Consider the following 57,524-nt stretch of genomic DNA (forward strand, 5'->3'; position numbering starts at 1 on the left):
GGGGGAGCGTGCATGGCGTCGCGAGGCAGGCGGGAATTGTCAGACAGGCCCTAGTTCGCTCGCTCCGGCGAAGAAGTACGACGAGAAGGGCCGGGCGGCCGTCGCCGCCGGTGACACCGAAGGGCGTGAGAACGTGGCGCTGCACGTGTACGGATTCCCGTTCCGTGTCTGAGGGGTCCGAGGGCTCCGGGGAAACCAGGGCCGTGACGGACCCGCTCATACCCGCCGGCCCCGCCGTACCCGCCCACCGCGACCCCAACGTCCTGCGGTGGGTCGCCGCCTACACCGCCTCCATGGTCGGGGACACCGTCTTCTTCCTCGCGCTGTCCTGGGCCGCCGTGCAGAGCGGGAGTCCTGCCGAGGCCGGGATCGTCACCGCCGTCAGCGCGGTGCCGCGGGCGCTGCTCATGCTGGGCGGCGGGGTGGTCGCCGACCGGTTCGGGCCGCGGAAGGTCGTCATCGGCAGCGATGCCGTACGGTGCGTGACCGTCCTGGCGGTCGCCGCCGTGCTCTTCGCCACCGACCCCGGGCTGTGGCTCCTCGCCCTGCTCGCCCTCGTCTTCGGCACCGTCGACGCCGTGTTCATGCCCGCCGTCGGGGCGCTCCCGGCGCGGATCACCGGCAAGGACCAGCTCGCCCGCGTCCAGGGCATGCGGGGCCTGGCCATCCGGTTCGCCGCCGTCGTGGGTGCCCCGCTGGGCGGGTTCGGTGTCGCGGCCGGCGGTGCGGCCGCCGCGTTCGCGCTGGCCGGGCTGCTCATCGCCGTCTCCGTGCCGCTGCTGGTCTCCGTACGGATGCGCGCGCTGCCGCCCGACGACGCCCCGGACACCACGGCCGCGCGGGACACCACCGCCTGGCGGGACCTGGTGGGCGGGCTCCGCTACATCCGCCGGCACCGCGTCCTCGGCCCGCTGATGGTGGCCATCGCCCTCGGCGACCTCGGCTTCGTCGGCCCCCTCAACGTGGGCCTCACCCTGCTCGCCGACGAGCGCGGCTGGGGCGCCGCCGGGATGGGCTGGGTCCTCGCGGGGTTCGGCACGGGGGCCGCGGTCGCCGCCCTGCTGCTGACCGTACGGGGACGCGTGCCGCGCGCCGGCTGCGTCGCCGCCGGTGCCCTCGTCCCCGGCGCGGCCGCGATGGGCGCCCTGGCCCAGGCCCCCGGCCTCCCCGTGGCCGTCGCCATCGCGGTGGCCGTCGGGCTGCTCACGGGGCTCAGCGGAGCCATGTGCGGGGCGCTGCTGCAGACCCAGTCCGCCCCCGCCTACCTGGGACGCGTCACCGCCGTCGCCGGGATCGTCAGCCTCGGCATCGCACCGCTGAGCATGCCGCTGTCCGCCGCCGCGGTCGGCGTCTGGGGCACCGGCCCGGTCTTCGCCGTCAGCGCCGCGGTGTGCGCCCTCGGCGGGGTCGTCGCCCTGGCCGCACCGGGCGTACGGCGGGCCGAACTGCCCGGATAGCCGCCCGGGAGCCCGGCCGCCTAGCCCGAATATCGGGGCGCGCCGCCCTCAGATACCGAGCTGCTTCGTCTCGTGCAGCTTCGCGATCGCGTCCGGCTCGCCCTCCAGCTCCACCTTCGCCGCGCTCTGCCGCCCGTACGCGAACAGCAGCAGCTCGGACGGCTCACCCGTCGCCGTCACCACCGGCGTGCCCCGGTGGGCGACCGTCGTCTGGCCGTTGGGCCGGCGCAGCACCAGGCCCGTCGGGATGCCGCGGCCCATCAGGCGGGCCGTGCGCTCCAGGCGGGACCACAGGGCGTCCTGGAAGACCGGGTCCAGCTCGCGCGGCGACCAGTCCGGCTGGGCGCGGCGGACGTCCTCGGTGTGGACGTAGAACTCCACGGTGTTCGCCGCCTCGTCCACCTGCTTGAGCGAGAACGGCGAGAACCGCGGCGGCCCGGTGCGGACCAGCTGGATCAGCTCCTCGTACGGCTTCGCGCCGTACTCCTCCATCACCCGGTCCAGCCGGGACGCGAGCTGCTTGATCAGGGTGCCTCCGGCGGCGTCCGGCCGGCGCTCGCGCACCACCACGTGCGCGGCGAGGTCCCGGGTGCGCCAGCCCTCGCACAAGGTGGGGGCGTCCGGACCCGCCGTCTCCAACAGGTCGGCGAGCAGAAGTCGTTCACGCTTGGCGAAAGTCGACATGGAGTCAGCCTACGGCCGCCGGCCGGGTCCGCCCAATGGACAGCGCCGGTCCGTGTCCGTCCCGCGCGGCACAATGGGCCCATGACCAGCAGCTCCCCCCGGCCGTCCAGCCCGCTCGCCCCGGAGATCGCCGCCCGCCTCAAGCGCAGCGCCGACGGTCTCCTGCCCGCCATCGCCCAGCAGTACGACACCGGGGAGGTGCTGATGCTCGGGTGGATGGACGACGAGGCCCTGCACCGCACGCTGACCACGGGACGCTGCACCTACTGGTCGCGCAGCCGCCGGGAGTACTGGGTCAAGGGCGACACCTCCGGTCACTTCCAGTGGGTGAAGTCGGTCGCCCTGGACTGCGACGCCGACACCGTCCTGGTCAAGGTCGACCAGGTCGGCGCCGCCTGCCACACCGGCGCCCGCACCTGCTTCGACGCCGATGTCCTGATCGTCGAGGACGGCGCGGGTTCCGACGCGCCCGGCGCGGATCAGTAGGGTCTGCCCCCATGGACGACATGGACGTCATGGACCTCGCCACCTTCCGCAAGCTGGCCGCCGACCGCCGCGTGATCCCGGTCAGCCGCAAACTCCTGGCCGACGGCGACACCCCGGTGGCGCTCTACCGCAAGCTCGCCGCCGAGCGCCCCGGCACCTTCCTCCTGGAGTCCGCGGAGAACGGCCGGTCCTGGTCCCGGTACTCCTTCGTCGGCGTCCGCAGCGCCGCTACCCTCACCGAGCGGGACGGCGAGGCCCACTGGCAGGGCACCCCGCCCGTCGGCGTCCCCACCGACGGCGACCCGCTCGCCGCCCTGCGCGCCACCGTCGAGGCCCTGCACACCCCCCGCGACCTCGCCCACGACCTCGGTCTGCCGCCCTTCACCGGCGGCATGGTCGGCTACCTCGGCTACGACATCGTCCGCCGCCTGGAGAAGGTCGGCCCTGGGGAGCGCGACGACCTGCGGCTCCCCGAGCTGACCATGCTGCTCACCAGCGACCTCGCCGTCATGGACCACTGGGAGGGCTCGGTCCTGCTGATCGCCAACGCGATCAACCACAACGACCTGGAGACGGGCGTCGACGAGGCCTACGCCGACGCCGTCGCCCGCCTGGACGCCATGGAGGCCGACCTCACGCGCGCGGTGGCCCAGCCCCCGGCCGCGCTGCCGCCCTCCGAGCTGCCCGAGTACACCGCGCGGTGGGGCGGCCCCGACTTCCAGGCGGCCGTCGAGGACATCAAGGAGCGCATCCGCGCGGGCGAGGCCTTCCAGGTCGTCCCCTCCCAGCGCTTCGAGACGCCGTGCACGGCGAGCGCCCTGGACGTCTACCGGGTGCTGCGGGCCACCAACCCGTCCCCGTACATGTACCTGCTGCGCCTCGACGGCTTCGACGTCGTCGGATCGTCCCCGGAGGCCCTGGTCAAGGTCGAGGACGGGCGGGCCATGGTCCACCCCATCGCCGGCACCCGGCACCGCGGCGCCACCCCGCAGGAGGACCAGGCCCTGGCCGACGAACTGCTCGCCGACCCCAAGGAGCGCGCCGAGCACCTCATGCTCGTCGACCTCGGGCGCAACGACCTCGGGCGGGTCTGCGAACCCGGCTCGGTGGAGGTCGTCGACTTCATGTCCGTCGAGCGGTACTCGCACGTCATGCACATCGTCTCGACGGTCACCGGCCGGGTCGCCCCGGGCCGCACCGCCTTCGACGTCCTCACCGCGTGCTTCCCGGCGGGCACCCTCTCCGGCGCGCCCAAGCCGCGCGCCCTGCAGATCATCGACGAACTCGAACCGTCCCGGCGCGGCCTGTACGGCGGCTGCGTCGGCTACCTCGACTTCGCGGGCGACTCCGACACCGCCATCGCCATCCGCACCGCCCTGCTGCGCGACGGCACGGCCTACGTCCAGGCCGGCGCCGGCGTGGTCGCCGACTCCGACCCGGTCGCCGAGGACACCGAGTGCCGCAACAAGGCGGCGGCGGTGCTGCGGGCGGTGCACACGGCCAACCGGCTGGGGCGCTAGGGCGAACCCGCACGAGCCGGCACCGGCCCGCACGAGCCGCGTACGGCCCCCGGCACGGTACGGCCCTCGGCGGATGGGGCGGATCTCACGCTCTCCATACGAACCCCGGGTGACGGTTCGCCCGGGGTTCGGGCGATAGTGGAGTACGTGACAGCCGTTCCTCACCCCCGTACCCCAGCCGCAGGCCCCGCCCGGGCCGGCCGCCGGAGCCTCGCCGTCGCCCTGCTGTGCGGGGCGCTCGGCGCGGCCGTCGCCCTGCTCGCCACCCGGCAGGAGTGGGCGGAGGGCACCGCGACGGTGGCCGGCGGCGCCTTCCCGCTGACCGCCAAGGGCAGCGACGTCACGGGCGTACCCGCGGCGCTCGCCATAGTGGCACTCGCCGCGCTCGTCGCCGTCTTCGCCGTCCGCGGCGCGGGCCGCGTCGCCGTCGCCGCGCTGCTCGCGCTGAGCGGCGCCGGCACCATCGCCGCGGCCCTGATCGGCGCCTCGGACAGCTCGGCCCTGGACGAGCAGGCGGCGAAGGCCGCCGGCGACACCTCGGCCACGGTGGACGCCCTCTCCCACACCGCCTGGCCGTACGTCGCCGCCGTCGGCGGGGCCCTCCTGCTGCTGGCCGGACTGCTCGCCCTGCGCTACGGCCGCCTGTGGCCCGCGATGTCCGGCCGCTACGAGCGCGACGGAACGCCGCGTCCCCGCCGCACGCCGCAGACCGTCGACCCGGACCGTCCCGAGGACCTCTGGAAGGCCCTCGACCGCGGCGAGGACCCGACCGGCGCCTGACCGCGGGTTCACCGGAGCGCGGACGGGCACCCGTGGACAGCCGACGGCTCCCACGCGCGTGGGGGAGCACCCCGGCTCACGGCGTGCGTGTCCGTGCGGGACAATGAGCGCGAGCGTCCTGCTCAGACACGTACACAGCAACGAGGAGCAAGCAATGGCGGGCAGCAGCCACGGTCACACCCCGGCCGCCTGGACCGGTGTCATCATCGCCTTCATCGGTTTCTGCATCGCGGGCATGTTCATGGTGGCCGCCCAGCCGGTGGGCTTCTGGGCCGGCATGGTGGTCGTCCTCCTCGGTGGTGTCGTGGGCGGCATCATGCGCATGATGGGCCTCGGCCAGCCGAAGACGGACCACCCCGTGCACAAGGTCGCCGGCGACCGCGAGCCGGCCGGCGCCAAGGGCTGACCCGGCACGGCGGACGCGGCACCTCCCGGGGGGCGGATCGGCACGGGCGTGCCGCGACCGCCCCTCACGTGCGCGTACGGCCCGTCGCGTGCAGAATGCGGAGCGTGGACGCCGAGACAGCAAAGCCGCCGCCGCGCGGAACCGCGCCCCGAGGCGCGACCGCCGGCGCCGCCGCGCGCCTGGCCGTCCCGGCCGCGGTGCTGGCGGCCGTCGCCGGTGCCTTCGCGTACGTGGGGAGCGTGGACCCGGGCGAACCCGGCCACTACCCCGTCTGCCCCCTGCTCCGCTTCACCGGCATCCTCTGCCCTGGGTGCGGGGGCCTGCGCAGCGCCCACGCGTTCGTGCACGGGGACGTGCCGGCCGCGCTGCAGGCGAACGCGCCGGCCGTCCTCGGCTATCTGGGCTTCGCCGTGCTGTGGACCGTCTGGGTGGCCCGCGTGACGCGCGGCCGCCCGGTACGCCTCGACCTCGGCCCCCTGCACCTGTGGGCGCTGGGGTCGCTGCTGCTGGTCTTCACCGTCGTCCGGAACCTGCCCTTCGGCGGCTGGCTCCGCCCCTGACCGTCCGCCGCGTGCCCGGGACGGGGCGCGGACCGGCGTCAACCGGATGCGGGACTCCCGCCCCGCTCCGGATACCATCGCAGTGACCACAGGTTCAGCCGTCCGGAAGGGGGCCGCTCGCGTGAGTGTGCTCGACGAGATCATCGACGGAGTCCGTGCCGACCTCGCGGAGCGGCAGGCGCGCGTCAGCCTCGACGAGCTCAAGGAGCGCGCGGCCAAGGCACGCCCCGCCAAGGACGGCGTGTCCGCCCTGCGCGGTGACGGGGTCAAGGTCATCTGCGAGGTCAAGCGCTCCAGCCCGTCCAAGGGCGCGCTGGCCGCCATCGCCGACCCCGCCGGTCTCGCCGCGGACTACGAGGCGGGCGGCGCGGCCGTCATCTCCGTCCTCACCGAGCAGCGCCGCTTCGGCGGTTCGCTGGCCGACCTGGACTCGGTCCGCGCGCGGGTGGACATCCCCGTGCTCCGCAAGGACTTCATCGTCACCTCGTACCAGCTGTGGGAGGCCCGTGCGCACGGTGCCGACCTCGTGCTGCTGATCGTCGCCGCCCTGGACCAGCCGGCGCTGGAGTCGCTGATCGAGCGCGCCGAGTCCATCGGGCTCACCCCGCTCGTCGAGGTGCACGACGAGGACGAGGTCGAGCGCGCGGTGGACGCCGGCGCCAAGATCATCGGCGTCAACGCGCGCAACCTGAAGACGCTCGAGGTCGACCGCGGCACGTTCGAGCGGGTCGCCCCGGAGATCCCCGCGCACATCGTCAAGGTCGCCGAGTCCGGCGTCCGCGGCCCGCACGACCTGATCGCGTACGCCAACGAGGGCGCCGACGCGGTCCTGGTCGGCGAGTCCCTGGTCACCGGGCGCGACCCGAAGACGGCGGTGGCCGACCTGGTGGCGGCGGGCGAGCACCCGGCACTGCGGCACGGCCGCGGCTGACCCCCCGGTAGGCTGACCCCGATGACGCTCCTCCTCGCTCCGGTCTCCCGGGACCCGTACGCCCGCCTCGCGCGCGGCTGCCGGCCCCGTGGCTGCCGCGCGCCCGCACGCCGGGTGCACGGGCGCCGGGTGCGGTACGTCATCGGGGACGAACCCGGGCAGGTCAACGGCATGCGATGGTCCAGGCGCCCCGTCAGGGGCGCGGGGCTGAGCTGAATCCGCGACTCCGTCGCGTACGCGCGAGCCACCACGAACGGCCCGCAGCGGCCTGACGTCCCCCGCCCCCACGGCGAATCTGCCCGAACCGGACACTCACCGTGAGGTACACGCATGCCCAGCAACTTCTTCATCCCCGACCCGGAGGGTCAAACCCCCAGCCCCGAGGGCTACTTCGGGGCGTACGGCGGCAAGTTCATCCCCGAAGCCCTGGTCGCGGCGGTCGACGAGGTGGCCGTCGAGTACGACAAGGCCAAGTCGGACCCCGAGTTCGCCCGGGAACTGGACGACCTCCTCGTCCACTACACCGGCCGCCCCTCGTCCCTCACCGAGGTCCCGCGGTTCGCCGAGCACGCCGGCGGCGCCCGCGTCTTCCTCAAGCGCGAGGACCTGAACCACACCGGCTCCCACAAGATCAACAACGTGCTCGGCCAGGCCCTGCTCACCAAGCGCATGGGCAAGACCCGCGTGATCGCGGAGACCGGCGCCGGCCAGCACGGCGTGGCGACGGCGACGGCCTGCGCGCTGTTCGGCCTGGACTGCACGATCTACATGGGCGAGATCGACACCCAGCGGCAGGCCCTCAACGTGGCCCGGATGCGCATGCTCGGCGCCGAGGTCATCGCCGTGAAGTCCGGCAGCCGCACGCTCAAGGACGCCATCAACGAGGCGTTCCGCGACTGGGTCGCCAACGTCGACCGCACCCACTACCTGTTCGGCACCGTCGCCGGCCCGCACCCCTTCCCGGCGATGGTGCGCGACTTCCACCGCGTCATCGGCGTCGAGGCCCGCCGCCAGCTCCTGGAGCAGGCCGGACGCCTCCCCGACGCGGCGATCGCCTGCGTCGGCGGCGGCTCCAACGCCATCGGCCTCTTCCACGCCTTCATCCCCGACGCGGACGTCCGCCTCATCGGCTGCGAGCCCGCCGGGCACGGCATCGAGACCGGCGAGCACGCGGCCACCCTGTCCGCGGGCGAGCCCGGCATCCTGCACGGCTCCCGCTCGTACGTCCTCCAGGACGACGAGGGCCAGATCACCGAGCCGTACTCCATCTCGGCCGGCCTGGACTACCCGGGCATCGGCCCGGAGCACGCCCACCTCAAGGACTCCGGCCGCGGCGAGTACCGCGCGGTCACCGACGACGCCGCCATGCGGGCGCTGCGCCTGCTGTCGCGCACCGAGGGCATCATCCCGGCCATCGAGTCCGCCCACGCGCTGGCCGGCGCCCTCGAGGTCGGCAAGGAGCTGGGCAAGGACGGCCTCATCGTCGTCAACCTGTCCGGCCGCGGCGACAAGGACATGGACACCGCCGCCCGCTACTTCGGGCTGTACGACACCGACGCCGAGGTCGCCGCCGACGAGGCCGGCACCGCCGAGATCGAGGGGGACGCCAAGTGAGCGGGAACGTACAGCTGCTGACCGACACCCTCGCCGCGGCGAAGGCCGAGGGCCGCTCCGCCCTCATCGCCTACCTCCCGGCCGGCTTCCCCACCGTGGACGGCGGCATCGCGGCGGTCAAGGCCGCGCTGGAGGGCGGCGCCGACGTCGTCGAGGTGGGCCTGCCGCACAGCGACCCCGTCCTCGACGGCCCGGTCATCCAGACCGCCGACGACATCGCGCTGCGCGGCGGCGTCCGCATCGCCGACGTCATGCGCACCGTCCGCGAGGCGCACGCGGCCACCGGCAAGCCGATCCTCGTCATGACGTACTGGAACCCCATCGACCGCTACGGCGTCGAGCGGTTCACCGCCGAGCTGGCCGAGGCGGGCGGCGCCGGGTGCATCCTGCCCGACCTGCCCGTCCAGGAGTCGGCGCTGTGGCGGGAGCACGCCGACAAGCACGGGCTCGCCACCGTCTTCGTCGTCGCCCCCAGCAGCAAGGACGCGCGGCTCGCCGAGATCACCGCGGCCGGCAGCGGCTTCGTCTACGCCGCCTCCCTCATGGGCGTCACCGGCACCCGCGCGTCGGTCGGCGCGCAGGCCGAGGACCTGGTGCGGCGCACCCGCGCCACCACCGACATCCCCGTCTGCGTCGGACTCGGCGTCTCCAACGCCGCGCAGGCCGCCGAGGTGGCCGGCTTCGCCGACGGCGTGATCGTCGGCTCGGCGTTCGTCAAGCGGATGCTGGACGCCCCCGACGACGCGGCCGGCCTGGAGGCCGTCCGCGAGCTCGCCGCCGACCTGGCGAAGGGCGTGCGCGGACAGGCGTGACGGCGAGCACGTGACAGAGGTCCCCCGTACGGGTGGACCTGGGGCCGGGGAGGCGCGCTGCGCCTCCCCGGTTCGTTCTGCGGGGTGTGAGCGAGAAGAACCGAGAGGGAAAGCGCACCGCCCGCCAGAAGCTGGCGGACCAGCGCGAGAAGCAGAAGTCCAGGGACAAGCGCCGCCGCGCGCTGATCGTCGGCGCGAGCGTGGTCTGCGTCCTCGGCCTCGCGGCGGTGATCGGCGTGGTCGCCGCCAACGCGGGCAAGGACGACGGCGGCGAGGCGGCGGGCCCGGTCGTGGCGCCCTCGGGGGCGCAGGGCAAGGACGGCCTCGCGATCCCCGTCGGCGAGGAGAGCGCCAAGTCGACGCTCGTCGTCTGGGAGGACTTCCGCTGCCCGGCCTGCAAGGCCTTCGAGCTGGCGTACCGCGACACGATCCACGAGCTGACCGAAGCCGGGCAGCTCAAGGTCGAGTACCACCTGGCGACCATCATCGACGGCAACATGGGCGGCACGGGTTCCCGGAAGTCGGCCAACGCGGCGGCCTGCGCCCAGGACGCCGGGAAGTTCACGCCGTACCACGACGTGCTGTTCACCAACCAGCCCGCGGAGACCGACGACGCCTTCGCCGACGAGGGCAAGCTGACCGACCTCGCGGGCAAGGTCGACGGCCTCGACACCGCCGCGTTCCAGGAGTGCGTCGAGGGCGGCAAGCACAACAGCTGGGTGGAGAAGTCCAACGAGGCGTTCCGCACCGGCGGCTTCAGCGGCACGCCGACGGTCCTGCTCGACGGCAAGAACATCTACCAGGACCGCTCCATGACCCCGGCGAAACTGAAGCAACTGGTGGAGGACGCCAACCAGTAGCGGACGGCGTTACGGACCCGTAGCCGGGCTGCCCGCCACGCGTGCCGCCCGACACGGTAGCGTCGACCCTGCCATGGAACTTGCCTTCATTCCCAGCCCGTCGCGCGGGGTGCTGAACCTCGGTCCCATCCCGCTGCGCGGCTACGCGTTCTGCATCATCATCGGTGTCTTCGTTGCCGTCTGGCTCGGCAACAAGCGCTGGATCGCCCGGGGCGGGCGGCCCGGCACGGTGGCCGACATCGCGGTCTGGGCCGTTCCCTTCGGCCTGATCGGCGGCCGGCTCTACCACGTGATCACGGACTACCAGCTGTACTTCAGCGAGGGCCGTGACTGGGTCGACGCCTTCAAGATCTGGGAGGGCGGACTCGGCATCTGGGGCGCGATCGCGTTCGGCGCGGTGGGCGCGTGGATCGGCGCCCGGCGCCGGGGCGTCCCGCTGCCCGCGTACGCCGACGCCGTCGCCCCCGGCATCGCCCTCGCGCAGGCCATCGGCCGCTGGGGCAACTGGTTCAACCAGGAGCTGTACGGCAAGGCCACCGATCTGCCGTGGGCCGTGGAGATCACCTCGTCGGCCGACGGCCGGGTGCCGGGCACGTACCACCCGACCTTCCTGTACGAGTCGCTGTGGTGCGTCGGCGTCGCCGTGCTCGTCATCTGGGCCGACCGCCGCTTCAAGCTCGGCCACGGGCGGGCGTTCGCCCTGTACGTCGCCGCGTACTGCGCGGGCCGGTTCTGGATCGAGTACATGCGCGTCGACGACGCCCACCACATCCTCGGTCTCAGGCTGAACAACTGGACCGCGCTCCTCGTCTTCCTGCTCGCCGTCGTCTACATCGTGCTCTCGGCGCGCAAGCGGCCGGGCCGGGAGGCCGTGGTCGAGCCGGGCGCGGAGGCGCCGGAGCCGGCCGAGTCCGTCGAGGGCGACGGCGGTGACGCCGGGGACGCCGGGGACGAGGCGAAGAAGGACACGGACACGGACTCGGACACGGACACCGGCGCCGCGAAGAAGGCGGCGGACGCCGGGGAAGCGAAGGACGTGAAAGACGTGAAGGACGTGAAGGACGGGGCCGACTCGGCCAAGCAGGGCTGACGGCCCGCCGTCGTACGTCGCCGAGGGGCGTCCGGGACATCCCGGGCGCCCCTCGGCGTACGCCGGGACGCGGGGGTCAGGACAGAGCCGGCCGCCGGGCCAGCGACAGGGTGCGCCGGGCCGTCGCCACCACCGCCGCGTCGACGAACCGGCCGTCCGGCAGCGCCAGCGCGCCCGGCTGCGCGGTGGCCGCCTTGACGATCGTCTCCGCCTCCTCCAGCTCCCGCTCCGTGGGCAGGTACGCCCGCTCGATGATCGGCAGCTGGCGGGGGTGGATCGCGGCGCGGCCGAGGAAGCCCAGGGCCCGGCCGTGGGCGCAGGACGCCGCCAGGCCCTCCAGGTCCCGGGTGTCCGGATGCACCGTCTGCGACGGCGGCGCCAGACCCGCCGCCCGCGCGGCCACGACCACCCGCGCCCGCGACCAGTCCAGGCCCGCGTCACCGCGTACACCCAGGTCGGCGCGGAGATCCGCCTCGCCGAGGGCGATGCCGCGCAGCGCCGGATGCGCGGCGGCGATCGGGTACGCCCGCTCCACGCCCCGGGCCGTCTCCAGCAGCGCGTACAGCGGCGGGCCGCCGGTGGCCGCCGCGACGCCGGTGATCTGCTCCGGCGACGTCACCTTCGGCAGCCGCAGCCCGGACAGCCCCGGCAGCGCGGCCAGTGCCGCCAGGTCCGCCCCGGCGAACGGGCCGTCCAGGGCGTTGACCCGCACGTGGACCGGCACCGGCTGCGGCTCGGCGAGCAGCTCGGCGGTGGCCTCGCGGGCGTACTCCTTGCGGTCCGGGGCGACCGCGTCCTCCAGGTCGACCACCACGACGTCGGCACCGGCGGCCAGCGCCTTGGCGACCACCGGGGGCCGGTCGCCTGGGGCGTACAACCAGGTCAGCGGGTGTGCGGTCATACGACGCCCTCCTCACGCAGCTCTTTCACGTCCGCCGGGGTGAAGCCCAGCTCGGTCAGCACCTCCTCGGTGTCCGCGCCGTGCGGGCGGCCCGCCCAGCGGATCGCGCCCGGGGTCGCGGAGAGCCGGAAGAGGACGTTCTGCATGCGCAGCGGGCCCAGCTCGGGATCGTCGACGGTGGTGACCGTGTCGAGGGCCAGGTACTGCGGGTCGGTCATCACGTCCCGGACGTCCTGGACCGGGGCGACCGCCGCCTCGGCCTTCTCGAAGGCGGCGAGCACGTCGGCGCGGGAGTGCCGGGCGATCCAGTCGCCGACCGCCGCGTCCAGCACGTCGGCGTGCCGGGCCCGGTCGGCGCCCGACCCGAACCAGGGCTCGTCGATCAGCTCCGGGCGCCCCACCAGGCGCATCACGCGCTCGGCGACCGACTGGGCCGAGGTGGAGACGGCGACCCAGGTGCCGTCGGCGGTGCGGTAGGTGTTGCGCGGGGCGTTGTTCTGGGAGCGGTTGCCGGTGCGGGGCTGGACGTGGCCGAGCTGGTCGTACCAGATGGGCTGCGGGCCCAGCACGGTCAGGATCGGTTCGATGATCGCCATGTCGACGACCTGGCCCTCGCCGGTGCGGTCCCGGGCGGCCAGCGCCGTCATCACGGCGTACGACGTGGCCAGGGCGGCGATCGAGTCGGCGAGGCCGAACGGGGGCAGTGTAGGGGGCGCGTCGGGCTCGCCGGTCATCGCGGCGAAACCGCTCATGGCCTCGGCGAGGGTGCCGAAGCCGGGGCGGCGCGCGTACGGGCCGAACTGGCCGAAACCGGTGACCCGGGTCAGCACCAGGCGGGGGTTGACGGCGGACAGCTCGTCCCAGCCCAGGTCCCACTTCTCCAGGGTGCCCGGGCGGAAGTTCTCGATGACGACGTCCGCGGTCGCGGCGAGGCGCAGCAGGGTGGTGCGGCCGGCGGGCTTGGACAGGTCCAGGGTGATGGTGCGCTTGTTGCGGCCGAGCAGCTTCCACCACAGGCCGACGCCGTCCTTGGACGGGCCGTGGCCCCGGGACGGGTCGGGCCGCTCGGGGTGTTCGACCTTGACGACCTCGGCCCCGAAGTCGCCGAGCATGGTGGCCGCGAGGGGGCCCGCGAAGAGGGTGGCGAGGTCGAGGACGCGCAGGCCGGTCAGGGGCGCGGGCGCGGGGGACGTCAGGTGCGGGGCCGGGAGCATGGGCGGGTGGCCTCCCTGTGGGTGAGGTGGGCGAGGGTGTCGAAGCCGGCTTGGTCGAAGTCGCCGACCGAGGTGGCCAGGCGGTTCTTCAGCGGGGCCGTCCAGTGCTCGGGCAGCGCGGCGGGGGAACCGGCGAGGAGTCCGGCGACGCAGCCGGCGGTGGCGCCGTTGGAGTCGGTGTCCCAGCCGCCCGACACCGCGCGGGAGACCGAGCCGGTGAAGTCGCCGTCCGCGTGGGTGAGGGCGGCGGCGATCAGGGCGGTGTTGGGGATCGCGTGGACCCAGTGGTGGGTGGGGGAGTACCGGGCGTGGAGCGCGTCCACGACCGTGTCGAAGCCGGCGTGGGCCGCGGCCAGGCGGACGGCGTGACGGACGGCCTCGGCGAGGCGGGAGCCGGGCGGGACCACTGTGAGGCCGGCGCGCAGACAGGCGTGGACGTCGTGCGTGCCGCCGGCGGCGGTGGCGATGACGGCCGCCGCGAACATCGCCGCGTGGACGCCGCCCGCGGTGTGGGTGAGGGTCGCGTCGCGGTGGGCCTGCTCGGCGGCGGCGGCCGGGTCGCCGGGGTTGGTCCAGCCGTGCGCGTCGGCGCGGATCAGGGCGCCGATCCATTCACGGAAGGGGTTGTGCCGGCGGGCGGTGTGCGGCGGTTCGAGGCCGGCGAGGAGGTTGCGGTAGGCGACGCGCTCGGCGGTGAAGGTGCGGCCGGCGGGGAGTTCGTCGAGCCAGACGCGGGCCACGTCGGCGGTGCTGAAGTCCTTGCCGTGGCGCTGGAGGAGCAGGAGGTTGAGGAGGGGGTAGTTGAGGTCGTCGTCCTCCGGCATGCCGTCGATGTTCTCGGCGAGGGAGGTGGGCGCGGAGCGGCGGTTCCAGGGGTGGGCGGCGAGGAGGTCCGCCGGGACGCCCCGGGCGGTGAAGTAGGTGGTCGGCGGCCAGTTCCCGGCGGCGCGGGCGAGGCGGCGGATGCCGGTCAGCGGGAGCTTCTCGACCGGTTTGCCGAGCAGGCAGCCGACGGCCCGGCCCAGCCAGGCGGCTTCCAGGCGCCCGGCGTGCGACACGGCCGGCGGGGAGGCGGGCGCGGGCCAGTCGGGGCACAGCGCCTTGATGTCGTGCAGGTCCGTCGGCTCCCGGGCCGTCAGCGGGCTCGGCAGACCGTCCAGTTCGTCCAGCAGTTCCACCGCCAGGTGGCGCAGGCGGGCGGGGGCCGGCTCGGGCGAGGAGCCGGCCCTGGCGGGGGCCGCGGGGCCGCCCGCCGCCTCCCAGCGGGCCGCGGCCGCCGCGACCGCCGACGGATCACGGCCGTCCTGCCCGGCCTGGCGCAGCTCGTGCCCGATCAGGTCCTCGGGCTGGACCCAGGTCAGCCGGAGCATCCCGCGCCTCCGATCGCGGTGAACGCCCGCTCGTGGGCGCGGCGCCGCGCCACGTCGCGCGCGAAGACCTCCCGGGCTACCGCGGTGAGCGTCGCGGCCGGTTCCCACAGGTCCAGGCGGCTCGCCTCCGCGACGGTCTTCGCCCAGTCCTCCGGGACCGGCGAGCCCAGCGCCCCGGCCAGCGCGCCGACCATCGTGGCGGTGGAGTCGCAGTCGCGGCCGTAGTTGACCGCGCCGAGCACCGCGTGCCGGTAGTCGCCGCCGGAGACCAGCAGCATGCCGAGGGCGACGGGCAGTTCCTCGATCGCGTGCAGGCGGGACGGGCGGCGGGCGCCGAGCGAGGGGGCGCGGTAGTCGGGCCCCACCGTGTCGTACGGGGCCACCGCCTCCCGCAGCGGTACGAGTGCCGACTCGAAGTCCGAGTACCGCGAGGCCGTCTCGCAGACCGCCTCGATCGCCGTCCGGGTGCCGTCCTTCGCCAGGGACAGGCAGGCCGACACCACCGAGTCCGGCGTCGCCCCCGGTGCGCAGGCCGCGGCCACCGCCGCCGCGAGGACACCGGCCGCCTCCCTGCCGTACGACGACTGGTGCGCGCCCGCGACGTCCAGCGCCTCGGCGTACGCGCCCGCCGGGTCGGCGGCGTTGACCAGGCCGACGGGGGCCATGTACATCGCGGCGCCGCAGTTGACGATGTTCCCGGTGCCCGCCTCGCGCGGGTCCACGTGGCCGTAGTGGAGCCGTGCCACGAGCCACTTCTCCGCGAGGAAGATCCGCTGGAGGGGGAGGGCCTCGGCCTCCAGTTCCGGGATCCAGCGCGGGTGCGTCATCAGGTCCGGGACCAGGTGCTCGGCGACGGCGTGGGCGTCGAGGTGGTCGCGGACCGTGCCGTACACCCGGACCAGCGCGTGGGTCATCAGGGTGTCGTCGGTGACGTGGCCGTCGCCCTTGTGGTACGGCGCGATGGGGCGGGCGGTGCGCCAGGAGTCGCCGTTCCAGGGGCCGACGACGCCGTGGACGCGGCCGCCGTGGCGTTCGAGGATCTGCTCGGGGGAGTAGCCCTCGACGGGGCCGCCGAGGGCGTCGCCGACGGCCGCGCCGACGAGGGCGCCGGTGACGCGCTCCTCCAGGCTCGCGGTGCCGTTGCTCGCGGTGCCGTTCTCCGTCGGGGTGGGGGTGGGGGCGGGGGTGGGGGTCATGTCGCGGGGCGCCCTTCGGGTCGTGACGGTTGCGTGGCGTGCAGGAGTGCGGCCAGCTCCACCAGGTCGGTGCCGGTGAGGCGGGGCAGCACGCAGCCGGGGAGGGTGCGGCAGGTCTCCCGCCAGGAGGCGGGGATCGCCGTGCCGCCGCCCAGCGCGCCGGTGAGGGCGCCCGCGAGGGCCGGGGCGGAGTCCGCGACCCTGGACAGGCAGGCCGCCGCCGGTACCGCCTCCGCGATGCGGCCCCGGGCGGCGGTGGCCAGGGCGAGGGCGACCGGGACGGTCTCGGCGGCGGCGATGCCGTAGCTGTAGACGTGGTCGACGATCTGGTGCTCCAGCAGGGGGACGACGGCGAAGGCGCTCTCGGCGTCCGCCGCCAGTGCCAGGGCGTGCCGGGCGTTGCGGCCGATCTCCGTCTCCTCGGGGAGTTCGGCGAGCGCGGCCGCCACGCAGGTGTCCACGTCGGCGCCGACGAGGGCGCACGCGACTGCCGCCGCCATGGCCCGGGCGCCCCGCACACCGTCGCCGTCCTGGGTGTAGCGGGCGTCGAACTCGGCGAGTCCGGCGGCGCCCCGCGGGTCGCCGGGGTGGGCGACGGCGAGGACGCAGGCGCGGACGCAGGCGGCGTCGTCGAAGTAGTGCGGGTTGTCGTGGCCGGTGGCGGGCGGGCGCAGTCCGGTGGCGAGGTTGCCGAGCCCGGCCCGGACCGAGATGCGGGCCCGCAGCGGCAGGACCGCCGACTCGGCCTCCGGGGCGCGTGCCGTGGCGGCGGCCACCTCGCTGGCGACGGCGTTCCAGGTCAGGTCGATCGCCGCCCGCATCCGGCGCTCCCGGCCGAGGTCGCCGAGCGCGCTGTCGTCCCCGGCCCGCAGCACCGCCTCCGCCGAGAACGCCGCCCACTCGGCGTCGTCGGAGGGGCCGAGGCGCAGTGGCTCGGGGGGCTGGTTGAGGGCGATGGGCACGGGGAGGGTGGTGGTCGCGTTCTGCTCGGCGAAGGTGTCCAGCTCGCGGGTGAGGCGGCGGGTCCACTCCGGCATCCGCGCGGCCCGGTGCCGGGCGGCGGGCCAGCCGGCGGCGTCTCCGGCGGCGAGCCCGAGGAGCAGCCCTTCGATGCGGTCGGCGCGCGCGGGGGCGGCGGCCACGTCCGCTTCCGGGCGGTGCCCGTCTCCGGCCGGGGGCGCCGGCGGGTGCCCGGTCTCGGCGCGGGTGGCGTCGCTTCCCGTCCCCGGCCGGTGTCCGCTTCCGGTGGGCGCGGACACGTCCGGTGCGCCGGGGGCGGCGACGTACGCGGTGGTGGCGGGTTCCTCACCGACGGGACGTGTCCTGGTCACCGCCCCACCCCCGACGCCATCGGGTCGCCGCCGTGGGGGAGGGGGGTGGTCTCCTTCTCCGGCGCGGGTTCGTGGTCCGGGGCGGCCGCGTTGTCCGGGGTGGGTGGTCGGTGCGGGGTGGAGTCCTGGTGCGGGGCGGGTTCGTGGTGCGGCGGGGGTCCGTCGTCCGGGGAGGGGCCGTGGGCCGGTGTCAGGCTGCCCCGCGCCCCTGTCCCCCGTGCCGCCTCCTGCGCGGCCCGGGTCAGCAGGTCCGCCACCTCCAGGACGTGGTGGCCGGCCATGGCGGGCAGGCAGGTGCCGCGGGCCGGGCCGATGGCCGAGGCCCAGTCGGCCGGGATCGCGGCGGCTCCCCGGGTCGCGCCGGCCAGGGCGCCGGCCACCGCCGCCGTCGTGTCGGCGTCGCGGCCCATGTTGACGGCCGTGAGCACCGCGTCCGTGAAGTCGCCGTCGGCCGCCGCGTACGCGCCGAAGGCGAGGGCGACCGCCTCCGGGGCCAGGTCGGTCCAGGGGTAGCCGCCGATGACCACCGCGGTGCGCACGGCGCGTTCCCCGAGGTGGGCCGCGTTCATCGCGCGGCGCAGACAGCGGGCCGTCCAGGAGTCGTCCGGGACGACGGCCAGGGCGGAGGCCACCACGGCGACGGCCGGCGCCCCCGCCATCGCCGCCGCGACCCCCGCCGCCACCGCCTGGCCGCCGTAGATGCCCTCGCCGTCGTGGCTGACCGAGCCGTCGATCGCCACCAGCCGGGCCGCCTCGGCGGGCCGGCCCGCCGCGAAGACGCCGTAGGGCGCCGCCCGCATGGCCAGCCCGTCGCTCCAGGCGTGGCGGTGCTGGGCGGAGATGGGGGCGGCCAGTCCCCGGCGCAGGTTCTCCAGGGTGCCGCGCTCACTGAAGCCCGCGCCCCGGAACGGCCCCTCCTCCCGGTCCGCGATCCACTCGTGCCAGGCCGCCTCCACGTGGGCCGCGGTGAGCGCCGAACCGTGACGGGCCAGCAGCAGGCCGGAGAAGATCGCGTACTCGGTGTCGTCGGTGCCGGCCGGCTTCTGGGCGACGTACCCCGTGATGCGGCCCCAGCGGGCGCGGATCTCGGAGGGCTTCATGTTCTCGGCCGGTGCCCCGAGGGCGTCCCCGACGGCCAGTCCCAGCAGCGCGCCCCGGGCCCGTTCGCGGAGTCCGACGGCGTCCCCGGACGCGGGGGCCGGGGGAACGCAGGCGGTGGATGCCATGCGGCCTCTCCTCTCCCTTTGCGGATGTCTCCCCGGTGCCGGACGCCCCGCAGCCTCACGGGCCCCAGAGTCACCCGGTCGACATCTGTGCAGTGAAGATCACGGATGAGCGCAGAAGGGTAAAACCGCAGGTAAGCCCAGCCTTTCCTTGCTGGCGAGGCGGAAATGATCGACGTAGATTTGGTGTTGTCGAGAAGTAGAACCAGTCCAGAGAAGCATTCGGGGGCACCCTTATGGCCATCATCGAAACCGAGGCGCCGCTGCACGAGGCGCACCGCGACAACCACACCCACCGCGACGTCAACGGCGGCTGGCTGCGCCCCGCCGTCTTCGGCGCCATGGACGGTCTGGTCTCCAACCTCGCCCTGATGACCGGTGTCGCCGGGGCCGCGAGCCAGCAGACCGTCGTCCTCAGCGGGCTCGCCGGCCTGGCCGCCGGCGCCTTCTCCATGGCCGCCGGCGAGTACACCTCGGTCGCCTCGCAGCGTGAGCTGGTCGAGGCCGAACTGGACGTGGAGCGCCGGGAGCTGCGCAAGCACCCGGCGGACGAGGAGGCCGAGCTGGCCGCCCTCTACGCGGCGCGGGGTGTGGGCGAGGGCCTCGCGCGCGAGGTGGCCCGGCAGCTGTCCCGCGACCCCGAGCAGGCCCTGGAGATACACGCCCGCGAGGAGCTGGGCATCGACCCCGGCGACCTGCCCTCGCCGGCGGTCGCGGCGGTGTCGTCGTTCGGTTCCTTCGCGCTGGGCGCCCTGCTGCCCGTCCTGCCGTTCCTGCTCGGCGCCGACGCCCTGTGGCCCGCCGTGCTGCTCGCGCTGGCCGGGCTGTTCCTGTGCGGCGCGGTGGTCGCCAAGGTGACCGCGCGCAGCTGGTGGTACAGCGGGCTGCGGCAGCTCGCCCTCGGTGGCGCGGCGGCCGGTGTGACGTACGTCCTGGGCACGCTGTTCGGAACGGCCGTAGGATAGCCCGGCTCGGACTTATGCGTCGGACCGCATAAGTAACCGTTACTCGCTGGTTTCGAGTGCGTGATCCCCGGGCATGAGCCGTAAGCGCTGTGGGCAATGAGGCTCGCCGCGCGCTCGCGGAGTGGGCGACGAAGCCTTCTCCGCGCCCTTCGGCCGACGGACATCGATCTGTTCGCTCCGGTCGCCACAGCTTCCACCGCCGGGCGCGGTACCCCGCCGCGAACCCCTCGGTGTCCGCATGGTGGAACGGATTATCCCGCTTCCCGAGAACCGCTCCATCATGTAACCTGCACGAAATTTTGATCTCACGCAGAGGGCCAACGTCGTCCCTCGGCACTTGCACATGCCAGATGACGACGACGGGAGAGCCGATGCGTACGCCGCGCCAGCCGTCCCAGCACTCCGCGAATGGCCAGAAGTGGTCCTTCATGGATGCTCGCCCTGCTGCGCAGGGTATGTACGACCCCCGCAACGAGCACGACGCCTGCGGCGTCGGTTTCGTCGCCACTCTCACCGGCGAGGCTTCGCACACCCTGGTCGACCAGGCGCTCACCGTGCTGCGCAACCTGGAGCACCGCGGTGCCACCGGCTCCGAGCCCGACTCGGGCGACGGCGCGGGCATCCTCTCCCAGGTGCCGGACGCCTTCTTCCGCGAGGTGGCCGGATTCGAGCTGCCCGAGGCCGGGGGGTACGCCGCCGGCATCGCCTTCCTGCCGGTCGACGGCACCGAGGACGCCGTCTCACGCATCGAGACGATCGCCGCCGAAGAGGGCCTCACCGTCCTCGGCTGGCGCGAGGTCCCGGTCGCCCCGCAGATGCTGGGCGCCACCGCCCGCTCGACCATGCCGGTCTTCCGCCAGATCTTCGTGACCGACGGCGCCTCCCAGGGCATCGCCCTCGACCGCCGCGCCTTCGCGCTGCGCAAGCGCGCCGAGCGCGAGGTCGGCGTCTACTTCCCGTCGCTGTCCGCGCGGACCATCGTCTACAAGGGCATGCTGACCACCGGCCAGCTCGAGCCCTTCTTCCCGGACCTGTCCGACCGCCGCTTCGCCTCCGCGATCGCGCTCGTGCACTCCCGGTTCTCCACCAACACCTTCCCGAGCTGGCCGCTCGCCCACCCGTACCGCTTCGTCGCGCACAACGGCGAGATCAACACGGTCAAGGGCAACCGCAACTGGATGGTCGCCCGCGAGTCCCAGCTCGCCTCCGACCTGTTCGGCTCGTCCTCGGACCTGGAGCGGCTCTTCCCGGTCTGTACGCCGGACGCCTCCGACTCCGCCTCCTTCGACGAGGTCCTGGAGCTGCTGCACCTGGGCGGGCGCTCGCTGCCGCACTCCGTGCTGATGATGATCCCGGAGGCGTGGGAGAACCACGACTCCATGGATCCGGCCCGGCGCGCCTTCTACCAGTTCCACTCCACGCTGATGGAGCCCTGGGACGGCCCCGCCTGCGTCACCTTCACCGACGGCACCCAGGTCGGCGCCGTGCTCGACCGCAACGGCCTGCGCCCCGGCCGCTACTGGGTCACCGACGACGGCCTCGTCGTCCTCGGCTCCGAGGTCGGCGTCCTCGACATCGACCCCGCGAAGGTCGTCCGCAAGGGCCGCCTCCAGCCCGGCCGCATGTTCCTGGTGGACACCGCCGAGCACCGCATCATCGAGGACGACGAGATCAAGGCCCGGCTCGCGGCGGAGAAGCCGTACGCCGAGTGGGTCGAGGCCGGCGAGATCGAGCTGTCCGACCTGCCCGAGCGCGAGCACATCGTGCACACCCACGCCTCGGTCACCCGCCGCCAGCAGACCTTCGGGTACACCGAGGAGGAGCTGCGCGTCATCCTCGCGCCGATGGCCAAGGCCGGCGCCGAGCCGATCGGCTCGATGGGCACCGACTCGCCGATCGCCGCGCTGTCCGAGCGTCCCCGGCTGCTCTTCGACTACTTCACCCAGCTCTTCGCGCAGGTCACCAACCCGCCGCTGGACGCCATCCGCGAGGAACTGGTCACCTCCCTGCGCTCCTCGCTGGGCCCGCAGGGCAACCTCCTTGACCCGACGGCCGCCTCCTGCCGCAGCGTCCTGCTGCCCTTCCCGGTCATCGACAACGACGAGCTGGCCAAGCTCATCCACATCAACGCCGACGGCGACATGCCCGGCTTCAAGGCCGCGACCCTCTCCGGCCTCTACCGGGTGCACGGCGGCGGCGACGCGCTGGCCGCGCGCATAGACGAGATCTGCGCCGAGGCCGACGCCGCCATCGAGAACGGCGCCCGGCTCATCGTCCTGTCCGACCGCCACTCGGACGCCGAGCACGCCCCGATCCCGTCGCTGCTGCTCACCGCCGCCGTCCACCACCACCTCATCCGCACCAAGCAGCGCACCCAGGTGGGCCTGCTGGTCGAGGCCGGCGACGTCCGCGAGGTCCACCACGTCGCCCTGCTCATCGGCTACGGCGCCGCCGCCGTCAACCCGTACCTGGCCATGGAGTCCGTCGAGGACCTGGTCCGCGCGGGCACCTTCCTGCCGGACGCCGAGCCCGAGCAGGCCATCCGGAACCTGATCTACGCTCTCGGCAAGGGCGTCCTCAAGGTCATGTCCAAGATGGGCATCTCCACCGTCGCCTCCTACCGAGGCGCCCAGGTCTTCGAGGCCGTCGGTCTCGACGAGGCCTTCGTCGCCAAGTACTTCAACGGCACGGCCACCAAGATCGGCGGCGTCGGCATCGACGTCATCGCCAAGGAGGTCGCCGCCCGCCACGCCAAGGCCTACCCGGCCAGCGGCATCGCGCCCGCCCACCGCGCGCTGGACATCGGCGGCGAGTACCAGTGGCGCCGCGAGGGCGAGCCGCACCTGTTCGACCCGGAGACCGTCTTCCGCCTCCAGCACTCCACGCGCTCCGGCAAGTACGACATCTTCAAGAAGTACACCGAGCGCGTGAACGAGCAGTCCGAGCGCCTGATGACGCTGCGCGGGCTCTTCGGCTTCAAGTCGGGCCGGCAGCCGATCCCCGTCGACGAGGTCGAGCCCGTCTCCGAGATCGTCAAGCGCTTCTCCACCGGCGCCATGTCGTACGGCTCCATCTCCCAGGAGGCGCACGAGACCCTCGCCATCGCCATGAACCAGCTGGGCGGCAAGTCCAACACCGGTGAGGGCGGCGAGGACCCGGAGCGCCTGTACGACCCGGCGCGCCGCTCCGCGATCAAGCAGGTCGCCTCCGGCCGCTTCGGCGTCACCAGCGAGTACCTGGTCAACGCCGACGACATCCAGATCAAGATGGCCCAGGGCGCCAAGCCCGGCGAGGGCGGCCAGCTGCCCGGCCACAAGGTGTACCCGTGGGTCGCCAAGACCCGGCACTCCACCCCCGGTGTCGGCCTGATCTCCCCGCCGCCGCACCACGACATCTACTCCATCGAGGACCTCGCCCAGCTCATCCACGACCTGAAGAACGCCAACCCGCAGGCCCGCATCCACGTGAAGCTGGTCTCCGAGGTCGGCGTCGGCACGGTCGCGGCGGGCGTGTCCAAGGCGCACGCGGACGTCGTCCTCATCTCCGGCCACGACGGCGGCACCGGCGCCTCGCCGCTGACCTCGCTCAAGCACGCGGGCGGCCCCTGGGAGCTGGGCCTCGCCGAGACCCAGCAGACCCTGCTGCTCAACGGGCTGCGCGACCGGATCGTCGTCCAGACCGACGGCCAGCTCAAGACCGGCCGGGACGTCGTCATCGCCGCGCTGCTCGGCGCCGAGGAGTTCGGTTTCGCGACCGCGCCGCTCGTCGTCTCCGGCTGCGTCATGATGCGCGTCTGCCACCTGGACACCTGCCCGGTCGGCATCGCCACCCAGAACCCGGTGCTGCGCGACCGCTTCTCCGGCAAGGCCGAGTACATCGTGAACTTCTTCCGGTTCATCGCCGAAGAGGTCCGCGAGATCCTCGCCGAGCTGGGCTTCCGCTCCATCGAGGAGGCCGTCGGCCACGCCGAGGCCCTCGACGTCACCCGCGCCGTCGACCACTGGAAGGCGCAGGGCCTGGACCTGGCCCCGCTGTTCCACGTCCCGGAACTGCCCGAGGGCGCGGTGCGCCACCAGGTCACCGTCCAGGACCACGGCCTGGAGAAGGCCCTGGACAACGAGCTGATCAAGCTCGCGGCGGACGCGCTCGGCGCCACGGACACCACCGACGCCGTGCCGGTGCGCGCCCAGGTCGCCATCCGCAACATCAACCGCACCGTCGGCACCATGCTCGGCCACGAGGTGACCAAGAAGTTCGGCGGCGCGGGCCTGCCCGACGACACCGTCGACATCACCTTCACCGGCTCCGCCGGCCAGTCCTTCGGCGCCTTCGTCCCGCGCGGCATCACGCTGCGCCTGGAGGGCGACGCCAACGACTACGTCGGCAAGGGCCTCTCCGGCGGCCGGATCGTCGTCCGCCCCGACCGGGGCGCCGACCACCTCGCCGAGTACTCCACCATCGCCGGCAACACCATCGGCTACGGCGCCACCGGCGGCGAGATGTTCCTGCGCGGCAAGGTCGGCGAGCGCTTCTGCGTCCGCAACTCCGGCGCGCTGGTCGTCTCCGAGGGCGTCGGCGACCACGGCTGCGAGTACATGACCGGCGGCCACGCGGTCGTCCTCGGCGAGACCGGGCGCAACTTCGCGGCCGGCATGTCCGGCGGCATCGCCTACGTCATCGACCTCGACCCGGACAACGTCAACGCCGGCAACGCCGGCGCGGTCGAGGCCCTCGACGACGCCGACCGGCAGTGGCTGCACGACGTGGTGCGCCGGCACCAGGAGGAGACGGGCTCGACCGTCGCCGAGAAGCTGCTCGCCGAGTGGCCCGCCGCCGTGGAGCGCTTCAGCAAGATCATCCCCAGTACGTACAAGGCAGTGCTCGCCGCCAAGGACGCCGCCGAGCGAGCCGGTCTCTCCGAGACCGAGACCACCGAGAAGATGATGGAGGCGGCGACCAATGGCTGATCCCAAGGGCTTCCTGAACCACGGACGCGAGGTCGCCAAGACCCGCCCCGTCGAGGAGCGCGTCAAGGACTGGAACGAGGTCTACGTCCCCGGCTCCCTGCTGCCGATCATCAGCAAGCAGGCCAGCCGGTGCATGGACTGCGGCATCCCGTTCTGCCACAACGGCTGCCCGCTCGGGAACCTGATCCCCGAGTGGAACGACTACGCCTACCGCGAGGACTGGCAGGCCGCGCAGGAGCGCCTGCACGCCACCAACAACTTCCCGGAGTTCACCGGCCGCCTGTGCCCGGCTCCGTGCGAGTCGGCGTGCGTGCTCGGCATCAACCAGCCGCCGGTCACCATCAAGAACGTCGAGGTCTCGATCATCGACAAGGCGTGGGAGACCGGGGACGTCGCCCCGCAGATCCCCGAGCGCCTGTCCGGCAAGACCGTCGCCGTCATCGGCTCGGGCCCGGCCGGCCTGGCCGCCGCCCAGCAGCTCACCCGGGCCGGCCACACCGTCGCCGTCTACGAGCGCGCGGACCGCATCGGCGGCCTCCTGCGGTACGGCATCCCCGAGTTCAAGATGGAGAAGCGGCACATCAACCGCCGCATCGAGCAGATGCGCGCGGAGGGCACCCGCTTCCGCACCGGCGTCGAGATCGGCCGCGACCTCAAGGCGACCGACCTGAAGAAGCGCTACGACGCCGTCGTCATCGCCGCCGGTGCCACCACCGCCCGCGACCTGCCGGTCCCCGGCCGCGAGCTGAACGGCATCCACCAGGCCATGGAGTACCTGCCCCTGGCCAACAAGGTCCAGGAGGGCGACTACGTCGCCCCGCCGATCACCGCCGAGGGCAAGCACGTCGTCGTCATCGGCGGCGGCGACACCGGCGCCGACTGCGTGGGCACCGCCCACCGCCAGGGCGCCGCCTCCGTCACCCAGCTGGAGATCATGCCCCGGCCGGGCGAGGAGCGGGACGCGGTGCGCCAGCCGTGGCCGACCTTCCCCATGCTCTACAAGGTCACCAGCGCCCACGAGGAGGGCGGCGAGCGGGTCTACGCCGTCTCCACCACCCACTTCGAGGGCGACGAGGACGGCAACGTCCAGTGGCTGCACATGAGCGAGGTCGAGTTCATCGACGGCAAGCTCACCCCGAAGCCGGGCACCGAGCGCAAGATCCCGGCCCAGCTGGTCACCCTCGCCATGGGCTTCACCGGCACCGACCGGGACAACGGCCTGGTCGACCAGTTCGGCCTGGAGCTCGACGAACGGGGTAACATCGCCCGGGACGCCGACTTCCAGACCAACGTGCCGGGTGTGTTCGTCGCCGGTGACGCCGGCCGCGGCCAGTCGCTCATCGTCTGGGCGATCGCCGAGGGCCGCTCCGCCGCCCGCGGCGCCGACCGCTTCCTGACCGGGGCCAGCGAACTGCCGGCCCCGATCCGCCCGACCGACCGCGCCCTCGCGGTCTGACGGACGGAACAACCGAAGAACGTCCCGTACAAAGGCGTACGGAACACTGATGGCGCCTGCCCCGTCCCCGACCGGACCAAGGGCAGGCGCCGTCGCATGCGCGGCTACGGCAGCCGGTAGGTGTCCCCGTACATCTCCCACACCAGCGGCGTGTCGAGCGCCAGGTTCCCGGCCTGAAGGAACCGGCGCTGCGCGGTGTCGACGCGGGAGGTGTCGATGCCGGGGCGCTTGGCCAGCATGGCCTCGCGGCGGACGTCCAGGAAGGTCTTCAGGTACGCCTTCTCCTCCCCGCCCCGCCCCGGCGTCCTCGCCTTCGCCATGGCCCGCTCACGCAGCCCGTAGAAGCCCTCGGCGTCCGTGTCGGGGCCGTGGAAGACCATCGCGTCGAAGTAGACGAACTGGCCCAGCGTGCCGAGACCGTCCAGCTTGGCCAGGCGCACCGCCGGTTCGAAGTAGACCCGGTCGCGCTCCTCCTCCTGCGCCGCCCGGAACGCCGGCAGCTCGGCCTCCGCCCGCCAGGCGGCCGGGAAGCCGGGGTCCAGGCCCTCGTGCGAGTCGGTGCCGTCCACCTCGCGCAGGGCGGGCAGGTACGCCGCCAGGCCGTTGTCCGGGTGGTCCTCCGTGTAGCGCTCCACCAGGGTCAGCAGGTCGTGCGTGGCCGTGCAGAAGCCGATGATGCCCGCCGTGTAGCCGCACCCGTCGCCGAGGTCCTCGATCGTGCCGTACGAGGTGCGCCACCGGGTCGTCGAGTTCTCGGCGCTGGACACCAGCTGCTGGGCCAGCTCCTTCTTGGCGGGGGCGGCGAGCCCCGGCGGCAGCTCGGCGATCAGCGCGTCGTCCGCCGCCCGCTCCTCCTCCGCCCGGCTCTTGGCGTCCTGGCGGGAGGACTGCGCGGACGTCACGGGTGGCACCACCGGGGCGTCGGCCGAGTCCGACGGCATCACGAAGTACACCCCCGTGGCGATCACGGGAACGGCCGCGAGGAGCAGCACACCGGCACGCTTCATCGGGGAATACCTCTCATAGGGGAAGACCTCCGCCTGTCAGTTCCGAAACCCTGCCCACCGCCGTCACCGTCAGCAGCGCCAGTAGCACCAGGCAGGCGCCCGCCTGCACCGCCGCCCGGCGCCCGTCCCGGGGCGCGTACGCGAACGCCGCGGCCAGCGCGCCGCCCGTCAGCAGCCCGCCCAGGTGCCCCTGCCAGGAGGTGAGCCCGGCGGAGACCACCAGCCACAGCAGCAGGAACACCATGAAACGGTTGACCGCCGCCATGTCCGCGCCCAGCCGCCGGTGCAGGACGTAGTACGCGGCGCCCACACCGAAGACCGCGCCCGACGCGCCGACCACGGGCTGCCCGGGGTCGGCGAGCACCAGCACCAGGACCGAACCGCCGAGCGCCGACATCAGGTACAGGACGGCGAAACGCACCCGGCCGAGCATCAGCTCCACCACCCGCCCCAGCTGCCACAGTGCGGCCATGTTCAGCGCGAGGTGCAGGAACCCGAAGGTCCCCTCGAACGGCGGCAGGTGGAGGAAGGCGCCGGTGAGCATGCGCTCCCACTCGCCCGCGGCCACGCCCTCGGCCCGGAAGGGCCCGAGGTACACGCCCTCGTAGACGTAGTGGCCGCCGTCCGGACCCACCAGCCGCGCGCCGACCATGGCGAACCGGTCCACGACCTCGGGCCGCACCACCTCCGCCAGGTACGCGAGGACGTTGAGCGCGAACAGGACGTACGTCACCACGGGCGTCGAGGAGACCCGGCCGCCGGCGATCGTCCGGGCCCGCCGGACCGACCGCGCCCCCTCCTTCACGCACTCGGGGCACTGGTGGCCCACGGGAGCCTCACGCATGCAGTCCGGGCAGATGTACCGCTCGCAGCGGGTGCAGCGGACGTGGCACTCCACCGCCGGATGGCGGTAGCAGGTCGTGACGGTGGACTCGGAATCCACGGCCGGCTCCTCGGGACGGACGGACGGTGAGCCGGTGGGGACGGCGGCGAACAAAATAGCGAACGCCTGTGGACGAGCTGAGAGGCGGGGTGCGCCGTGCCGTAACCTCGGCAGCCAGATGCCGCAAGTCCAGGGGTGACGGGGGAGTCCGCATGGCCGCGATCAGTCTGACCAAGGTGCGGGAGACGGCTCCCGCGCTGGTCGACCTCTACCGGAGCGCCGGGGTGTCCCTGACGAAGAACGGACTGGACGGGGCCCGCGCGGCGGTCTACCTGGTCGTCGACTACTCCGGCTCCATGAAGCCGTACTACAAGGACGGCAGCGTCCAGGCGCTCGCCGACCGGGTGCTGAGCCTGTCCGCGCACCTCGACGACGACGGCACCGTGCCGGTCGTGTTCTTCTCCACCGACGTCGACGCGGTCACCGAGATCGCGCTCGCCGACCACCGGGGCCGGATCGAGCGGATCGTGGCCGACCTCGGACACATGGGCAGAACCAGCTACCACCTGGCCATGGACGCCGTCATCGACCACTACCTGGACAGCGGCGCCCGCCACCCCGCCCTGGTCGTCTTCCAGACCGACGGCGGCCCGATCAACCGGCTCGCCGCCGAGCGCTACCTGTGCAAGGCGGCGCCGCTGCCGCTGTTCTGGCAGTTCGTCGGCTTCGGCGATCCCGACAGCCGCCAGTTCGACTACCTGCGCCGGCTCGACGACCTGGCGGTGCCCGGCAGACGCGTCGTCGACAACGCCGGGTTCTTCCACGCGGGCCGCGACCCGCGGAAGGTCACCGACGCCGAGCTGTACGACCGGCTGGTGGGCGAGTTCCCCACCTGGCTGGCGGCGGCACGCGCCCAGGGCATCGTGCGGCCCTGACCGGACCGTGGCCGCCTACGTGTCGCACTCCAGCACCGTCCGGCACAGCCCGCACCGCGCCCGGACCCGCCCCCGCACCGGCACCCTGATCCGCTGGTGGCAGGTCGGGCAGGGGAACGACACCCCCAGCGCACCACGCTCCCGGGCGGTGAACGCGTACGGGGCGTCCGCCGCGAGGGCGGGGACGGCGTGCGGGTCCTGGGCGTGGCGGCGGTCCCGGGCGTAGCGGCGGCGGCCCGCCCAGCCGGCCGCGGTCAGCGGCGGCTGCCGCTCGTCCCGGCGGGCCCGCGCCATCCCCTTGCCGTACGCCGTGTACGCCTGCGGACTGGTGAACCACACCGACGGGTCCTCGCCGAACACCAGCGCCCGCTTGGCCAGGACGTAGCCGAACTCCTCCGGCGTCAGGTACCCCAGCTTCTGCGACGACGCCCCGTCCTCCCGGAAGGCGTCCAGCAGCAGCCAGCCGGCCCCCAGGTACGTCGCCGCCGTGTCGGTGAGGATCTCGTTGTCCCGGGTGCCCGGGAACGACAGGCCGAGGCGGTGCAGGTACACGTGCATCACCTCGTGCGCCAGAGCCGCGCCGATGTCCCGGCGATGGGTGCGGAAGCGGTCGTTCAGCTCGATGAAGTACTCGGGACCGGCCGCCAGCTCGACACTCGCCGCGTGCGTCATCTCCCGGAACGAGACGATCATCCGGGCGTCCGGGAGACGGTAGTGGCGCACCAGCTCGTGCGCCACCCGCTGCGCGCCCAGGTACAGGTCGTCGGTGTCGCAGAACGCCACGTCGACCGGGGCCACACTGGCCGAGAAGGTCTGGACGGTGTCGTACGAGAGCCGCTTGTAGAGCGCGGTGACGGCGGCCCGCACCGTCTCCAGGTGCGGGTAACCGTGCTCGACCGGTCCGCCGTTCGCCACGTCCGAACCCCCAAGACGCCATGACCCTCTCCCCACTGTACGAGGAGTTCTCGCGGCCTGAGACGGTGTGCGACGGCCCGGTGCCCGCCCGTAGGGTGACCCACCATGACCACCAGCAACACCGGTACCGGTGCCGCCGACCCCGCCGTCCGCGAGGAGCTGGACCGCCTGCGGGACAGCATCGACAACATCGACGCGGCCGTCGTCCACATGCTCGCCGAGCGCTTCAAGTGCACCCAGCAGGTCGGCCACCTCAAGGCCCGGCACCAGCTGCCGCCCGCCGATCCGGCCCGCGAGGCGAAGCAGATCGCCCGGCTGCGCGCCCTCGCCGAGAGCGCCAAGCTGGACCCGGCGTTCGCCGAGAAGTTCCTGAACTTCATCATCGCCGAGGTGATCCACCACCACGAGCGCATCGCGGAGACCAACGGCACCGTCGCCGACCCCGCCTCCGCCTGAGCCCCACGCGCCCGCGCGCCCCCGCCCGCGGGGGCGCACGCCGAGAGCGCGGTGCCCCGGAACGGGGCCGGACAAACTCCGCGTACCGATCCGCCTCTGTGCCCTGCCCACACCATCAGGCAGCATGGCCTGCATGTCCGTACTGACGCGCGACGAAGCGCAGACCCGTGCCCGGCTCCTCGACGTCCACCACTACGCGATCGACCTCGATCTGACCCGTGGGGACGAGACCTTCGACTCCCGTACCGTCATCCGGTTCACCGTCCGCGAGACGGACAGCACGGACACCTTCGTCGAGGTCAAGCCCGCCGAGCTGCGCAGCGTCACCCTGGACGGACACTCCCTCGACCCGGCCGGCCTGGCCGGCAACCGGCTGGCGCTGAAGGACCTCGCCCCCGGCGAGCACGAGCTGCGCGTCGAGGCGGCCATGCGCTACTCCCGCACCGGCGAGGGCATGCACCGCTTCACCGACCCCACCGACGGCGAGACCTACGTCTACACCCAGCTCTTCCTCGACGACGTCCAGCGCGTCTTCGCCGCCTTCGACCAGCCCGACCTGAAAGCCGTCTTCGATCTCGCCGTCACCGCCCCCCAGGGCTGGACCGTCCTCGCCAACGGCGTCACCGAACACACCGGCGACGGCCACTGGAAGGCCGCGACCACCCCTCTGATCTCCACCTACCTCGTCGCCGTCGCCGCCGGCCCCTGGCACTCGGTGCGCACCGAACACCGCGGCCTGCCCTTCGGCATCCACTGCCGCCGCTCGCTCGCCCCGTACCTGGACGCCGACGCCGACGAACTCCTCGAGGTCACCCGCGACTGCTTCGACCGCTACCACGAGAAGTTCACCGAGCCCTACCCCTTCGACTCCTACGACCAGGCGTTCGTCCCCGAGTTCAACGCCGGCGCCATGGAGAACCCGGGCCTGGTCACCTTCCGCGACGAGTTCGTCTTCCGGTCCGCCGTCACCGACACCGAGCGGCAGACCCGCGCCATGGTCATCGCCCACGAGATGGCCCACATGTGGTTCGGCGACCTCGTCACCCTCCGCTGGTGGGACGACATCTGGCTGAACGAGTCCTTCGCCGAGTACATGGGCTACCAGACCACCGCCGAGGCGACCCGGTTCACCGACACCTGGACCGACTTCGGCGTCACCCGCAAACCCTGGGGCTACGACGCCGACCAGCGCCCCTCCACCCACCCCGTCGCCCCCGAGAACGTCGAGGACACCGCCTCGGCCCTGCTCAACTTCGACGGCATCTCCTACGCCAAGGGCGCCTCCGCCCTGCGCCAGCTCGTCGCCTGGCTCGGCGAGAAGGACTTCCTCGCCGGCATCAACACCCACATCGACCGGCACAAGTTCGCCAACGCCACCCTCGCCGACTTCATCGACTCCCTCGCCGCCGCCACCGACCGCGACGTCCACGCCTGGGCCGACGCCTGGCTGCGCACCACCGGCGTCGACACCCTCACCCCGCGCGTCACCGGCGAGAACGGCACCCGCGCCCTCACCGTCGACCGCACCGGCACCCGCCCCCACCGCGTCGCAGCCGGTCTCTACGACCAGGACCTCACCGACGAGGGCCGCCTCACCCTGCGCGAGCGCCTCGACCTCGACGTCCCCCAGTCCGAGCCCCGGCCCATCGGCAAGCGCCCCGCCCTCGTCGTCCTCAACGACGGCGACCTGAGCTACGCCAAGGTCCGCTTCGACGCCGAGTCCTTCCAGGCCCTGCGCACCGGCCTGTCCGGCCTGCCCGACCCGCTCACCCGCGCGGTCGTCTGGAACGCCCTCCGCGACGCCGTCCGCGACGGCGAACTCCCCGCCGGCGCCTACCTGGACATCGCCCGCGCCCACCTCCCGTACGAGACCGACCTCGCCCTCGTCGACGGCGTCCTCGCCTTCGCCGCCGTCCAGGTCGCCGACCGCTACGTCACCCCCGAGCAGCGGCCCGCCGCCCTCGCCACCCTCACCGACCTGTGCCGCGACCTCATCCGCCGCACCGAGGACGGCGACCACCCCGGGCTGCGCCTGATCGCCGTACGCCACCGCATCGCCACCGCCGCCCACCCCGACACCATCGCCGCCTGGCTCGCCGACGGCACCGTCCCCGGCGGCCCGGAACTCGACCCCGAGCTGCGCTGGCGCATCCTCACCCGCCTCTCCGTCCTCGGCGCCGCCGACGAGGCCGCCATCGCCGCCGAACTCGCGAACGACCCCAGCGCCACCGGCCAGGAGGGCGCCGCCCGCTGCCGCGCCGCGCTGCCCGACACCGAGGCCAAGAGCCGCGCCTGGGAGGCCATGTTCGCCGGCGACGACCTCTCCAACTACCTGTTCACCGCCACCGCCCAGGGGTTCTGGCAGCCCGAACAGGCCGACCTCGTACGGGACTACGTACCGCGCTACTACGCCGAAGCCGTCGCCGTCGCCGCCCGGCGCGGCCCCGCCATCGCCGAGGCGGCCGGCCGCTGGGCCTTCCCCGTCCACGCCGTCGACGCCGACAACCTGCGCCTGGGCCAGGAGTGCCTGACCGACGCCGCCCCGATCCCCGCGCTGCGCCGCAAACTCGCCGACCAGCTCGACGACCTGGCCCGCGCCCTGCGGGTGCGGGAGGCGGACACCCGCTGATTCCGCGGATTCCCGGGCCGGCCGGTTCCCCGTTCCTTCGGGTCCGGCCGGCCTTCGGGGTCCGGTCGCCTTCGGGGACCGGCCGACCCTCGGGGTCCGATCGGTCTTCGCGGACCGGCCGACCCTCGGGATCCGGTCGGCCTTCGGGGTCCGGCCGACCCCCTGGGGGTCCGCCGCGCACATACCCCTTTCGGGTGTGATCGATGGGCTGTCCGGGCGAACGCGCGCCTCCGCGTCCAAGCTGGAAGCCGCCGCCCGGCACCCGGCCGCCGCCCCTCGCCGAGGCGCCGCGTGCCGCCCCGACGATCGCGCCCGGAGGACCGCCCATGGGCCTGCCGCCCCTCGCCTCGGGCCCGCACGGCCCCGAGAACCTCCGGCCCCTGCTCGACACCGTCCTCGACGCCCTGCGCACCGGAACCGCCGCCCGCGGGGGACCGCTGCCCGCCGGCGGCCCCGACGCCGTCACCGCCCGGACGGCGGCCGCGGCCGGCGAGATCCTCCCCGACCGGGGCGACCCGGAAGCGCTCCACACCCTGGTCGCCGCGCTCGCCGAGGGCGCCGCCGACCCCGCCCACCCCCGGTGCGCCGCCCACCTGCACGGCCCGCCGCTCGCCGTCGCCACCGCCGCCGACCTCGCCGCCGGCGCCCTCAACCCGTCCCTCGACTCCTGGGACCAGGCACCCGCCGCCTCCGCGCTGGAAACCCTCGTCACCCGAGCCCTGGCCCGAGAGGCCGGCGCCGCCGACGCCCTCGTCACCACCGGCGGCACCGAGTCCAACCAGCTCGCCGTGCTGCTCGCCCGCGAGACGCACGGCGCGGGACTGCGCCTCGTCCACGGCGCGAACGCCCACCACTCGGTGCCCCGCGCCGCCTGGCTGCTGGGACTGCCCGACCCCGTCACCGTCCCCGCACCGGCCGGCACCCTGGACCCCGCCGCCCTCGACGAGGCCCTCGCCCGCGTCCCCGGTCCGCACCTCGTCGTCGCCACCGCCGGCACCACCGACACCGGCCGCATCGACCCGCTGCCCGAGATCGCCGCCCGCTGCGCCGCCCACGGCGCCCGCCTCCACGTGGACGCCGCCTACGGCGGGGGCCTGCTCCTCAGCGACCGGCACCGCGCGAAACTGGCGGGGCTGGAGGCCGCCCACACCGTCGCCCTCGACCTGCACAAGCTCGGCTGGCAGCCCATCGCCGCCGGCCTCCTCACCGTCAAGGACCCCGGCGACCTCGCCGCCCTCCACCACCGCGCCGACTACCTCAACGCCGACGACGACACCGACGCCGGACTCCCCGACCTCCTCGGCCGCTCCCCGCGCACCAGCCGCCGCCCCGACATCCTCAAGATCGCCGTCACCCTGAAGACCCTCGGCCGGACCGGACTGGGCGACCTCGTCGACGCGGTCTGCGCCCTCGCCCGGGACTTCGCCGCCCTCGTCGAGGAGCATCCCGGCTTCACCCTGCACGCACCGCCCACCATCAGCACGGTCCTGTTCCGGCCCGCGCACGCCACCGACGACGCCGTCGCCGCCGTACGCCGCGCCCTGCTCACCGGCGGGAGCGCCGTCCTCGGCCGTGCCCGCGCCGACGGCCGGCTCTGGCTCAAGGCGACCCTCCTCAACCCCCACACCCGGCCCGCCGACCTGGCCGCCCTCCTGACCCTCGTCGAAGCCACCCTGGAAGGACACACCCCCCGATGAACGCCGCCCCCGACCCCGCGCCCGACGCCCCCCGCGACCTCGTCGGCATCGGCATCGGCCCCTTCAACCTCTCCCTCGCCGCGCTCGCCGACCCCCTGACCGGCCTCGCCGCCGTCTTCTACGACCAGCGCCCCGCCTTCCACTGGCACCCCGGCCTGCTCATCGACGGCGCCCGCGTCCAGGTGCCCTTCCTCGCCGACCTGGTCACCCTCGCCGACCCGGCCAGCCCCTGGACCTTCCTCAACCACCTCAGGGCACGCGAACGCCTCTTCCCCTTCTACTTCGCCGAACGCTTCCACATCCAGCGCGCCGAGTACGACGCCTACTGCCGCTGGGTCGCCGAGGGCCTGCCCTCCCTCCGCTTCCACCACCAGGTCGACGCCGTCCGCTGGAACCCCGAACGCGCCCTCTTCGAGGTCGACTACACCCAGCTCGACCCCGGCGGAGAGGCCGAGGCCCTCGGCCGCACGTACACCCGCAACGTCGTCCTCGGCGTCGGCACCGAACCCCACGTCCCCGACCCGCTCAGGCCCCTCGTCGACGCCCCCGGCGTCCCCGTCGTCCACGCCGCCGACTACCTCGACCACCGCGACACACTGCTCGCCGCCGGACACGTCACCGTCATCGGCACCGGCCAGTCCGGCGCCGAGATCTTCCTCGACCTGCTCCGCCACCGCCCCGCCGGCCGCGAGCAGCTCCACTGGCTCGGCCGCACCGAGGCCTTCGCGCCCATGGAGTACTCCAAACTCGGCCTGGAGCACTTCACCCCCGACTACACCCGCTACTTCCACGCCCTCGCCGAACCGGTCCGCGACCGCCTCGTCGCCGGGCAGTGGCAACTGCACAAGGGCATCGACGCCGACACCACCGCCGCCATCCACGACGAGCTCTACCGCCGCACCCTCGACGGCGGCTGGCCCGACACCGTCCTCACCCCCGGCGTCCACGTCCGCACGGCCGGCCGCATCGCCACCACCCAGGTCGAACTGCACCTGGAACACGCCCAGCAGAAGACCCGCTCCCGCCTCACCACCGACGCCGTCGTCCTCGCCACCGGCTACCGCGAACGCCCCCTCGACCGCGTCCTGGCCGGTCTCGACCCCTACATGCGGCGCGACAGCCACGAACGCCCCCGCGTCGACGACCGCTTCCGCCTCGTCCTCGACCCCTCCGTCACCGGCAAGGTCTACGTCCAGAACGCCGAGACGCACACCCACGGGGTCGGCGCGCCCGACCTCGGCCTCGCCGCCTGGCGCAGCGCGACCATCCTCAACGACCTGACGGGACGGGAGCCGTACCCGCTCCCGCGCCGCACCGCCTTCACCACCTTCGGCCTTCAGGACGGCCGGCCCCAGATCCCCTCCGCGCGCGAGAACCGCACGCTCACCCCGCTGGTGGAGGGAATCTGAGGCCACGGCCCTCGGCGCGGGCTCAGAACACCGGAGTGCCCTCGCGCGTCAGCGACCAGTCCACGGACGCGAAGTCCCGCGGGTCCAGCACGCCCTTCGCCGTCACCCACTCGGCGATCCGCGTGCGGATCTCCGTCGACTCCGACCACAGCTCCTTGGCCGACGCCACGTGCGGGAAGGCGCCGCCGCCGTTGGCCCGGTAGTTGTTCACCGCCAGCACGAAGCGCGCGTCGTCGGCCAGCGGGGCACCGCCGTGCGCGAGGTTCCTGATCCGCGAACCGGGCGCCCGCGCGATGTCGATCTCGTACGTCAGCCCCGACACGTAGTCGTAGTTGTAGTCCGGCCGGCCGTTCGCGTTCGTCAGCTTCGCCACGTCCACCGGCGCACCGGCCGCCGTCCGCACGTAGTACTCCGCCGAGTACTCCAGGTACGCCCGCAGCTGGGCACCCGTCATCAGCTTGGCCACCAGCGTGTTGTCGTACACGTACAGGCTCGACAGATCCCGGATCGTCACGTCCCCGGCCGGGATCTCGGAGGTCCGCGAGAACGGCGACGCCTGCGCCAGCACGGGCAGCGAGGCGTACTCCGTACCGGCCAGCGCCTCCCTGACCACGTCCTCCTGCACCCTGGTGATCAGGTCGATGATCGGGGCGTCCTTGTACCGGGCCTCCACCGTCGTCAGCGTCTCGGTGGCGGTGCCGACGACCTGGTTGACGTACGCCACGACCTTCGCGTGCTCGTCCGACAGCAGCCGGGTGATCCGCGGGTCGTCGGCGACCGTGTTGGTGTTGCGCAGGGACGCCCTGACCGACTCGACCTGCCAGCGCCCCCGCTCGAATACCAGCTCGAAGTCGAACAGGGTCAGCCGCTCGGCGTAGCACAGCGGCTCCGACAGCACGACGGTCCTCCCGGTCTCCTCGTTGACGACCTTCAGCTCCGCGATCTCCTGGTGCGCGTGCCCCACGAGGATCGCGTCGATCCCCGGCACCAACCTCGCCACATCGGCCGCCGCGTTCTCCACGTACGGAAGCTGGTCACCGTAGGACGACGTGCCGGACGACCCGGAGTGCGCCGAGACGACCACCACGTCCGCGCCCATCGAACGCAGCTTCGGCACCCACTTGGCCGCCTGCTCCTCAAGACCCGGGAAGGCGAGCTTCCCCTGCACGTACGCCTTGTCCCAGATCGCGATGCCCGGATTGGTCAGCCCCAGCACCGCCACCTTCACCGGCGGCGCGCCCTTCACCCGGAACGTCTTCATGAAGTACGGCGGGAAGGCGGGCTTCAGGGTCTTCGCGTCGACCGCGTTCGCCCCGAGCAGCGGGAAGTCGCACTGCTCCTCGAACCTGCGCAGCGTCTCGATGCCGTAGTTGAACTCGTGATTGCCGAGCGCCACGGCGTCGTACCCGATCGCGTTCATCGCCTGCGCCATCGGGTGCACCGGACCGCCCTCGGCGGTGATCGGGTCCACCTTCGCGTAGTAGTACGTCAGCGGGGTGCCCTGGATGGTGTCGCCCGCGTCCAGCAGCAGGGTGTTGTGGCGGCCCTTCTCCTCGCGGACCTGGTCGATCAGCGTGGAGACGCGGGCCAGGCCCTGCGCGTTGCCCGCCGTGTCCGTGTACTCGGCGTCCTTGAAGTAGTCCCAGTTGAAGACGTGTCCGTGCAGGTCGGTGGTGCCCAGCACGGTCAGCGCGTACCGCTTCGGCTTCCGGCGGCCCCGGGGAGCGGGGGCCGCCTCGGCCGCCGGAGCCGCCGCCGCGCCGACCAGCGCCACCCCCGCCCCCGTCACGGCTGACCTGCTCAGGAACTTCCGGCGGTTCAACGGCATGGCTGACTCCCCTTGGCGACACGTCATCGGCAACGCGCGTAGATTCCTTCGTGATCACGGCACGTGTCAACAGGCGATCGCTCATATGCCCGAAAGGCGAGATAAGAACCGCGCGAAATGCTCATCGGAGCGGACCATCGCACAATTCAACACTTGTCAATAACCTTTCATCCAACGGTGGTTGGGTAGTCATGCGCGGCCAATTCGCTACCGGCGGGTAAGTCATAGGCTCGACTCATGCGCCGAGCGAAAATCGTCTGCACCCTTGGGCCCGCCACCGATTCGTACGACCAGATCAAGGCCCTGGTCGACGCCGGAATGGACATCGCCCGTTTCAATTTCAGCCACGGCACCCACGCCGAACACGAGGAGCGCTACCGCCGGGTCCGGAAGGCGTCCGACGAGACCGGCCGCAGCGTGGGCGCCCTCGCCGACCTTCAGGGTCCGAAGATCCGGCTCGGCCGCTTCGCCGAAGGCCCCGTACTGCTTGAACGCGGCGACACCTTCACCATCACCGTCGAAGAGGGCGTCGAAGGCGACCGCCACCTCTGCGGCACCACCTACGCCGGCCTCGCCACCGACGTCACCCCCGGCGAGCGCGTCCTCGTCGACGACGGCAAGGTCTGCCTGCAAGTCACCGGCGTCGACGGCCCCCGGGTCCGCACCACCGTCGTCGAAGGCGGCATGGTCTCCGACCACAAGGGCCTCAACCTCCCCGGCGTCGCCGTCTCCGTCCCCGCGCTCTCCAAGAAGGACGAGGACGACCTGCGCTGGGCCCTGCGCAGCGGCTTCGACGTCGTCGCCCTCTCCTTCGTCCGCAGCGGACGCGACGTCCTCGACGTCCACCGCATCATGGACGAGGAAGGCCGACGGCTCCCCGTCATCGCCAAGGTCGAGAAGCCCCAGGCCGTCGAGAACATCGAGGACATCGTCGACGCCTTCGACGGCATCATGGTCGCCCGCGGCGACCTGGGCGTCGAAATGCCCCTGGAGCAGGTGCCGATCGTCCAGAAGCGCGCGATCAAACTGGCGAAGCGCAACGCCAAGCCGGTCATCGTCGCCACCCAGATGCTCGACTCGATGATCGACAACGCCCGTCCGACCCGCGCGGAGGCGTCCGACGTCGCCAACGCGGTCATCGACGGCACCGACGCGGTGATGCTGTCCGGCGAGACCAGCGTCGGCAAGCACGCGGTCGACACGGTGCGCACGATGGCCAAGATCGTCGAGGCCGCGGAGGAGGACATCCTGGCCAAGGGCCTGCCCCCGCTGACCGAGCGCAACAAGCCCCGCACCCAGGGCGGCGCCGTCGCCCGCGCGGCGGCGGAGATCGGCGACTTCCTCGGCGCGAAGTTCCTGGTCGCCTTCACCCAGTCCGGCGACACCGTCCGCCGCCTCTCCCGCTACCGCTCACCCATCCCGCTGCTCGCCTTCACCCCGGAGCCGGCGACGCGCTCACAGCTCAGCCTGACCTGGGGCGTGGAGACCTTCCTCGGCCCCCACGTCGACTCCACGGACGCGATGGTCGACCAGGTGGACGAACTGCTCCTGCGCTACGGCCGCTGCGAGAAGGGCGACGTCGTGGTCATCACGGCCGGCTCACCGCCGGGGGTGTCGGGGACGACCAACCTGGTGCGGGTCCACCACATCGGGGAGGACGACAGTCCCCGGTAGGGCGGTCGTCAGTACTTGGGACCGACGTGGGCGTCCATGAGGGCTACGGAGGCTTTGCGGGCTACGGAGATGTTGAAGGGATCGCTGCCGCGCGCGAGGGTGGTCCACTCGACGCCGACCTTGTCGAGGGTGTCCGTGAAGAGCTTACGGATGTCGTCCGACTTGTTTGAGAAGAAGTAGCGCGGATACTCGTAGCGTTTCCGTACGCCGCCGACGATCTTCGTCGTCCAGTTGGTGATGCGGCAGCCGTCGGAGTGGATCAGGCCTCGGATGAACTCCCATGGGTGAGCTTTGACGATCACCTGTTGCCAGGGCTCCAGAGCGATCTTGCGCTCGTGCTTCTTGCCGGGGCCGTGCTGGGGGAACATGCAGCACCAGTGCTTGGTGTAGGACTTGACCTCGACGCACCCCGGTTTGAGGCGCTGACTGACACTGGGCAGTGGCATGACCTTGCGCATGCTCTCTTCCGCCAAGGCGATCAAACCGACCTGTGTGGCATCGCAGAAGATCGACAGGTGATGCTGGCCCGGCTTGGAGACGATGTGGCCGTCGCCGAGGTAGAGACCTAGCAAGTAGGCGTAGGCGATCTCGTCGAAGTCACGGTCTGTGCACAGGGGGCAGTCGGTCGGGTGCTCGTACACTGCCCCGCGCGCTTTACGGTCCTCGCTGCGCCACCAGCCCACGGTCCCTCGCGGGACGTTGAGCTGCGTGGCGACCAGGCGATTGGGGACGCCTTGATTCATGAGTGCGACAGCGCGTGCGCGGACCGAAGGGCTGTGCTGTTCCATGAGGCCACACTGCGTTAGGCGCCGTCGCATCGCGCACGGAAAAGCGGAGGATCACGCGAATGTGATCCTCCGCTTGAAGTGCCGGGTACGGGACTCGAACCCGTATGTCCTTTCGAACAGATGTGTTTGAGACATCCGCGTATGCCAGTTCCGCCAACCCGGCCAGTCAGCCTTGAGGAGTGTACCGGTTCCCCCCAGGCCGCCGCAGCTAGGTAGGCTCTCAGCAGCAGTACCGCCTGCCCCGGAACAAGGAGCGCCCACGTGACCGCCCCCGAGTCGCCCCAGCCCGCCGACGTGAACGACGACGACAAGTCGCACGTGCCTCCGCTGACGACCCGAGTCGTCATCGCCGAGGACGAGGCCCTGATTCGGCTGGACCTCAAAGAGATGCTGGAGGAGGAGGGGTACTCCGTCGTCGGCGAGGCCGGTGACGGGGAGCAGGCCGTGGAGCTGGCCCGCGAGCACAAGCCCGACCTCGTGATCCTGGACGTGAAGATGCCCAAGCTGGACGGCATCTCCGCGGCCGAGAAGATCGCCGAGGAGTCCATCGCGCCGGTGCTGATGCTGACCGCGTTCTCGCAGCGCGACCTCGTGGAGCGGGCGCGGGACGCCGGGGCGATGGCGTACCTGGTGAAGCCGTTCAGCAAGAGCGACGTCGTACCGGCGATCGAGATGGCCGTCTCGCGGTTCACGGAGCTGAAGGAGCTGGAGAAGGAGGTCGCCGACCTCAGCCAGCGGCTGGAGACGCGGAAGCTGGTGGACCGGGCCAAGTCGGTGCTCCAGACGGAGTACGGCCTGACCGAGCCGGCCGCCTTCCGGTGGATCCAGAAGACGTCGATGGACCGGCGGATGTCGATGCAGCAGGTCGCCGAGGCGGTCATCCAGGACGCCGAGGAGAAGAAGGCGTCCAAGGGCTGAGTACGGGACGACCGAGGCCCGCGCCCCCGATGTGGGGGCGCGGGCCTCGTCGTAGCGGCGTCGGGTCAGTCCTCGCCGAGGTAGGCCTTGCGGACCGACTCGTCGTGGAGGAGGTCCTGTCCGCTGCCGGACAGGACGATGTTGCCGACCTCCATGACATGGCCGTGGTCGGCCAGGGACAGGGCGGCCTGGGCGTTCTGCTCGACGAGCAGGATGGTGGTGCCCTGGGACTTCAGCTCGGCGATGGTCGCCATGATCTTCTGCATCATGATCGGGGAGAGGCCCATGGAGGGCTCGTCGAGCATGAGCAGCTTGGGCTGGGACATCAGGGCGCGGCCCATCGCGAGCATCTGCTGCTCACCGCCGGACAGGGTGCCCGCGGCCTGCTTCCGCCGTTCGCCGAGGATCGGGAACAGGTCGTAGGCGCGCTGGATGTCCTTCTCGATGCCCGGCTTGTCGCTGCGCAGGAAGGCGCCGAGGCGCAGGTTGTCCTCGATCGTCATGCGCGGGAAGATGTGCCGCCCCTCGGGGGAGTGGGCGAGCCCCAGGGACACGATCTGGTGCGCGGGGATCTTCTTGAGCGACCTGCCGCCGAACTTGATCTGTCCGCCGACCGGCTTGAGGAGGCCGGAGAGGGTGCGCAGGGTGGTGGTCTTGCCGGCGCCGTTGGTGCCGATGAGGGTGACCACCTCGCCGGCGTCGACCTTGAACGAGATGCCCTTGACGGCCTCGATCTTGCCGTAGGCGACGCGGAGGTCCTCGACCTCGAGCAGTGCGGTCATCGGTCGTTCTCCTTGCCGGCCGCGGTGTCCTCGGTGGTGTCGGCCTCGGAGGCCTGGGCGGCCTCGGCGGCCTCCACCTCGGCGGCCTCCGCCGCGCCGGGGTCGTCGGCGAGGGGCTCGCCGAGGTAGGCGGCGACGACCCGCTCGTCGCCCTGCACGGTCGCGCTGTCGCCCTCGACGAGCTTCTGGCCCTGCACGAGGACGGCGACGCGGTCGCAGAGGTTGAAGATGAAGCGCATGTCGTGCTCGATGACGAGGACGGCGATGCCCATGTCGCGGATGGCGAAGACGAGTTCCTCGGTGGCGCGGGTCTCCTGCGGGTTCATGCCGGCCGTCGGCTCGTCCAGGAGCAGCAGGCCGGGCTCGCTGGCGAGGGCGCGGGCGATCTCGAGCTTGCGCTGCTCGCCGTAGGGGAGGTTGCGCGCGAGGTGGTCGGCCTTCTCGGCGAGGCCGACGAACTCCAGGAGTTCCGTGGCGCGTTCGCGGGAGGCGGCCTCCGCCTTGTGGAAGCCGGGGCCGCGCAGGACGGCCGACCAGAAGCCCTCCTTGGTGCGGGTGTGGCGGCCGACGAGGACGTTCTCCAGGACCGTCATGTTGCCGAACAGGCGGATGTTCTGGAACGTCCGGGCGATGCCGGCGGCCGTCACCTTGAAGGACTTGGCCGGCAGGACCCGGCCCTTGTAGCGGACCTCGCCCTCGGTGGGGATGTAGAGGCCGGTCAGGCAGTTGAAGAAGGTGGTCTTGCCGGCGCCGTTGGGGCCGATGAGGCCGACGATCTCGCCGCTGTTGACGGTGAGGTCGACGCCGTTGACGGCGGTCAGACCGCCGAAGCGCATGGTGACGCCGCGCGCGTCGAGGACCGTGGTGCCGGGGGCGGGGGTGCCCGGGGTGGTGTCCTTGGTGGTGGTGTCGGTGGTCATGGTGGTCAGGCCCCTGTCTTGCTCAGGGTGGTGGGCGCTTCGGCCTCTTCGTGGAATTCCAGCTTGCGGCGCCGGTTGGCGATGAGGCCCTCGGGACGGAAGCGCATGAGCAGGACGAGCGCGAGTCCGAAGGCGAAGAGCTGGTAGTCGCCGAGGAACTGGAGCTTGTTGGGGATCAGGAAGAGCAGCGAGGCGCCGATGAGCGGGCCCGCGATGGTGCCCATGCCGCCGAGCACGACCGCGGCGAGCAGGAAGGCGGAGTTGGGCGGGGTGGTGCCCGCGAAGAGGTACTGCTCCGGGGTGACGGTGTAGGTCACGTGCGCCTGTACGGTGCCGGCCAGGCCGGCGAGGGTGGCGCCGACGGCGAACGCGATGAGCTTGACGCGGAAGCCGTTGATGCCCATGGCCAGGGCGGCGGTCTCGTCCTCGCGGATGGCGACCCAGGCCCGGCCGATGCGGGAGTCGCCGCTGCGCCGGAAGACGAGGACGACGACGGCCGTGATGATCAGCATCAGGAAGAAGTAGTTGGCGAAGCGGCCGATGGTGAAGCCGCCGATGTCGTGCTGTACGCCGAGGTCCAGACCGAGGATCTTGAGGTCCGGGATGGACGAGACGCCGTTGGAGCCGTTGGTGAGGTCCGGTCCGGAGGTGCCGTCCAGGTTGTTGGCGGTGATGCGGAAGATCTCGCCGAAGCCGAGGGTCACGATGGCGAGGTAGTCGCCGCGCAGCCGCAGGGTCGGGGCGCCGATCAGTACACCGAAGATCAGCGACGCGAGGGCACCGACGAGGACCGCGGCCCAGAAGGGGAAGTGCACGTCGAACGGCGAGCTGGGCGACCCGGAGACCAGTGCGGCCGCGTAGGCGCCGACGCCGAGGAAGGCGACGTAACCGAGGTCGAGGAGGCCCGCGAGGCCGACGACGATGTTCAGGCCCAGGGCGACCGTGGCGAAGATGAGGATGTAGACGCCGAGGGTGGCGTACTGGTCGTCGGACTGCGTGAAGGGGAAGCAGGCCGCCGCGATGAACGCGCCGCAGACGGTGATGTTCTGGTGCCGGGAGGTGACCTCGGTGGCCTGGGCGATCAGGCCGGCCCGGTGCACGGCGGCGAAGCCGAGCCCGGCGACGATCAGGAAGCCGACGAAGAGTTCGTCGTACTCGGTGCCGATGCCGTAGGTGAAGACGAGCAGGGCGATCGCGAGGATCGCGGCGATGATCAGGATCTCGACGTAGGAGGGCAGTGCGCGCACGGGGCGCGGGGTGCCGGTGGCGAAGGCCGCCTTGACGGTCTGCCAGTTGTGGGAGGTGGTGTGCTTGAACTGCTCCCAGCCGGTGTCGTCGGGGTCGATCGGGTCCGGTTCGGGGCGCTCGAAGGGGAGCGCGAGGGAACCGAGGAGGGCGGTCAGGGTGGCGGCCGCGGCGACGTAGCCGCCGGGCTCCAGGTTGACCAGGCCGCCGAGCTGGGCGCTGATCGCGATGATGGTGTACCAGGTGGTCGCGAAGGCGGCGAGGGCGGCGAACTTGAGCGCCGCGTCGGCGCCGGCGGGGACCAGCCAGCGCAGTCCCTTGACGCCGTACGAGGCGAGGCCGAACAGGGTGGTGAGGGCGCCGGCGACCAGCACCAGCACCTGGAGGCCGCCCGGGTAGCCGTAGACGGTGAGGTCGCCGGGGAACTCGGAGGTCCAGGTCCAGGCGAGGAACGTGGAGACGACGGTGAGGACGCCGCCGCCGGTGGCGAGGGCGCGGCCGATGGGCGCGGGTATGCCGATGAGGCCGGTGGTGTCGGCCGCGGCGGAGGCGCCGGCCGTCTTCGGAGCGGTGGTCTGTGTGGTCATCGGTGTCACGCCCTGTCCGCAACGCGTTCGCCGAGCAGGCCCTGTGGCCTGAACAGCAGCACGAGGATGAGGAGGATGAAGGCCCAGACGTCGGCCCAGGACTGGCTGCCGAGCTTCTCCAGGCCGGGCACGTCGGCGATGAAGGCGGTGGCCAGGGTCTCGGCGACACCGAGGACGACGCCGCCGATCATGGCGCCGTAGATGTTGCCGATGCCGCCGAGGACGGCGGCGGTGAAGGCCTTGAGGCCGAGGATGAAGCCCATGCGGAAGTCGATGTCGCCGTACTTCAGGCCGTTGGCGACGGCTCCGACGGCGGCGAAGACGGCACCGAGGGCGAAGGCGACCACGATGATGCGGTCCGTGTTGACACCCATCAGCTTGGCGGTGTCCGGGTCCTGCGCGGTGGCCTGCATGCCGCGTCCGGTGCGGGTGCGCATCACGAAGAAGGCGAGGATGGCCATGCTGACCGGGGCCGCGATCAGCAGGAAGATGTCGCCGGTCTGGATGGTGACACTGCCGATGTGGAACGGTCCGCCGTCGATCTGCGGGAAGCTGATCTTCGACTTGGCGCCGGGGTACCAGGCCCACACCGCCTGCTGGAGGGCGAGGGAGAGCCCGATGGCGGTGATGAGGGGCGCGAGACGGGGTGCGCCGCGCAAGGGGCGGTAGGCGAACCGTTCCGCCCCGACCGCCACGGTGACGGAGACCATCATGGCGCCGATGAGCATGAGCGGCAGGGCGATCAGCATGGAGGTGCCGTCGGGCAGGATGTACAGATAGACCGTGAGCGCGCCGAAGGCGCCGGTCATGAAGATCTCGCCGTGGGCGAAGTTGATGAGCTGGACGATGCCATAGACCATCGTGTAGCCGATGGCGACCAGCCCGTACATGGATCCCAGTAGCAGGCCGTTGACCAGCTGCTGCGGCAGTTCGTTCACCGCATGTCCTCCGAGACTTTCGGAACTATCGACGAATGTGGCCGGATGTGAGTCCGCGCGGGGCGCCTGTGGAACAGCGCCCCGCGCGGCTCGTGATCACGTGATCAGTGATGCGGAGGTGGGTCAGCCGGTGTAGGTGCCGGACTTCACCGACTTCCAGGCACCGTTCTCGACGGCGTACACGGTGAGCTGCTTGTTCGTCGCGTCACCGAACTCGTCGAAGGAGACCTTGCCGGTCACACCGTCGAAGGAGACGTTCTGCATGGCGTCCACGACCTTGGCGCGGGCGTCGTCGGGGAGCTTCCCGTCGTTGTCCTCGACGACCTTCTTGACGGCCTCGATGATCGCCCAGGCGGAGTCGTAGGAGTAACCGCCGTACGCCTCGTAGGCGTCCTTGTAACCGGCGGCCTTGTAGTTGGCGACGAACTCCTTGGCGGAGGGAAGTTCCTCGACCGGGGCACCGACGGAGGTCGCGAGGTCACCGGTGCCGCTGGCGCCGGCGAGCTTGATGAAGTCGGCGCTGTAGATGCCGTCGCCGCCGACCACCGGGATCTTGGCGCCGGCGGCCTTGATCTGCTTGCTCAGCGGGCCGGCCTGCGGGTACTCGCCGCCGTAGTAGACGACGTCGGCGCCGGAGTTCTTGACCTTGGTGGCGACCGCGTTGAAGTCCTTGGTGTCCGGGTTGATGTGCTCGGTGCCGACGACCTTGCCGCCGAGCTTCTTGAACTCCTCGGTGAAGGTGGCGGCCAGACCGGCGCCGTAGGTCTTCTTGTCGTCGATGACGAAGACCTTCTTCTTCTTGGAGTCGTTGTAGACGTACTGCGCGGCGAACGGGCCCTGGATGGCGTCCGTGGTCGCGGTGCGGAAGTACGACTTGTAGGGCCGGACCTTTTCCTTCTGCCAGTCCACGCCCTGGGTGAGGGCGGGGTTGGTGTTGGCCGGGGAGACCTCGACCAGCTTGGCCGTGTCGAAGACCTTCTGCATGGACTCGCCGACCGAGGAGTTCAGCGGGCCGACGACACCGAGGACGTCGTCGTTGGCGACGAGCTTGGTGGCGTTCTGCTGGCCCACGGAGGGCTGGCCCTGGTCGTCGAGGGCCTCTATCTCGAACTTGATGCCCTCGACGTAGTTGTCCTTGTTGGCGGTCTTCGCCGCGAGGTCCACCGAGTTCTTGATGCCGAGGCCCAGCGCGGACAGGTCGCCGGTCAGCGGGGCGTCGACGCCGATGACGACGGTGGTGCCACCGCCGCCGCCGTTGCCGGAGTCCGAGCCGCCGTCGTCGTCGCGCGAGCCGCAGGCGGTGAGGGTGAGCGCTCCCGCCGCCAGAGCGGCGGTGATGGCGATGAGCGAACGTTGACGCACGAGTCAGTCCTTTCCCTGGCACAGCCGCTTCCCCGTGGAGGCGGCCGAGTCGAGCGCGGGGCCGAGATGACAATCGGACGGCGGCGCGGTGACTGGCCGTGACTCTAAGCGTGTGTGGGGAACGTGGAGGAGGGTCTGACTCATGCTGTGACGCTCTTGTTATGACACGGGGTAATGCAGAGCGGTACTGGCTGGGAAGAAGGGCGGAATTCAGGCCGATTCGCCCTGTCCACATACTGAGAACCCGCAGGACCGGCGATGCGTGTTCAGGCGTCTGGGCTGTTTTGGTGATTACCGGGAATCGTTGCTGCAGGCGACCTCCAGGGCCTGTGAGAGGTCCTGTGCGTAGCGCGTCCCCAGGATGAAACTGTGGGCTTGTATTGCGCGTGTATTACGCAGTGTTACGTGCAGGAAAGGGAGTGCGAGGTTCCGCGGTGCTTTCGCGCATTCCGTCACCCGGAGCGTGACGGTGATCTTGCGGGTGGAATGCGCCTTTGTCTGGAAAGGCGCCGCGGGGGACGAAGTCATCGAAATGCCGTCGTACGGCTGGTCGAGCCGGGTCACGGTGACGGGCGGGCCGGACCGCACGCTCAGCCGCACCGCGAAGCTGAGGTCGCCGGCCTCGTCGCCGCCGGGGCCGGGCACCGGGTGCAGGTAGTCGAGGTCGACCGCTTGGGAGGGGTGGGGCGGAGGGGAGGGGGGAGGGGGCTGCGGTCGAGTGGCGATCAGGTAGCTCCCGCCTCCCAGGACCACGGCGGCAGCGGCAGCCGTGAGGACCGCTCGGCGGTGCCGGCCGTAGAACCGGGCCGGCCGGCCCCGCCGCCGGGCGGAGCGCCGAAGGGCGTGCGGGGCGTCCGAGGCGTGGGTGCCCTCGCCCGGCTCGACGGGGCCGGTGCCGCTCACCGCCACGGGCCGTCGGCCGGCCCGCCGTCGCGGTACCGGTCGGCGCAGGTCTCGCGCGCCTGATGGGCGATCAGCCTCTCGGCCGCGGCGCTCCCTTGCTCGCGCCGCGCGGTCCTCGCCGCGGCCACGACCTCACGCAGGACGTCGTACTGACGGTTGGACAGGCCCATCGACTGGTAGTCGCCGTAGGGGGTGGCGCCGTCCATGATCTCGCGAGCCCAGTACTGGACGGCGGTGACGCACAAGTCGGCCGGCGAGAGCGGCTGTCGGGTCGTTGCCGCCGCGGTCTCCCGGGAGGCGGCGGGTGAACCGGGCCCGTCGGGGCCGGAGGTGCCGCAGGCAGTCGCCAGGGAGAGGGAGCAGGCGAGGGTCGCCAGGGTCAGCGCGCGCGGGATCGGCGCGGGAGCGCGTCGAGTCCGCGAGCCCCGCGTATGTGTGAGCCGCACGGGCGTGCGCCATGCGGGTGTGTGCCATGCAGGTGTGCGCCGCGTGGGCGTGCGCCGTGCGGATGCGCGCCACGTGGGCGTGCGCCGGAATCGCCGAGTCGCCGCCCCCGGCCAGGGGGCCCTTCCCCGTCCCATGTCCTGAAGCTAGGGCGCCGGGTGGCCGGGAGCAATGCCGTGAGCGGCCGAGTGCCGCTCAGGCCGCCGCCGCGCGGGTCGTCCGGCCGACGCTCAGCCGGCCGCGCCCGCCTGTGCCGCGTCACCCGGGTTCACGTCCCGCAGCAGACAGGTGAGCCGGGCGGTGCACACGCGCCGGTCCTGCTCGTCGCTGATCACGATCTCGTACGTCGCCGTGGACCGGCCCCGGTGCACCGGCGTGGCCACCCCGGTGACCAGGCCGGAGCGGGCCCCGCGGTGGTGGGTGCAGTTCAGGTCGACGCCGACGGCGATCTTGGAGGCGCCGCCGTGCAGCATGGCCCCGACCGACCCGAGGGTCTCGGCCAGCACCGCCGAGGCGCCGCCGTGCAGCAGCCCGTACGGCTGGGTGTTGCCCTCGACCGGCATCGTGCCGACCACCCGGTCCGCCGACGCCTGGACGACCTGGACGCCCATGCGCGTCCCGAGGTGCCCGGCGGAGAAGAGCGCGGGCAGGTCCACACCGAGCGCGGCGTACTCGTCGATGACCTCCTGCGGGAACTGCACCTGCTGCTGCTCGCCCATGGGCCCGGCTCCGTTTCGTCGTTCCGTCCGTCTGTCCGATCCGCCGGCCGGCCCGACAGGCCCCGCCGACTGGCTGAGCAAACGCTCAGTCGGTCGCCGATTGTTCCAGACGGACGACGACGGACTTGCTGGCCGGGGTGTTGCTGGTGTCCGCGGTGGCGTCCAGCGGCACCAGGACGTTGGTCTCCGGGTAGTACGCCGCCGCGCAGCCCCGGGCCGTCGGGTAGAGCACCACGCGGAAGCCGGGCGCCCGCCGCTCCACCCCGTCCTTCCACTCGCCGACCAGGTCGACGTACGACCCGTCCCGGACGTCCAGCCGCCGGGCGTCCTCCGGGTTGACCAGGACGACCCGGCGGCCGTTCCTGATCCCCCGGTAGCGGTCGTCCAGGCCGTAGATCGTGGTGTTGTACTGGTCGTGCGAGCGCAGCGTCTGGAGCAGCAGCCGCCCCTCGGGCAGTTCGGGGCACTCGACCGGCGCGGCGGTAAAGTTGGCCTTGCCGGTGGCCGTCGGGAAGCGGCGCTCGTCGCGCGGGGCGTGGGGGAGGGCGAAGCCGCCGGGGTCGGCCACGCGCGCGTTGAAGTCCTCGAAGCCCGGGATCACGCGCCCGATGCGGTCGCGGATCGTCGCGTAGTCCTTCTCGAACTCCTCCCACGGCACCTTGCTGTCCGCCCCGAGCACCCGGCGCGCCAGACGGCACACGATGGCCGGCTCGGACAGCAGCTGCCGGCTCGCGGGCTCCAGCCGCCCGTGCGAGGCGTGCACCATGCCCATGGAGTCCTCGACGGTGACGAACTGCTCCCCGCTCTTCTGGAGGTCGCGTTCGGTGCGGCCCAGCGTCGGCAGGATCAGCGCCCGCGTGCCCGTGACGGCGTGCGAGCGGTTCAGTTTCGTCGACACGTGCACGGTGAGGCGGGCACGGCGCATGGCCGCCTCGGTGACCTCCGTGTCGGGGGAGGCGGAGACGAAGTTGCCGCCCATGGCGAAGAAGACCTTCGCCTCGCCGTCGCGCAGGGCGCGGATGGCCCGTACGACGTCGTAGCCGTGCTCGCGCGGCGGGGCGAAGCCGAACTCCTTCTCCAGGGCGTCCAGGAAGGCGGGCGCGGGGCGCTCGAAGATGCCCATCGTGCGGTCGCCCTGCACGTTGGAGTGGCCGCGCACCGGGCAGACGCCCGCGCCCGGCCGGCCGATGTTGCCGCGCAGGAGGAGGAAGTTCACGACCTCGCGGATGGTGGGCACGGAGTGCTTGTGCTGGGTCAGGCCCATCGCCCAGCACACGATGGTGCGCTTCGAGGCGAGCACCAGGCGCAGCGCTTCCTCGATCTGCGCGCGGGTGAGGCCGGTCGCCGCGAGCGTCTCGTCCCAGTCGGCGGCGCGGGCCGCCTCGGCGAACTCCTCGAAGCCGTGGGTGTGTTCCTCGACGAAGGCCCGGTCGACCGCGCCCTCGGTGTCGAGGATCAGCTTGTTGAGGAGGCGGAAGAGGGCCTGGTCGCCGCCGATGCGGATCTGGAGGAACAGGTCGGTGAGCGCGGCGCCCGCGGTGAGCCCCTTGGGGGTCTGCGGGTTCTTGAAGCGCTCCAGGCCCGCTTCGGGGAGCGGGTTGACGCTGATGATCCTCGCGCCGTTCGCCTTGGCCCGCTCCAGGGCGGAGAGCATGCGCGGGTGGTTGCTGCCCGGGTTCTGCCCGGCCACGATGATCAGGTCGGACTTGTGCAGGTCCTCCAGCAGGACGCTGCCCTTGCCGATGCCGATGGTCTCGGTCAGCGCCGAGCCGGACGACTCGTGGCACATGTTGGAGCAGTCCGGCAGGTTGTTGGTGCCCAGCTCCCGCGCGAAGAGCTGGTAGAGGAACGCGGCCTCGTTGCTGGTGCGCCCGGAGGTGTAGAAGACCGCCTCGTCGGGGGAGTCCAGCGCGGCGATCTCCTGGGCGACGATGTCGAAGGCGCGCTCCCAGGTGACGGGCTCGTAGCGCTCGCCGCCCTCCGGGAGGTACATCGGGTGCGTGAGCCGCCCCTGCTGGCCCAGCCAGTAGCCGCTGCGCGTGGCGAGGTCGGCCACGGGGTGCGCGGCGAAGAACTCGGGGGTGACCCGGCGCAGGGTGGCCTCCTCGGCCACGGCCTTCGCGCCGTTCTCGCAGAACTCCGCCTTGTGCCGGTGGTCCGGCTCCGGCCAGGCGCAGCCCGGGCAGTCGAAACCGTCCTTCTGGTTGACGCTCAGCAGCGTCAGCGCGGTCCGCCGCACCCCCATCTGCCGCTGCGCCATGCGCAGGGTGTGGCCGATGGCCGGGATGCCCGCCGCCGCGTGCTGGGGCTCCGTGACCCGCGGCGCGTCCTGAACCGGATCACCCTTGGGCGGCTTGGTGGCCATCGCGCGCTCCTTCGCGTACACGTGTGAGGTACGTCTCCGATCCTCGCACGCCCCGGTGACAGCGACGGAGGCCGGGCGGACCGGGACATGGGGCAGTGGACCGGGGCGTGGCGGCAGAGGTCGCGGGACGGCCCCGCCCGAGCCGCGGGCGAGCGCGGGGCCGAGTGTCAGTGGTCCGTGGCAGGATCGGGGACGTGGCAGAGACAGCAGCGAAGAAGACCGACAACAGCCCCGGCGGCGGCCGTCCGCGCCTGATGCTCATGGACGGGCACTCCCTGGCGTACCGCGCGTTCTTCGCGCTGCCCGCGGAGAACTTCACGACCGCGACGGGCCAGCCGACCAACGCGATCTACGGCTTCGCGTCGATGCTGGCCAACACGCTGCGCGACGAGGCGCCCACGCATTTCGCGGTGGCGTTCGACGTCTCCCGCAAGACCTGGCGGTCCGAGGAGTTCACCGAGTACAAGGCGAACCGCTCCAAGACCCCGGACGAGTTCAAGGGGCAGGTCGAGCTGATCGGCGAGCTGCTCGACGCCATGCACGTGCAGCGCTTCGCCGTCGAGGGCTTCGAGGCCGACGACGTCATCGCCACGCTCGCCACGCAGGCCGAGGCCGAGGGCTTCGACGTGCTGATCGTCACCGGCGACCGTGACTCCTTCCAGCTGGTGAGCGAGCACACCACGGTCCTGTACCCGACCAAGGGCGTCTCCGAGCTGACCCGCTTCACCCCGGAGAAGGTCTTCGAGAAGTACGGGCTGACCCCCGCCCAGTACCCCGACTTCGCGGCCCTGCGCGGCGACCCGTCCGACAACCTGCCGGGCATCCCGGGCGTCGGCGAGAAGACCGCCGCGAAGTGGATCAACCAGTTCGGGTCCTTCGCGGACCTCGTCGAGCGGGTCGACGAGGTCAAGGGCAAGGCCGGGCAGAACCTCCGCGACCACCTGGAGTCCGTCAAGCTCAACCGCCGCCTCACCGAGCTGGAGCGGCGCGTCGACCTGCCGAAGACGGTCACCGACCTGGAGCGCACGGCGTACGACCGCAAGGGCGTCGCGATGATCCTGGACACCCTGGAGATCCGCAACCCGTCGCTGCGGGAGCGGCTCTACGCCGTCGACCCGGGCGCCGAGGAGGCCGAGGCCGCCCCGGTCGTGGCCGACGGCGTGGAGCTGGACGGCACCGTGCTGGGCACGGGCGAGCTGGCCGGCTGGCTCGCCGAGCACGGCACGCAGCCCCTCGGCATGGCCACGGTGGACACGTGGGCGCTGGGCACCGGCTCGGTCGCCGAGGTCGCGCTCGCCGCGCCCGACGGCAAGGCCGCCTGGTTCGACCCGACGGAGCTGGACGAGGCCGACGAGGCGGCGTTCACGGCCTGGCTGTCCGACGCGGACCGGCCGAAGGTCCTGCACAACGCCAAGAGCGCGATGCGCGTCCTCGCCGAGCACGGCTGGAGCGTCGCCGGCGTCGGCATGGACACCGCGCTCGCCGCCTACCTGGTCAAGCCGGGCCGCCGCTCCTTCGACCTGGACGCGCTGTCCCTTGAGTACCTGCACCGCGAGCTGGCCCCCGCCGCCGCGGCCGACGGGCAGCTCGCCTTCGGCGCGGACGACGGTGCCGAGGCCGAGGCGCTGATGGTGCAGGCCCGCGCGATCCTCGACCTGGGCGAGGCCTTCGAGGGCCGTCTTGCGGACGTCGGCGCCGCCGACCTGCTGCGGGACATGGAGCTGCCCACCTCCGAGCTGCTGGCCCGCATGGAGCGGCACGGCATCGCGGCCGACCGCGAGCACCTCCAGGCGATGGAGCAGATGTTCGCGGGCGCCGTGCAGCAGGCCGTGAAGGAGGCGCACGCGGCCGCCGGGCACGAGTTCAACCTGGGCTCGCCCAAGCAGCTCCAGGAGGTCCTCTTCGGTGAGCTGAACCTGCCGAAGACGAAGAAGACCAAGACCGGCTACACCACCGACGCCGACGCCCTGGCCTGGCTCGCCGCGCAGACGGAGAACGAACTGCCGGTGATCATGCTCCGCCACCGGGAGCAGGCCAAGCTGCGGGTCACGGTGGAGGGGCTGATCAAGACGATCGCCGCGGACGGCCGTATCCACACCACCTTCAACCAGACGGTCGCCGCGACCGGCCGCCTCTCCTCCACGGACCCGAACCTCCAGAACATCCCGGTCCGCACCGACGAGGGCCGCGCGATCCGCCGCGGCTTCGTCGTGGGCGAGGGCTTCGAGTCCCTGATGACGGCGGACTACAGCCAGATCGAGCTGCGCGTGATGGCCCACCTCTCCGAGGACGCGGGCCTGATCGAGGCCTTCACCTCCGGCGAGGACCTGCACACCACCGCCGCCGCCCAGGTCTTCTCCGTCGAGCAGTCCGCGGTCGACGCGGAGATGCGCCGCAAGATCAAGGCCATGTCCTACGGTCTGGCGTACGGCCTGTCCGCCTTCGGCCTGTCCCAGCAGCTCAACATCGAGGCGGCCGAGGCCCGCGGCCTGATGGACGCCTACTTCGAGCGGTTCGGCGGCGTGCGGGACTATCTGCGCCGGGTCGTCGACGAGGCGCGGGCGACCGGATACACGGCGACGCTCTTCGGCCGCCGCCGCTACCTGCCCGACCTCAACAGCGACAACCGCCAGCGTCGCGAGGCCGCTGAACGCATGGCGCTGAACGCCCCGATCCAGGGCACGGCGGCCGACATCGTCAAGATCGCCATGCTCAACGTCGACAAGGCCCTGCGCGAGGCCGGCCTCGCCTCCCGCATGCTGCTCCAGGTCCACGACGAAATCGTCCTGGAGATCGCCCCCGGCGAGCGCGCGGCAGCGGAAGAACTCGTCCGCCGCGAGATGGCGGACGCGGTGCGGCTCAGGGTCCCCCTGGGCGTCTCGGTGGGCTCGGGCTCCGACTGGGAGTCGGCAGCGCACTAGCCTCCGGCGGTGAGCGGGGCGGGGGAGCGGCGCGTGCCGGCGCGTGTCCCGGCTCCGTACTGCCCCCCCCGGGCCCGCACGGGCGGCTCACCGGGCCGACGGGGCGGCGCCGTCGCGGTCACCGGCCAGTCGGCCACGCCGGCCGGCGCGACCCCGGCACCGGGGTCGGTTCCGCCGCGTTTCAGCGCGGTGGGCGGTGTCCGTGCCAACGCTCATACCTACTGCCGCGCCGGGCCGCGTCGGCGCCGCCGCGCACCAGTGCCCGCCGGTGCCACCCGCAGCCGGGCCCGCGTCCGCGCCCCGCGCCCACGCCGGTGTCCTCGCGTTCCGCGTTCGCCTGCGTCCGCGTCGGGAGCTCCGGGCGTCCGCCGGAGGCATCCGCGTTGCGGGGCGCCCCAGGCGTGCGCCGGAGACAGCTGCGCCGGGGCATCGCCGGGTGTGCGCCGGAGGCAGCCGCGTCGGCACGGCCTCCCGGGTGTGCGCCGGAGGCAGCCGCGCCGGCACGGCCCCTCCCGGGCGTCTGCCGAGGGAGCCGCATCGACACGGCCTCCCGGGGTTTGCGCCGTAGGCAGCCGCATCGGCACGGCCCCTCCCGGGCGTCTGCCGAGGGAGCCGCATCGACACGGCCTCCCCGGGCGTCCGCCGGAGACAGCCGCGTCGGCACGCCCCCCGGGCGTCCGCCGATGGCAGCCGCGTCGACGCGGCTCCCGACCCCCTGTCGGAGGTCTCCGTCTCGGTCCCGGCGTCGGCGCTCACCGAGTCGGTTCCGGCCCATTCCGCGCGCCCCGCCCACCCGCAGGGCCCGTCACTCAGGTGGACCCCGCGAAAACGCCCCCGCCCCCGACTCCCCCGAGGATGCGGGCATGGGTATACGCATGCTCCACCACCGGACGACACCGGCACGGGCAAGCACAGACCGACCCGTCCGCGTGCCGCTCCACCCGGTCCCGGTCGTCGCACCGGGCGCCAGTACCGGCCGCATCCCCGCCACCTTCGCGACGGCCCTGCGCCGCACCGCCGCGGATCTCCGCCGTGGCCCTGCCCGCCGGGACCCCACCCCCGCGGCGGCGCGAGAGACGCCCGCCCGGCGCGCGTGGGCCGACCTGGCCCGCGGCTACCTGGCGCTCGCCCTGACCCTGCTGCCACGCACCCGCCCCGCGCGCACCTTCACCGTGTTCGTCGCGAACACCGACACGTTCAGTGCCCGACCCGGTGACCAGACCCCGTACCGACGCCTCCCGGGCGGGTGGGAACCGGGGCCGGACGCCACGCCCTGACCCCCACGGCGTACAGCAGGAGCCCCGGGACGAGACCCGCGCCCGCGCCGAAGCACACGGTAGGGAGCAGCTCCCAGGGCTCGGCGACGTCTCCCCAGTACTCCCACCACCGGGTCGCCCGCTGCACCGCCCCCGCCACCGCGCACCCGCCGAGCACCGCCGCGGCCACCCACCGGTCCCGCACCGAGAGGGCCGGAACGCCCGACGGTTCACCCCGGGGCGCCCGGCGCAGCGCCCGTACCAGGAACACGGCGATCACGACCGCGGCCACCGCGGAACCGCCGTACTGGAGGTACCAGTAGAGCGGCGAACCGGCGATCTCCCGGCCCAGGACCGGGAACATCCGCATGCCCCAGCGGTCGAGGTGCGTGAACTCGTCCCAGACCACGTGCGTCAGCGCGCCCAGCACCGCCGACACGTACCACCACGCCGCGAGGGACGGCCGCACGCGGGCCGGCGGCGTCCCGCAGCGCAGCAGGGCGGCGGCGCGACCCTGCCGGTCCCGCGGCAGCAGGGCCACCAGCGGCTCACGGACCAGCAGCCAGACCCCCACCAGCGCCCAGGCGATGGCCACATCGACGGTGAAGACGCCCGGGAACGAGTGCGTGACGTCCCCGAACTCCATCGCCCCGGACAGGAAACTGGCCGCGTAATAGGTCAGGTCGGGCGAGAACGACCCCGCCACCAGCACGGCCGGCACCAGTCGGCCACGGCCGGTCCCGTCACCACGCACCGCGGGCAGTACGGCGGCGGCATGACTGAGGGTGAACGGCAACGAAACTCCTCATATGGCCAACTGGTGAATATCGGGCGCGAACGGGTGCCCGAGCAAAGCAAGTTGTCGTAGGGTCGCGTGCGGCACCGTACTGGTCGAACAGACGAGCACCGCGCGGGAAAAGTTGTGGCGCAACCGTCGGCCTGAGCCGTTCGTCACAACAGGGCGGGTACAACGGGCGAGCACGACAACCGAAGACCGACGGAGACGGACGCGTGGGCGTCCAGCGGGAGGGGTTCACTCTATGGCGGCGCATTTCGACAGGAGACTCCGCAAGGCGGCGGTCACCACCACCGTGGCAGCGGTCGCGGTCGCGGCCCTGTCCGCGTCCCAGGCTCCCGACGTGACGGCCGACGCGCACGGCAGACAGACCACCGCCGACCAGGTGCCGACGACCGACACGCCCTCCGAGGAGAGCGCGACGGGCAACTCGCCCTACTACACGGACCTCCCGCCGCTCAAGAGCCCGAGCCCCGCCCCGACCGTCGGCACACCCGTCTCCCGGGGCCCGTCCGAGGCCGGCATCCCGGCGACCGTCCTCGACGCCTACAAGAGGGCCGAGTCGGCGCTGCGGCAGTCCAAGCCCGGCTGCAACCTGCCCTGGCAACTCCTCGCCGCCATCGGCAAGGTGGAGTCGGGCCAAGCCCGCGGCGGCCGCGTCAGGGCCGACGGCACCACCGTCAGTCCCATCATCGGACCGCAGCTCGACGGCAACGGCTTCGCGCTCATCAAGGACACCGACAACGGCGTCCACGACGGCAACAGCGCCTACGACAACGCCGTCGGCCCCATGCAGTTCATCCCGTCCACCTGGGCGTGGGCGGGCCGTGACGGCAACGCCGACGGCAAGGCGGACCCCAACAACATCTACGACGCCGCGCTGTCCGCCGGGCACTACCTGTGCCGCAACAACTGGGACCTGTCCGTCCAGGCCGACCTCAACCGCGCGATCCTCAGCTACAACAACTCCCAGGACTACCTGCACACGGTCCTGTCGTGGCTGGAGCACTACCGCAGGGGCACGCACGAGATCCCGGACGGTACCGGCACCCTGCCCGTGGGCCGCAGCGACGACCACACCGGCGTCAGCCGGCCCAGCCCGTCTCCCACGACCACCGGCGCCCCCGGCCGGACCACCAAGCCCGAGGCCCCCGGCACGACCTCGCCCACGCCCGGCCCCGGCGGTTCCACCTCCCCCGGCGGGTCGAAGCCGCCCGGCTCCGGCTCGCCGAGCCCCACGCCGCCGCCCACGAGCGAGCCGGGGACGCCGTCCGAGACGCCCACCCCGACCGACAGGGTGCACCACCTGGAGAACGCGGGCACC

General features: G+C 72.6%; 46 protein-coding genes, 1 tRNA gene and 1 pseudogene (1 of these 48 running past the window's edge). 25 read left to right on the forward strand and 23 right to left on the reverse strand.

What is annotated here, in order from left to right; all coding sequences use genetic code 11:
• Both ACFIF2_RS11650 and ACFIF2_RS11655 read left to right on the forward strand, forming a co-directional pair.
• Positions 1 to 172: pseudogene (locus tag ACFIF2_RS11650) on the forward strand (transcriptional regulator); the annotation flags it as partial.
• 31 nt (positions 173 to 203) lie between these two features.
• Entirely contained in the window at positions 204 to 1,457 is a 1,254-nt protein-coding gene (locus ACFIF2_RS11655; RefSeq protein ID WP_395572503.1) for an MFS transporter, read from the forward strand.
• 48 nt (positions 1,458 to 1,505) lie between these two features.
• On the opposite strand, the gene ACFIF2_RS11660 is transcribed toward ACFIF2_RS11655, so the two are convergent.
• Positions 1,506 to 2,141, reverse strand: coding sequence for a TIGR03085 family metal-binding protein (locus ACFIF2_RS11660; protein ID WP_395572504.1), 636 nt, complete (start codon positions 2,139 to 2,141; stop codon positions 1,506 to 1,508).
• Positions 2,142 to 2,222: 81 nt separating this feature from the next.
• Here ACFIF2_RS11660 and hisI point away from each other — a divergent pair, with 81 nt between their 5' ends.
• The 11 genes from hisI (at position 2,223) to lgt (ending at position 11,200) form a co-directional block, all read left to right on the forward strand.
• Positions 2,223 to 2,627 carry a phosphoribosyl-AMP cyclohydrolase gene (hisI, locus tag ACFIF2_RS11665; RefSeq protein WP_395572505.1) on the forward strand — a complete coding sequence of 135 codons (405 nt, stop codon included), beginning with the start codon at positions 2,223 to 2,225 and terminating at the stop codon, positions 2,625 to 2,627.
• 29 nt (positions 2,628 to 2,656) lie between these two features.
• A complete protein-coding gene (locus ACFIF2_RS11670) occupies positions 2,657 to 4,147 on the forward strand; it encodes an anthranilate synthase component I (RefSeq protein WP_395572740.1) in 1,491 nt (496 codons plus the stop codon).
• Between the two features lie 138 nt (positions 4,148 to 4,285).
• Positions 4,286 to 4,927: a TIGR02234 family membrane protein gene (locus ACFIF2_RS11675; protein WP_395572506.1), complete on the forward strand. Its 642-nt coding sequence runs from the start codon at positions 4,286 to 4,288 to the stop codon at positions 4,925 to 4,927.
• 154 nt (positions 4,928 to 5,081) lie between these two features.
• On the forward strand, positions 5,082 to 5,333 hold the full coding sequence (locus ACFIF2_RS11680; protein WP_395572507.1) for an HGxxPAAW family protein: 252 nt from the start codon (positions 5,082 to 5,084) through the stop codon (positions 5,331 to 5,333).
• Positions 5,334 to 5,428: 95 nt separating this feature from the next.
• Positions 5,429 to 5,893: a DUF2752 domain-containing protein gene (locus tag ACFIF2_RS11685; protein ID WP_395572508.1), complete on the forward strand. Its 465-nt coding sequence runs from the start codon at positions 5,429 to 5,431 to the stop codon at positions 5,891 to 5,893.
• Positions 5,894 to 6,014: 121 nt separating this feature from the next.
• Positions 6,015 to 6,824, forward strand: coding sequence for an indole-3-glycerol phosphate synthase TrpC (trpC, locus tag ACFIF2_RS11690; RefSeq protein WP_395572509.1), 810 nt, complete (start codon positions 6,015 to 6,017; stop codon positions 6,822 to 6,824).
• A 21-nt stretch (positions 6,825 to 6,845) separates the two neighbouring features.
• Positions 6,846 to 7,040, forward strand: coding sequence for a tryptophan biosynthesis modulator TrpM (gene trpM / locus ACFIF2_RS11695; RefSeq protein WP_395572510.1), 195 nt, complete (start codon positions 6,846 to 6,848; stop codon positions 7,038 to 7,040).
• 114 nt (positions 7,041 to 7,154) lie between these two features.
• Entirely contained in the window at positions 7,155 to 8,438 is a 1,284-nt protein-coding gene (gene trpB / locus ACFIF2_RS11700) for a tryptophan synthase subunit beta (RefSeq protein ID WP_395572511.1), read from the forward strand.
• Entirely contained in the window at positions 8,435 to 9,250 is an 816-nt protein-coding gene (gene trpA / locus ACFIF2_RS11705) for a tryptophan synthase subunit alpha (RefSeq protein ID WP_395572512.1), read from the forward strand. The genes trpB and trpA overlap by 4 nt, the downstream gene beginning before the upstream one ends.
• An 86-nt stretch (positions 9,251 to 9,336) precedes the next feature.
• On the forward strand, positions 9,337 to 10,110 hold the full coding sequence (locus tag ACFIF2_RS11710; RefSeq protein ID WP_395572513.1) for a DsbA family protein: 774 nt from the start codon (positions 9,337 to 9,339) through the stop codon (positions 10,108 to 10,110).
• Positions 10,111 to 10,183: 73 nt separating this feature from the next.
• Complete coding sequence (gene lgt, locus ACFIF2_RS11715) at positions 10,184 to 11,200, forward strand: prolipoprotein diacylglyceryl transferase (protein WP_395572514.1); 1,017 nt, start codon at positions 10,184 to 10,186, stop codon at positions 11,198 to 11,200.
• A 76-nt stretch (positions 11,201 to 11,276) separates the two neighbouring features.
• On the opposite strand, the gene ACFIF2_RS11720 is transcribed toward lgt, so the two are convergent.
• From ACFIF2_RS11720 to ACFIF2_RS11745, 6 genes are read right to left on the reverse strand one after another with little or no spacing between them, the layout of a single operon-like run.
• Positions 11,277 to 12,101 carry an HpcH/HpaI aldolase/citrate lyase family protein gene (locus ACFIF2_RS11720; RefSeq protein WP_395572515.1) on the reverse strand — a complete coding sequence of 275 codons (825 nt, stop codon included), beginning with the start codon at positions 12,099 to 12,101 and terminating at the stop codon, positions 11,277 to 11,279.
• Positions 12,098 to 13,315 carry a CaiB/BaiF CoA transferase family protein gene (locus ACFIF2_RS11725; protein ID WP_395572516.1) on the reverse strand — a complete coding sequence of 406 codons (1,218 nt, stop codon included), beginning with the start codon at positions 13,313 to 13,315 and terminating at the stop codon, positions 12,098 to 12,100. Before ACFIF2_RS11725 ends, ACFIF2_RS11720 begins: the two co-directional genes overlap by 4 nt.
• Positions 13,294 to 14,685: an ADP-ribosylglycohydrolase family protein gene (locus tag ACFIF2_RS11730; protein ID WP_395572517.1), complete on the reverse strand. Its 1,392-nt coding sequence runs from the start codon at positions 14,683 to 14,685 to the stop codon at positions 13,294 to 13,296. Before ACFIF2_RS11730 ends, ACFIF2_RS11725 begins: the two co-directional genes overlap by 22 nt.
• Positions 14,673 to 15,881: an ADP-ribosylglycohydrolase family protein gene (locus ACFIF2_RS11735; RefSeq protein ID WP_395572518.1), complete on the reverse strand. Its 1,209-nt coding sequence runs from the start codon at positions 15,879 to 15,881 to the stop codon at positions 14,673 to 14,675. The genes ACFIF2_RS11730 and ACFIF2_RS11735 overlap by 13 nt, the downstream gene beginning before the upstream one ends.
• Positions 15,878 to 17,212 (reverse strand): ADP-ribosylglycohydrolase family protein, encoded by a 1,335-nt coding sequence (locus tag ACFIF2_RS11740; RefSeq protein ID WP_395572519.1) that lies wholly within the window; start codon positions 17,210 to 17,212, stop codon positions 15,878 to 15,880. The genes ACFIF2_RS11735 and ACFIF2_RS11740 overlap by 4 nt, the downstream gene beginning before the upstream one ends.
• The gene (locus tag ACFIF2_RS11745) at positions 17,209 to 18,438 is read right to left on the reverse strand and encodes an ADP-ribosylglycohydrolase family protein (RefSeq protein WP_395572520.1); all 1,230 of its coding nucleotides are present in this window, start codon (positions 18,436 to 18,438) and stop codon (positions 17,209 to 17,211) included. Before ACFIF2_RS11745 ends, ACFIF2_RS11740 begins: the two co-directional genes overlap by 4 nt.
• Before the next feature lie 233 nt (positions 18,439 to 18,671).
• Between ACFIF2_RS11745 and ACFIF2_RS11750 the strand changes: the two genes are divergently transcribed.
• The 3 genes from ACFIF2_RS11750 (at position 18,672) to ACFIF2_RS11760 (ending at position 25,823) form a co-directional block, all read left to right on the forward strand.
• The gene (locus ACFIF2_RS11750; RefSeq protein WP_395572521.1) at positions 18,672 to 19,400 is read left to right on the forward strand and encodes a VIT1/CCC1 transporter family protein; all 729 of its coding nucleotides are present in this window, start codon (positions 18,672 to 18,674) and stop codon (positions 19,398 to 19,400) included.
• 428 nt (positions 19,401 to 19,828) lie between these two features.
• Positions 19,829 to 24,367 carry a glutamate synthase large subunit gene (gene gltB / locus ACFIF2_RS11755; RefSeq protein WP_395572523.1) on the forward strand — a complete coding sequence of 1,513 codons (4,539 nt, stop codon included), beginning with the start codon at positions 19,829 to 19,831 and terminating at the stop codon, positions 24,365 to 24,367.
• Entirely contained in the window at positions 24,360 to 25,823 is a 1,464-nt protein-coding gene (locus ACFIF2_RS11760; RefSeq protein WP_395572524.1) for a glutamate synthase subunit beta, read from the forward strand. The genes gltB and ACFIF2_RS11760 overlap by 8 nt, the downstream gene beginning before the upstream one ends.
• A gap of 104 nt (positions 25,824 to 25,927) precedes the next feature.
• Here ACFIF2_RS11760 and ACFIF2_RS11765 read toward each other — a convergent pair whose 3' ends face one another.
• Together ACFIF2_RS11765 and ACFIF2_RS11770 are read right to left on the reverse strand one after the other, a co-directional pair.
• Positions 25,928 to 26,830 carry a chitosanase gene (locus ACFIF2_RS11765; RefSeq protein WP_395572525.1) on the reverse strand — a complete coding sequence of 301 codons (903 nt, stop codon included), beginning with the start codon at positions 26,828 to 26,830 and terminating at the stop codon, positions 25,928 to 25,930.
• A 13-nt stretch (positions 26,831 to 26,843) separates the two neighbouring features.
• Positions 26,844 to 27,773: a rhomboid family intramembrane serine protease gene (locus ACFIF2_RS11770; RefSeq protein WP_395572527.1), complete on the reverse strand. Its 930-nt coding sequence runs from the start codon at positions 27,771 to 27,773 to the stop codon at positions 26,844 to 26,846.
• 152 nt (positions 27,774 to 27,925) lie between these two features.
• On the opposite strand from ACFIF2_RS11770, the gene ACFIF2_RS11775 reads away from it, so the two are divergent.
• On the forward strand, positions 27,926 to 28,648 hold the full coding sequence (locus tag ACFIF2_RS11775) for a vWA domain-containing protein (protein WP_395572528.1): 723 nt from the start codon (positions 27,926 to 27,928) through the stop codon (positions 28,646 to 28,648).
• 15 nt (positions 28,649 to 28,663) lie between these two features.
• Here the strand turns inward: ACFIF2_RS11775 and ACFIF2_RS11780 are convergent, their stop codons facing one another.
• Positions 28,664 to 29,563, reverse strand: coding sequence for a hypothetical protein (locus ACFIF2_RS11780; RefSeq protein WP_395572529.1), 900 nt, complete (start codon positions 29,561 to 29,563; stop codon positions 28,664 to 28,666).
• 105 nt (positions 29,564 to 29,668) lie between these two features.
• Between ACFIF2_RS11780 and ACFIF2_RS11785 the strand changes: the two genes are divergently transcribed.
• The 4 genes from ACFIF2_RS11785 (at position 29,669) to ACFIF2_RS11800 (ending at position 35,754) form a co-directional block, all read left to right on the forward strand.
• Positions 29,669 to 30,019 carry a chorismate mutase gene (locus ACFIF2_RS11785; protein ID WP_395572530.1) on the forward strand — a complete coding sequence of 117 codons (351 nt, stop codon included), beginning with the start codon at positions 29,669 to 29,671 and terminating at the stop codon, positions 30,017 to 30,019.
• Positions 30,020 to 30,152: 133 nt separating this feature from the next.
• Positions 30,153 to 32,648: an aminopeptidase N gene (gene pepN, locus ACFIF2_RS11790; RefSeq protein WP_395572531.1), complete on the forward strand. Its 2,496-nt coding sequence runs from the start codon at positions 30,153 to 30,155 to the stop codon at positions 32,646 to 32,648.
• A gap of 326 nt (positions 32,649 to 32,974) precedes the next feature.
• Positions 32,975 to 34,345, forward strand: a complete 1,371-nt coding sequence (locus tag ACFIF2_RS11795; protein WP_395572533.1) for a pyridoxal phosphate-dependent decarboxylase family protein — start codon at positions 32,975 to 32,977, stop codon at positions 34,343 to 34,345.
• Positions 34,342 to 35,754 carry a lysine N(6)-hydroxylase/L-ornithine N(5)-oxygenase family protein gene (locus ACFIF2_RS11800; protein WP_395572534.1) on the forward strand — a complete coding sequence of 471 codons (1,413 nt, stop codon included), beginning with the start codon at positions 34,342 to 34,344 and terminating at the stop codon, positions 35,752 to 35,754. The genes ACFIF2_RS11795 and ACFIF2_RS11800 overlap by 4 nt, the downstream gene beginning before the upstream one ends.
• A gap of 22 nt (positions 35,755 to 35,776) precedes the next feature.
• On the opposite strand, the gene ACFIF2_RS11805 is transcribed toward ACFIF2_RS11800, so the two are convergent.
• Positions 35,777 to 37,582: a bifunctional metallophosphatase/5'-nucleotidase gene (locus tag ACFIF2_RS11805; RefSeq protein ID WP_395572535.1), complete on the reverse strand. Its 1,806-nt coding sequence runs from the start codon at positions 37,580 to 37,582 to the stop codon at positions 35,777 to 35,779.
• Between the two features lie 237 nt (positions 37,583 to 37,819).
• Here ACFIF2_RS11805 and pyk point away from each other — a divergent pair, with 237 nt between their 5' ends.
• On the forward strand, positions 37,820 to 39,256 hold the full coding sequence (gene pyk / locus ACFIF2_RS11810; RefSeq protein ID WP_395572536.1) for a pyruvate kinase: 1,437 nt from the start codon (positions 37,820 to 37,822) through the stop codon (positions 39,254 to 39,256).
• An 8-nt stretch (positions 39,257 to 39,264) separates the two neighbouring features.
• Here the strand turns inward: pyk and ACFIF2_RS11815 are convergent, their stop codons facing one another.
• Complete coding sequence (locus ACFIF2_RS11815; RefSeq protein ID WP_395572537.1) at positions 39,265 to 40,044, reverse strand: helix-turn-helix domain-containing protein; 780 nt, start codon at positions 40,042 to 40,044, stop codon at positions 39,265 to 39,267.
• 79 nt (positions 40,045 to 40,123) lie between these two features.
• Positions 40,124 to 40,207 (reverse strand) — tRNA-Leu (locus ACFIF2_RS11820).
• Between the two features lie 98 nt (positions 40,208 to 40,305).
• On the opposite strand from ACFIF2_RS11820, the gene ACFIF2_RS11825 reads away from it, so the two are divergent.
• Positions 40,306 to 40,962, forward strand: a complete 657-nt coding sequence (locus ACFIF2_RS11825) for an ANTAR domain-containing response regulator (protein WP_395572538.1) — start codon at positions 40,306 to 40,308, stop codon at positions 40,960 to 40,962.
• A gap of 65 nt (positions 40,963 to 41,027) precedes the next feature.
• On the opposite strand, the gene ACFIF2_RS11830 is transcribed toward ACFIF2_RS11825, so the two are convergent.
• The 9 genes from ACFIF2_RS11830 to ACFIF2_RS11870 all read right to left on the reverse strand — a co-directional run bounded on the left by ACFIF2_RS11830 (position 41,028) and on the right by ACFIF2_RS11870 (position 51,227).
• Entirely contained in the window at positions 41,028 to 41,744 is a 717-nt protein-coding gene (locus ACFIF2_RS11830; RefSeq protein WP_395572539.1) for an ABC transporter ATP-binding protein, read from the reverse strand.
• Positions 41,741 to 42,664 (reverse strand): ABC transporter ATP-binding protein, encoded by a 924-nt coding sequence (locus ACFIF2_RS11835; RefSeq protein WP_395572540.1) that lies wholly within the window; start codon positions 42,662 to 42,664, stop codon positions 41,741 to 41,743. The genes ACFIF2_RS11830 and ACFIF2_RS11835 overlap by 4 nt, the downstream gene beginning before the upstream one ends.
• A 5-nt stretch (positions 42,665 to 42,669) precedes the next feature.
• On the reverse strand, positions 42,670 to 44,496 hold the full coding sequence (locus ACFIF2_RS11840) for a branched-chain amino acid ABC transporter permease (RefSeq protein WP_395572541.1): 1,827 nt from the start codon (positions 44,494 to 44,496) through the stop codon (positions 42,670 to 42,672).
• Positions 44,497 to 44,501: 5 nt separating this feature from the next.
• Positions 44,502 to 45,434, reverse strand: a complete 933-nt coding sequence (locus tag ACFIF2_RS11845) for a branched-chain amino acid ABC transporter permease (RefSeq protein WP_395572542.1) — start codon at positions 45,432 to 45,434, stop codon at positions 44,502 to 44,504.
• A gap of 123 nt (positions 45,435 to 45,557) precedes the next feature.
• Positions 45,558 to 46,796: a branched-chain amino acid ABC transporter substrate-binding protein gene (locus tag ACFIF2_RS11850; protein ID WP_395572543.1), complete on the reverse strand. Its 1,239-nt coding sequence runs from the start codon at positions 46,794 to 46,796 to the stop codon at positions 45,558 to 45,560.
• Positions 46,797 to 47,087: 291 nt separating this feature from the next.
• On the reverse strand, positions 47,088 to 47,699 hold the full coding sequence (locus ACFIF2_RS11855; RefSeq protein WP_395572544.1) for a Tat pathway signal sequence domain protein: 612 nt from the start codon (positions 47,697 to 47,699) through the stop codon (positions 47,088 to 47,090).
• Positions 47,696 to 48,145 (reverse strand): hypothetical protein, encoded by a 450-nt coding sequence (locus ACFIF2_RS11860; RefSeq protein WP_395572545.1) that lies wholly within the window; start codon positions 48,143 to 48,145, stop codon positions 47,696 to 47,698. Before ACFIF2_RS11860 ends, ACFIF2_RS11855 begins: the two co-directional genes overlap by 4 nt.
• 228 nt (positions 48,146 to 48,373) lie before the next feature.
• Positions 48,374 to 48,862, reverse strand: coding sequence for a PaaI family thioesterase (locus ACFIF2_RS11865; protein WP_395572546.1), 489 nt, complete (start codon positions 48,860 to 48,862; stop codon positions 48,374 to 48,376).
• A gap of 85 nt (positions 48,863 to 48,947) precedes the next feature.
• A complete protein-coding gene (locus ACFIF2_RS11870) occupies positions 48,948 to 51,227 on the reverse strand; it encodes an FdhF/YdeP family oxidoreductase (protein WP_395572547.1) in 2,280 nt (759 codons plus the stop codon).
• Positions 51,228 to 51,421: 194 nt separating this feature from the next.
• Here ACFIF2_RS11870 and polA point away from each other — a divergent pair, with 194 nt between their 5' ends.
• Positions 51,422 to 54,148: a DNA polymerase I gene (gene polA, locus ACFIF2_RS11875; RefSeq protein WP_395572548.1), complete on the forward strand. Its 2,727-nt coding sequence runs from the start codon at positions 51,422 to 51,424 to the stop codon at positions 54,146 to 54,148.
• A gap of 1,197 nt (positions 54,149 to 55,345) precedes the next feature.
• Here polA and ACFIF2_RS11880 read toward each other — a convergent pair.
• Positions 55,346 to 56,200, reverse strand: a complete 855-nt coding sequence (locus tag ACFIF2_RS11880) for a DUF4184 family protein (RefSeq protein WP_395572549.1) — start codon at positions 56,198 to 56,200, stop codon at positions 55,346 to 55,348.
• 244 nt (positions 56,201 to 56,444) lie between these two features.
• On the opposite strand from ACFIF2_RS11880, the gene ACFIF2_RS11885 reads away from it, so the two are divergent.
• On the forward strand, positions 56,445 to 57,524 hold the 5' portion of the coding sequence (locus tag ACFIF2_RS11885; RefSeq protein WP_395572550.1) for a lytic transglycosylase domain-containing protein. The gene runs 732 nt beyond the window's last position; only the first 1,080 of its 1,812 coding nucleotides appear in the window; its start codon is at positions 56,445 to 56,447; the stop codon falls past the right edge of the window.

This window comes from Streptomyces sp. BK79 (assembly GCF_044142145.1).
Taxonomy (GTDB): domain Bacteria; phylum Actinomycetota; class Actinomycetes; order Streptomycetales; family Streptomycetaceae; genus Streptomyces.

Excerpts from the sequence above, each read along its gene's own strand:
- ACFIF2_RS11660 (WP_395572504.1), bottom strand. The coding sequence starts at position 2,141 with ATGTCGACTTTCGCCAAGCGTGAACGACTTCTGCTCGCCGACCTGTTG.
- hisI (WP_395572505.1), top strand. The coding sequence starts at position 2,223 with ATGACCAGCAGCTCCCCCCGGCCGTCCAGCCCGCTCGCCCCGGAGATC.
- ACFIF2_RS11670 (WP_395572740.1), top strand. The coding sequence starts at position 2,657 with ATGGACCTCGCCACCTTCCGCAAGCTGGCCGCCGACCGCCGCGTGATC.
- ACFIF2_RS11680 (WP_395572507.1), top strand. The coding sequence starts at position 5,082 with ATGGCGGGCAGCAGCCACGGTCACACCCCGGCCGCCTGGACCGGTGTC.
- ACFIF2_RS11685 (WP_395572508.1), top strand. The coding sequence starts at position 5,429 with ATGCGGAGCGTGGACGCCGAGACAGCAAAGCCGCCGCCGCGCGGAACC.
- trpM (WP_395572510.1), top strand. The coding sequence starts at position 6,846 with ATGACGCTCCTCCTCGCTCCGGTCTCCCGGGACCCGTACGCCCGCCTC.
- trpB (WP_395572511.1), top strand. The coding sequence starts at position 7,155 with ATGCCCAGCAACTTCTTCATCCCCGACCCGGAGGGTCAAACCCCCAGC.
- lgt (WP_395572514.1), top strand. The coding sequence starts at position 10,184 with ATGGAACTTGCCTTCATTCCCAGCCCGTCGCGCGGGGTGCTGAACCTC.
- ACFIF2_RS11720 (WP_395572515.1), bottom strand. The coding sequence starts at position 12,101 with ATGACCGCACACCCGCTGACCTGGTTGTACGCCCCAGGCGACCGGCCC.
- ACFIF2_RS11725 (WP_395572516.1), bottom strand. The coding sequence starts at position 13,315 with ATGCTCCCGGCCCCGCACCTGACGTCCCCCGCGCCCGCGCCCCTGACC.
- ACFIF2_RS11730 (WP_395572517.1), bottom strand. The coding sequence starts at position 14,685 with ATGCTCCGGCTGACCTGGGTCCAGCCCGAGGACCTGATCGGGCACGAG.
- ACFIF2_RS11735 (WP_395572518.1), bottom strand. The coding sequence starts at position 15,881 with ATGACCCCCACCCCCGCCCCCACCCCCACCCCGACGGAGAACGGCACC.
- ACFIF2_RS11745 (WP_395572520.1), bottom strand. The coding sequence starts at position 18,438 with ATGGCATCCACCGCCTGCGTTCCCCCGGCCCCCGCGTCCGGGGACGCC.
- ACFIF2_RS11750 (WP_395572521.1), top strand. The coding sequence starts at position 18,672 with ATGGCCATCATCGAAACCGAGGCGCCGCTGCACGAGGCGCACCGCGAC.
- gltB (WP_395572523.1), top strand. The coding sequence starts at position 19,829 with ATGGATGCTCGCCCTGCTGCGCAGGGTATGTACGACCCCCGCAACGAG.
- ACFIF2_RS11760 (WP_395572524.1), top strand. The coding sequence starts at position 24,360 with ATGGCTGATCCCAAGGGCTTCCTGAACCACGGACGCGAGGTCGCCAAG.
- ACFIF2_RS11765 (WP_395572525.1), bottom strand. The coding sequence starts at position 26,830 with ATGAAGCGTGCCGGTGTGCTGCTCCTCGCGGCCGTTCCCGTGATCGCC.
- ACFIF2_RS11775 (WP_395572528.1), top strand. The coding sequence starts at position 27,926 with ATGGCCGCGATCAGTCTGACCAAGGTGCGGGAGACGGCTCCCGCGCTG.
- ACFIF2_RS11785 (WP_395572530.1), top strand. The coding sequence starts at position 29,669 with ATGACCACCAGCAACACCGGTACCGGTGCCGCCGACCCCGCCGTCCGC.
- pepN (WP_395572531.1), top strand. The coding sequence starts at position 30,153 with ATGTCCGTACTGACGCGCGACGAAGCGCAGACCCGTGCCCGGCTCCTC.
- ACFIF2_RS11795 (WP_395572533.1), top strand. The coding sequence starts at position 32,975 with ATGGGCCTGCCGCCCCTCGCCTCGGGCCCGCACGGCCCCGAGAACCTC.
- ACFIF2_RS11800 (WP_395572534.1), top strand. The coding sequence starts at position 34,342 with ATGAACGCCGCCCCCGACCCCGCGCCCGACGCCCCCCGCGACCTCGTC.
- ACFIF2_RS11805 (WP_395572535.1), bottom strand. The coding sequence starts at position 37,582 with ATGCCGTTGAACCGCCGGAAGTTCCTGAGCAGGTCAGCCGTGACGGGG.
- pyk (WP_395572536.1), top strand. The coding sequence starts at position 37,820 with ATGCGCCGAGCGAAAATCGTCTGCACCCTTGGGCCCGCCACCGATTCG.
- ACFIF2_RS11815 (WP_395572537.1), bottom strand. The coding sequence starts at position 40,044 with ATGGAACAGCACAGCCCTTCGGTCCGCGCACGCGCTGTCGCACTCATG.
- ACFIF2_RS11830 (WP_395572539.1), bottom strand. The coding sequence starts at position 41,744 with ATGACCGCACTGCTCGAGGTCGAGGACCTCCGCGTCGCCTACGGCAAG.
- ACFIF2_RS11835 (WP_395572540.1), bottom strand. The coding sequence starts at position 42,664 with ATGACCACCGACACCACCACCAAGGACACCACCCCGGGCACCCCCGCC.
- ACFIF2_RS11840 (WP_395572541.1), bottom strand. The coding sequence starts at position 44,496 with ATGACCACACAGACCACCGCTCCGAAGACGGCCGGCGCCTCCGCCGCG.
- ACFIF2_RS11865 (WP_395572546.1), bottom strand. The coding sequence starts at position 48,862 with ATGGGCGAGCAGCAGCAGGTGCAGTTCCCGCAGGAGGTCATCGACGAG.
- ACFIF2_RS11870 (WP_395572547.1), bottom strand. The coding sequence starts at position 51,227 with ATGGCCACCAAGCCGCCCAAGGGTGATCCGGTTCAGGACGCGCCGCGG.